The following is a 57,671-nucleotide window of genomic DNA, read 5'->3' on the forward strand; positions in this document are numbered from 1 at the left end:
TATAGTATATTCATAATCATAAGTACCTGCGGTGGTTCCTGAACTTACGGTTATTGTTCCATCGGAGTTCATTACAATACTTCCACTTTGATGTGTTGGTGAAGCTCCTGCTGTTAAAGTAACTTCTGAAACGTTCAATAAAGTTCCATTTAACGTATCGTTTGTTAAAACACTAGCTGTGACTCCTCCTACTTTTCCGTTGATTCCTGTAAAGGTTTCTGTTACCGCCGTAACTGTATTCTGTACAGATTCAATTTTAATTAAATAATCTTCAACTTGCCCTGTAATAACATGACAACTATTTACATTTCCTTCATACCCAATTACACGCATTCTTAAATTGGTATCATAAACTACATCTTCTGTAGGAATAGTAATAGTTCCTGTAAAAGTTTCGCCACCAGCTACATTCTGCCTAGCGACAGTTTCATTATAGCCCGTAAAATCTCCATCATTATTATAATCTATATAAACTACATAACTTAAATTAAATCCTGGAGTATAAGAGTCAGTTATTGAAATTGAATAACTCTCTCCTTCTTTTACATCGTATATTATATTAGTAAAATCTTGATAGCCTTCACTTCCTGAGCTATCATTAGAGTTTCCATTAAAGGTTACGTTGTTAATTACTTTAAACCAAGGACTATTATCTACAACTGGGGTACATATTGTTTTATCTGTATCAAACCTAACCACATTACTATAATATGTTTTTCCACCTGCAGCATATTTTATTCTAAACTGATATGAATTTCCTATTACAGTATTAATCTCTGTTTCGATATTAAACTTTGTATCTTTACTATATATGGAAGGATTAAATGAAATACTATTATCAAAAGCAGTAGTTCCATATTCTATAAACAATCCTTCTAAATCATTATTCTCTGGAAAAACTATTCCTTTTAACTTCCATTGATTATTCCCTAAATTTAAAGCTACTAAACTTTCTGCTAATGGAATTTTATGTGGCGTAAGTTCAAAACTTTGTTTATCTCCATAATGAATTCCATATGCATCTCTCACGAAAGGACGATAATAATATTTTCCATTATAGTCTAAATCACTTATTGTATTTTGAAATATCGTATTATTTGATACTATTGAAGAATGTAAACTTACTGATGAATTATTTATATTCAAATCTCCGTCAAATTTAGAATATACAAATCCTGAATTGATAACATTAGTTGCTCCCTCAAATGTAGCTTCCAAGGTTACAGTATTACTATTGACTAATGAATGCTGTATATTATTGAAATTTACTTTAGATTTCACTTCTACTAATAAATCAACTGTTTGTGTAGTACCTGTTGTTTGACATGAAGTTGGTGCTGTTGATGATTCAATACCTGTCACTCTCATTAATAGATATTTATTCTTAACTGCAGAGTTAGGCACAGTAAAATTAGACGTATATTCATCTACCAATCCTCCTGAACTAATTATTTCTTCATTTATATCATCAAAATCACCATCATTATTATAATCTATCCATGCTTTTAAATAAAGATTATACGAACCTGCATAACTATCTTTTATAAAAATTGATGATTGTTCTCCTGCAAAAAAATTAAATACTTTATTTGTAGCAACATAATTGCTTTTATCTGTTACACTATATTCTTCTTCGTTTAATTTAATAGTACTAATCCCTTTATACCATGGAAGATTCCAAGTACTAGTTAATACACAGTTAGGTGTTATTGGATTGGCTTTAACATGAATATATTGTTCTTTAACAATAGTATCTGAACCATTTGTATTACTTGCTTTTAATGTTACCTTATAATAGCCTACAGTTGATAATACTACTTTTGGTGTTGTTTGATTAGCTATATTAATTACATCGTTACCATTTTCTATTGTCCACTCTAATTCAGTCGCATTAGAAGATTGATCGACCAAAGTGATTGAATCTCCTTCTTTAATTTCATTTGAATCATTCCCATAAATATTGAAATCTGCCACTGGTTTGTTTCCATTTTTATCTAATACAGATTGTAGGCTTGAACTCCAAACACCTCTTCCATATTTTGACACATATAACCTACCATCATTATTAGGATAATAAGCAATACGCATATCTGAAAGATTTTGTAACGGTAACCCTTTATTAAATTCAACCCAATTGGTTAGATTTTCATCTGAATAATATACTGTCAGATTGGTATATATATAAACTCCTTCTGTAGTATTTTTATCCATTAATACTGAGGCTGGATTGGTTGATGGAAAATTACCTTTTAACTTCCAAGTTTCTCCTTTATCTTTTGAGATATACACTCCTGCGTTAGTAGCAATGACAATTATATTTTCGCTATAAGGATGTGTTGCTATTCTATAATGCGATACTTTGGGTGCATTTGAAAGCTCTATCCAAGTAGGTTCAGCTGCCGACAAGTTTTCTGTATAAAACAGCCTGTTTCCTACTTCATCTCCCAAAAACGCTAATTCTTTATTTGCTCTTGATTGTTCAAAGGTTCCTGGATGTAAACTTGTAATTCCAGCTGAAGTAACCTTAACTGTTTCCCAATTATCATGAACTGGCACCCATGAATGTCCTGTAGAATTCGCTTGATTCTCTCCTTTAAAACCATTTACTAACCACCCATCTTTATTTAATGGGGAACGAACTAAACGTACATCACCTGTAGTAAATCCATATAATCTATTTGCATTAAAATAATCGGCATTAATATTATTGTACACAGAAAACTCATTAGTTCCACCATCTAATTTTACTTTAAGACTTCCTGTAATAAATTTAGTATCATCATTAGGTTGTATTCTTCCTCTATAAACATCTGCTGAAGCTACATGACTATCTCTTCCATTCCTCGTAAATATTTGTCCTATGTCCTGCCCTCCTGTCATAAATACTCCTTTATCCATTAGACTAACATCCATTTGACTTCCTTCAGAAACACAAATATCTCCGTTTTTAGAAACTACCTTACTATTTAAATAAGCTTTCTTAGACAAACCTGAGGCTGTTACTTCAGCATCTGTGGGAAATAAATCATCTTCTTTAATTGCCCACATACCTCCATCATTACACCAAAACACAGAATCTTTTGCTACATTCGTTGTAACATATCTATTATCAGCCCAATTACTTTCTCCATAACTTGGTTTATACTCCCATAGAATTCCTCCATCTTCACTACCCCAAAACTTTTCTCTTAACGTTAACATTCTATTTGGATTATTGGGACTCACAAAAAAGTCACTAATCCAAGTAGCTGAAGAATAAGGATTTATACTCCCATAATAATCTGACGTTTCTTCTGTAAATCCTTGAGCATTTGTTGCTTTTACTAAAGGAACTGGTCCATTAGGATAATTATAAGTTGGGTGTTTCACTTCTGTGAAATTAAAATAAGAAGTATTATCTGCTGGATTAGGATTAAAATCTGATTTCCATAAACCTATAAATCTTGTGGGGGTATTTCCATCATCTAAACCATAAGCAAAAACCTGAGTAGAACCCGTTGTTGGCTTATAAAGCCCTAAATAAAATCGATCTACCTTATTCAGGTGTGTTATAATATTTTTCTCTATAAAGGTATCTCCTTTATCTTTTGAGAAATTTAAAACTGGGTCAACATCTGCATTATTATCTGATACTATTATTAAGTCCCAATTATCTGTTAAGTCAATATCTGTATAACTCCCCGTTAATTTCAACACCCAATTTAATCCCGAATTTACACTTAAATAAATACCATTGGATGTAGCTGCTAGTACTCTAGTTGCATCTACTGGATCTGAGTGAATATCATAAATAGTACCTGAAATCCCTGAACTTCTGTCCTCCCAAGAGATACCTTCATTATTAGAATACCAAACCTTTTGATCTTCTGCTGCTCCTAGGTACAATATAGATGGATTGGATTTATTTACATCAATACACGAAGTATTATCTGTTGCAAAATAATCGGTTTGAGGTATCCAATTCCTACCATAATTAACTGTTTTCCAAAGCCCTCCATTTCTGGCACAGGCATACATAATCGCTGGGTTTGTTGGATGCATTTCTAAATATTGTATTGCTCCATTACCAGTCGCTGACCAGTGCACTTCAGGATCGCCAAAAGGCCCTAAATTTTTCCAACTTCCGTATCCATTATTATTAGGAATACTCGACGTAAAAAATGTTGCTACTTTTTCATAATTTGTTGTTTGTTTTTTAGTACTTGGCAAAGCCTTTCTATAAACCAATAATTCTTTATAAGATCCTAAATCTGAAGTTAAATAACCCTCACTATCTAATTTTGGCTTTACTCTTTTTTCTAGTTTTTCAAAATGCTCTATAGTTTCACTATCTAAATTATGAGTAGATTTATAAGCTTTAAATGCTGAAACAACATCAGAAAATTTTACTTTTTCTTGTAAGAGCATATCTTGCCAAACTGGATGTTCGTATGCATTTTTATCTAAAAAAATTAGTTTTTTCTTAGTTTCGTTATTACAAGAAAACAATAGAGAAAAGGCTATTATGAGTACTATTCTTTTCATATTTAATAATTTAGGATATCAATTATTTCAATATGCAAAGGGACGTTTTATATCGCTAATTTCCTCATCAAAAATAACTACCGTACACATATATGTAATAAACGGTAGGAAATATGTAATAAACGGTAAATATCTATATATCTAAAAACCATAGTTTTATCAGTGCTATGAAAAAACTATTGGAATTTTTACCTTTTCATTTCCTTATATGTGTCATTTTAGGCATTATTATCCAATTTTATTTAAATGTTTGGCAGCTTAACTTTATTTACATTGGGTTTATTACTCTTTTAATCTTATCAATTTTATATGCTTTAAAAAGAAAGAACCTCCGTAGATTATTTTCTTTAATAACTTTACTTTTTTTTCTCTTTATTGGAATTGTTATTACATTCATAAATAACCCTAAAAATCATCCTAACTTTTATTATAAGTATATTTCTAAGAATTCATCTACAGTACTTATAATCAAGAAAAATTTAAGATCTAACCAATACTATCATAAGTTTGTTGCTCAAATAGTTCAAATTGATTCAAATAAAACAGTAGGTAATATTCTTTTAAACATAAAAAAAGACAGTTCTTCTATTTCTTTAAAAATTGATGATCGAGTTTTTATAAAAACTCAATTTAAAGACATTCCTTCTCCCCTTAATCCTTATCAATTCAATTACAAAAACTATTTAGCTAAACAATATATTTATCATCAAGCTTTTATTAATAAAGATGAATTCAAACTTTTAAAAAAGAAAACATTTTCACTAACTGGTTTTGCTGAAAATTTCAGAAACAAGATTCAATCTTCTTTAAACAAACTCCATTTCAATCCTGATGAACGAGCAGTTATTGATGCTCTATTATTAGGTGAAAGGAAAAATATGTCGAAAAAATTACTTGAGAGTTATACTAAAGCAGGAGCCATTCATATTTTAGCTATATCTGGTTTACATGTAGGTATTATTTTTATAATTCTAAACTATCTGTTTAAACCTCTTGAAAAGCTTAAACACGGTCGTATAGCTACAACTCTCTTTGTTATTTTATTGCTATGGTCGTTTGCTTTTATAACTGGATTATCTGCTTCTGTTGTTAGAGCCGTTACTATGTTTAGCTTTCTTAATATTGGAAAGGCTTTTAAAAAAAAGAAAGTTATAGAGTTCTCTATCATTAGCTCTATGTTCTTTTTACTATTAATAAAACCTTTATTTTTATTTGATATTGGATTTCAATTAAGTTACTTAGCCGTTTTTGGTATTATTTGGATACAACCAAGATTATCAACCTTATGGAAGTCTAAGTTTTTTTTCTTTAAAAAATTCTGGGATTTATTTACCGTATCTATTGCTGCTCAAATTAGTGTATTACCAATTAGCTTATTCTATTTCCATCAATTTCCTAGTTTATTTATTATTTCAAACCTCATTATAATTCCATGTTTAACATTTATCTTAATTGGTGGGGTTTTAATTATAATATTAGCTTCTTGTAATTCTACACCCTCATTTTTAATTGACTCTTATGCTTTTATTATTTCTAAAATGAATAAAGTTATTGACTGGATTTCCAATCAAGAGAAGTTTTTATTTCAGGAAATTTCAATGTCTTTTTATGAAATGATGTTTTGGTATTTAATACTCATCTTTTCTTTTCAATTTATTATTTCTAAAAAGATGAATTATTTCATCTATACATTAACAACAGTATTATTTCTTCAGGGGCATCTGATTTTCAAAAAGTATACTCAAGAAAATAAACAAGAAGTAATCGTTTTTCATAATCAACGAAAAAACTTAATAGGAATACGAAATGGCAAAAAACTACAAATCTTTCAATCGTTAGACGCCCTTAATAATTTTACTAAAAATATAATTAAGAATTATAACACAAATGAATCTATAAATAAAACTATAGTTACCCCTCAAACTAATGTATTTAAGTTTAAATCTGATACTATTTTAATTATTGATAGTTTAAATGTTTATAAACTTCCAATTGAAAACTCAATCATTATTTTACAAAACTCTCCCAAAATCAATTTAGTTCGCCTAATAAATACATTAAATCCTAAATTAATAATTGCTGATGGAAGCAATTATAAAAGCTATGTAACTCGATGGAATTTTACTTGTAAAAACAAAAAAACTCCGTTTTACTATACTGGTAAAAACGGAGCTTATTTTATTAACTAAAACGTATTTTAGATTGAACCTTTAAAGTTCTTTTCAAACTCTTTCCAACTTGTTTTTTTATAATTATCATTATTAAAAAACGCTAACACTTTTTCAAAACGTTCTTTAGGCATATAACCTGGTACTGTTTGAATCAGTTGCTCTTTTTCGTTAAAGAAGGCTGTTGAAGGATAACTCATTTTTCCTTTCATTATAGCAGCTGCTAATTCATGATATTTACTTCTTCCTTGTTGAACAAACTTATATGTTTTTCCTTGAAAACTGATATCTTCTCTTCCTTCTCCGTCCATCTTCACTGCATAATAGTTATCATTTATATATTTAACTATTACTTCATTTTTATAAGTTGTTTTATCCATCTTCTTACACCAACCACACCAGTCTGTATATAAATCGATTAAAATTGGTTTAGGATTTACTTTATTTTTTGCCATTGCTTCTTCAAAAGTTAACCAATTAACTTTATCCTGAGCCTTCACTCCAGCTGAAACAATTACTAAAACTGCTACTAATATTAATTTCTTCATATCTCTTAAGTCTCAATAAGTATTCCAAATTTACAAAAAAACCTGCCAAATATTAATATTTAGCAGGTTGTAATATTGTTTTAACTTTTATTTAGGATTATTTTACCCCGTGCATTAACTTTTTCATTACTGGTGTTAAAGCCATTAAAATTACTCCAGCTAGCATTGGAACTAATGTAAATATTAAGAAGAATGTACTCATATCATAGGCAGCTGTAATCTTATCAATCATACCTCCCATTGATCCAGCAGCTTTATTTCCCATTCCTACTGCTATATACCATAATCCAAACATCATTCCTATTTTAGTTGCCGGTACTAACTTAGATACATAAGATAAACCTACTGGTGATAAACATAATTCTCCGATTGTATGTAAAAAATATGCTAATATTAACCATATCATACTTACTGAAGCTGTTTGAGCTCCTTGTGGAATTGCTGAAGAACCGTAAGCTAAAGCTCCAAATCCTAATCCTAAAAGAACTAAACCTAACCCAAACTTAACTGTCGCTGGCGGATTAAATTTACTTTCCCATATTTTTGAAATTAATGGCGCAAAAGCAATAATATAAAAAGAATTTAAAATTGAGAACCATGATGCTGGCACCTCTGTTTTTACGTCACTATATTGATTTTTTAACATCCAAAAAACTATAGCCCATATTATTATAAAACTAGTACCTAAAAATATATTTGATAAAGCATATTTTGAGAATGTAATTTTAAATAATTTAAATAATACATAAGTAATAATTAACAAAGGAACTACCGTTAATAGTGTATTAGCTATTCTAAAAATATTAGCTGAATCTCCTTCTAAAACTCTATTAGTATAATCACTAGCAAAAATTGTCATTGATCCTCCTGCTTGTTCAAAAGCAGCCCAGAAAAACACTGTAAAAAAAGCTAAAATACCTACAACAATATATCTATCTCTTTGAACATTTGCAGGAACATTTTCTTCAACAATTTCTTTTTGTAAAGATTCAGTTTCAATCGCATCTTCTAAATCTACATTTTTAGATGGTGCCAAACCAATTTTTCCAAAGATTCCTTGAGCAAACCAGAACTGTAACATTCCAAAGAACATAAAGATACCAGCTAATCCGAATCCATAATGCCATCCAGATGTTTCTCCTACGTATCCACATAATAAAATACCTATAAACGCACCTGCATTTACTCCCATGTAAAAGATAGTAAAAGCTCCATCTTTCTTTTCTTGAGCATTTTTATAAACACCATTTATAATTGAAGTAATATTCGGTTTAAACAATCCATTTCCTGCTACTAAACACCCAATACCTACATATAAACTCCATGGTGTATTTAATGCCATTGTAGCATGCCCTATAGTCATTATTAATGCACCTAAAGCAACTGCCCATCTATAACCTAAAAATTTATCTGCTAAAATCCCTCCTATAATAGGTGTAAAATATACTAGCATAGTATAAGTACCATACAATCCTAAAGCATCTTCTCTCGACCAGCCCCAACCTGGATTATCTCCTGTAATTGCAGATGTTAAAAATAACACTAAAATTGCACGCATTCCGTAATACGAAAAACGCTCCCACATTTCCGTAAAAAATAGTACAAATAACCCAGATGGATGTCCCATCAATAATTTACGATTCATCTCTGAACCTTCAAACCTAATACTAGTATTCATATTTTTCTTATATATTTATAATGAAAGAAACCTTGCAATAATATACATTACAAGGTTTAATTTTTATTTTTAGTTATTATCAGCTAATTCAAATCCTTCCGCTTCTTCGTACTTTAAATCTCTTTCGTTATCTTCTGCTCCATGAGTTAAAGCCTCTAATTTCTTTCTAAATACAAGCATTAACAGTCCAAAAGCTACGCAAAAAACAGCTATTCCTGTAAAAATTGTAAATTCACCTAAACTCTCTGAGGCTTCACCTAATAATCCTGCTACTTTATTTCCTATTCCAGTCATTGCAAAATAAACTCCCATCATTATAGATGCATATTTTACTGGTGCTAATTTTGTAATATATGAAAGTGCTACTGGTGAAATACATAATTCTCCTATTGTATGGAATAAATATGCTAATACTAACCAATACATTGCAGAAGAACCATCCGCATCAAACTGTGCAGCTGCTCCCGTCATAAAAAAGAATCCTGCCCCCATTATAATTAGTCCCATTATCATTTTAAATAATGATGTTGAAACCTTTCCTTTCAATTTTCTATTGGCCCAATATGCAGCAACTGAAGTCCCTAAAAAGATAATAAACATTGCATTTAATGACTGAAACCATGAAGCCGGTACTTCAAAGCCCATTAACATTCTACTTGTCTTATCTTTAGCATAAATATTCATCAATCCTCCGGCTTGTTCAAAAGCTCCCCAGAATATTATTACTAATAAAAATGAAATTAAAAGTACAACAACTCTATCTTTCTCTATTTTAGTTAAAGGCTTTTTTAACGCTTCTTTATCTTCTTTATTCTCTGATTTCCCTAAATAATCTCCAACTCCTTTTAAGTGTTTTTGACCTAATACATATTGCAATAAACCTAAAGCCATTCCAATACCTGCTAGACCAAACCCATAGTGCCATCCATAAGTTTCTCCTACGTATCCTACAATTAAAGCTGATAAAAATGCACCTACATTAATTCCAATATAAAAAATTGTAAATCCTTTATCTCTTCTAATATCTCCTTGCTTATATAAACCTCCAACCATTGTTGAAATATTTGGTTTAAGCATTCCTACTCCTGCAATAATTAAACCTAGTCCTGTATAAAAAGCCCACATCTGTTCGATAGCCAAAACACTATGCCCTGCAACTAGCAAAATCCCTCCGTACAATACAGATTTCTTTTGCCCTAAAACTTTATCAGCAATCCAACCCCCTGGTATTGACATTAAGTATACTAACATTGTATAAGTTCCATACAATGATAACGCATCTCCATTAGACCAACCTAACCCTGCATTTTCATCTGTAGTTTTTGCTACTAAATATAATACTAGAATTGCTCTCATTCCGTAATACGAAAAACGTTCCCACATTTCCGTAAAAAACAGAACATATAATCCTACTGGATGCCCAAATAATTCTTTTTGTTTAATAGAAGTTGAATTTGCCATATTTTATAAGTTGTTTTTAATAAAGTTTGTCATTTTTGTATACAAATGTAAACGAGTATTTCCACCATAAATTCCGTGGTTTTTATCTGGATACATTCCCCATTCAAATTGTTTATTTGCTTGGATTAATGCTTCTGCCATTCTGTAAGCATTTTGTACATGTACATTATCATCACCAGTACCGTGAATTAACAAGTACTTACCTTTTAATAACTCTGGGTAATTTAATGGTGAATTTTCATCGTAACCTGTAGGATTTTCCTCAGGTGTACGCATATAACGTTCTGTATAAATTGTATCATAAAAACGCCATGTAGTAACTGGTGCTACTGCAATTGCCGCAGCAAAAACATCGTTTCCTTTTAATAATGAGTTTGTACTCATATGACCTCCAAAAGACCATCCCCAAATTCCAATTCTCTTAGCATCTACATATGGCAACTCAGCTAATTTTTTAGCTACTGCAATTTGATCTTCTGTTTCATGCTTTACTAAATTCATGTACGTTACTTTTTTAAAGTCACGTCCTTTAAATCCTGTTCCTCTTCCATCTACACACACAATAATATATCCATCTTGTGCTAACATTTGATGCCAATAATCATTTGCACTATTCCAACGGTTGGCTACTTGTTGAGATCCTGGTCCTGAATACTGATACATCAATACTGGATATTTTTTATTAGGATCAAAATTAGCTGGCTTAATTGTATACATATTTAAGTCTTCACCATTTACATTAATAGTTGAAAACTCTTTTTTACTTAAATTGTATTGCGCTACTAATTCTTTTAAAGCCGCATTATCTTTTATTGTTTTTAATACTTTTCCTTCATCGTTTCTTAATGTATACACATTTGGCGTATTAGCATCTGAAAAAGTATTGATAAAATAATGCATGTTTTTACTAAATGAAGCTCTATTAGTTCCATCAGGATTACTTAATAACTTTTTATTCTCTCCTTTTAAAGAAATACTATAAACTCCTCTATTGATAGAACCATTTTCTACCGATTGGTAATAAATTGTTTTTTTATCTTCATTATAACCATAATATGAAGTTACTTCCCAATTACCTTTAGTAACTTGGTTAATTAACTTTCCTGATTTATCGTAGTGATAAATGTGGTTAAATCCATCTTTTTCACTTGTCCAAATAAAACTGTTATCTTTTAAGAAAGTTAAGTCATCATTAACTTCTACATAAGCCTTATCCGTTTCATTCAATACTAAAGAACTGTTATATGTTTTAGCATCAACAAAATACATTTTTAAATCATTTTGATGACGATTTAACGTACGGATTGATAATATATTACCTTCGTTAGTCCAGTTAATTCTTGGAATATATTCATATTCTCCTACAGTAATCTCAGCTGTTTTATTTGTTTCAAAAGAAAAAATATGTAAAGAAACTTTTGCATTGTCTTCTCCAGCTTTTGGATATTTAAATACATGTTGTGTAGGATATTTCCCTTGTCCGTAAACATCCATTGAAAAAGTTTTCACTTTACTTTCGTCAAATCGTAAATACGCTAAATATTTACTATCCTTACTCCATTCGAAAGCTTTTACAAAACCAAATTCTTCTTCATATACCCAATCTGTAATACCATTAATAATTTCGTTTTTCTTTCCATTACTTGTAATTTGGTAAACTACATTGTTTTCAGAATAATCTTTAATAAATAAATTATTTCCTTTTGCATAAGCTACCTTTTTACTATCTGGAGAAAAAGTTGGTTCTTGAATGTCCTCTCCAATTAAATCTAACGATTTCGTTGCAATATCATAAACATAAAAGGTACCTAAAAAAGAACGACGAAAAATCGGTTTAAAGGCAGTACCTAAAATCAATTTTGTTTCGTCGTTATTAAAACTATATGATTGAAATGTTTTTAATCCACTTAAATCTTTACTATCTACAATTGTGGCTACTTTTTCTAAAGTTTCATAGCTATATTTATCTACAGAAGTGCTTCCATCGGCATAATTCAATAATGAGTAAAAATCGCCATTCATTGAATTTAAAGAGTTCATGTAATCAGCTCTAAACGTGCCATTTCTCCATATATCTTCTAAAGAAACATCTTTTTTTTGTGCTTGCACAAACGTAGATATCCCTATAAAAAACATTAATATTTTCTTCATATTGATTTGTTGTTTGTATAAAAAGTTTGCCAAGTTTACGGAAAAATCATCAAAAATCCCTCCAAAATTGGTAGAAATCCTAAATAACAACCCTATTTTAACAGGATTCATTTATCTTTGGCCCTTATAAAACTAACAAAGAATGTCGAAAATTATTTCAGGTTTTTCTAAGCTTTCAAAAGAAGAAAAAATAGATTGGTTGTCTACTAATTATTTTAACAACCAACCAGAAATTATTAAAACTATAAAACAGTATTGGAATGTAGATGAGAAATTACAACAACTACATGACGATTTTATTGAGAATACCATTTCTAACTTTTACATGCCTTACGGTATAGCTCCTAATTTTGTTATTAACAACAAAAACTATGTAATTCCTATGGTAGTTGAAGAAAGCTCCGTGGTTGCTGCTGCTTCTTTAGTTGCTAAATTTTGGAGTACTCGAGGAGGATTTAAAACCGAAGTTATTTCTACTACTAAAATTGGACAAGTTCATTTTATGTATTCTGGAAATAAAAGTGATTTAGAAGCTTATTTTAACGAGCAAAAACCAGAATTATTCAAAGCCACAGCATCTATAACTAAAAACATGGAAAAACGTGGTGGTGGTATTTTAGATATTCAATTGGTTGATAAAACTAACGATCTTGAAAATTACTATCAACTTCATGTTACTTTTGAAACTAAAGATTCTATGGGAGCTAATTTTATTAACTCTTGTTTAGAAGCAATGGCTAATCAGTTTAGAAAAGATGATATTGAAATTATAATGAGCATCCTTTCTAATTATGTTCCTGAGTGTATTGTTAGATCTGAAGTAAGTTGTAAAATTGAAGATTTAGGAGGTGATGACCCGTATAAATTTGCTAGAAAATTTGAACAAGCTGTAAAAATTGCTGAAATAGAACCATACAGAGCTGTTACTCATAATAAAGGAATTATGAATGGTATTGACTCTGTAGTGTTAGCTACTGGAAATGATTTTAGAGCTATTGAAGCTGGAGCGCATGCTTATGCTTCTAAAGATGGTCAATACAGAAGTTTAACTCATTGTAGTATTGAAGATGACGTTTTTAAATTTTGGATTGAACTTCCTTTAGCTTTAGGTACTGTAGGTGGTCTAACAGCTTTACATCCTATGGCTAAACTATCCTTAGACATGATGCAAAGGCCTTCTGCTAGAGAATTAATGGAAATTATGGCAACAGCTGGTTTAGCTCAAAACTTTGCTGCTTTACGTGCTTTAACAACCAAGGGCATACAGCATGGTCATATGAAAATGCATTTGCAAAATATTTTAAATCAACTAGAAGCTACTTCTAAAGAAAAAGAAAAAATAGTAGCTTTTTTTGAAAACAAAACAGTTTCTCATAGTGCTGTTGTTGATAAATTTAACGAATTAAGAAAATAGTTTGAATACATTTTATAGCAACGGAAAATTACTATTAACTGGTGAATATGTAGTCTTAGACGAGGCTATTTCATTAGCTGTACCTACTAAGTTTGGACAAGATTTAATTATAGAACCTATAAAAGAACCTCAACTTATTTGGGGAAGCTTTACCAATACAGGTGAATGTTGGTTTGAAGCTAGCTTCGACTTACCTAAGCTACGCCTAACCTCTGCTACTTTTAACTCTGACAAAGAAGGGAGTGCTGAATTTATTGCCGAAACTTTACGAGATATTTTACAAGAAGCCAAACGATTAAACCCTAAGTTTTTGGATAAACAACATGGTTTTATTGTAAAAACAAATCTAACTTTTCCTCAAAACTGGGGACTTGGTAGCTCTTCTACTTTAATAAACAATATAGCTTCATGGGCTGAAGTAAATCCGTTTACCTTGTTATGGAATGCTTTTTCTGGTAGTGGTTACGACATTGCTTGTGCTAGTCATAACTCACCTATTTTATATCAATTAAAAGAAAATCAACCTATTGTTAACGAAGTTATATTCAATCCAAACTTTTCGGATGAACTCTTTTTTGTTTATTTAAACCAAAAACAAAACAGTAGAGAAGGTATTTCTCAATACAAACAACATAGAAACCAAGCCAAACTTTTAATTCACGAAATAGATACTTTAACTCAAGAGTTTTTAAATACCAACTCTTCTAAAGATTTAAATAAAATAATTGTTGAACACGAACAGATAATTAGTTCTATTATTAAACAACAACCTGTTAAAAAACGTCTTTTTTCTGATTACTTTGGTGAAATTAAAAGCTTAGGTGCTTGGGGTGGTGATTTTATTTTAGCTACTGGTAATGATGACTCTATTGATTATTTCAATCAAAAAGGATTCAGCACTATCTTACCGTATAAAGAAATGATTTTATAATGAAGAAAGTAATAATTATTGGTGGTGGTGCGGCTGGTTTTTTTACAGCCATTAACGCGAAAGAAAAGAATCCAGACCTAGACATTACTATTCTTGAAAAAGGAAAAGAAGTTTTACAAAAAGTAAAAATTTCTGGTGGAGGTAGATGCAATGTTACGCATGCTTGTTTTGACCCTAAGGAATTAACTAAATTCTACCCAAGAGGTGAAAAAGAATTGTTAGGTCCTTTTCATCAGTTTATGACTGGTGATACTTTTGAATGGTTTGACAATAAAGGCGTTCCTTTAAAAATTGAAAGTGACAACAGAGTTTTCCCTGAAGCTAATACTTCACAAGCTATTATTGACTGCTTTACTAGTGCTGTTGATAAACTTGGTATTAAAGTATTAAAAAACCATGGCGTAAATAGTGTTTCTCATCATAAAAACAAATGGATTGTTAACACTAAAGCAAAGCAATTTGAAGCCGATTTTTTAGTCGTTGCTGCTGGTAGTTCTAAAAAAGTTTGGGATTTATGTAAAACTTTAGATCACTCTATTGTTCCTCCCGTTCCTTCGTTATTTACTTTCAACATTAAAGACAAACGAATTATTGACCTAGGCGGTATTTCTGTTCCTAATGCCGAAGTAAAGCTTGTTGGCACTAATCTGGAAAACAATGGTCCTTTATTAATCACACACTGGGGATTAAGTGGCCCTGCCATTTTAAAACTATCAGCTTTTGGAGCTCGTATTTTAGCTGAAAAGAACTATCAATACAATGTTCTTGTTAATTGGCTTGGACAAGATTTTGATGCTGTTTTAGACGAATTATCTCAATTAAAAAAACAACAAGCAAAAAAACAAGTAAATTTAAAATCTCCTTTTACTGACATTCCTCGTCGTTTATGGGAACGCTTGGTTGTTGCTTCTGATATTAAAACAAATCAGAATTGGGGTGATTTGAGTAACAAACTGCTTAACAATTTAGCTGATCAATTAACTAAAGGATTATTTAATGCCAATGGACGAACGACTTTTAAAGAGGAGTTTGTAACTGCTGGTGGTGTTAATTTAAAAGAAATAAACTTTAAACGCTTTGAAAGTAAACTACATGAAAATTTATTTTTTGTTGGTGAAGTTTTAAATATTGATGCTGTTACTGGCGGATTCAACTTTCAGAATGCTTGGACTGGCGGGTTCATTTGTGCAACTACTATTGCTAATCAATAATTTATTTTGTTTCTCTTCAATAATCATTTATTTTTAACAAATAATGAATGAAGAAACTTTTATTGAATTTTGGCTTCGCGACGCAACTCAAATTCTAGTTCGCTACCTTGTTATTGCAGGTTCTGCCTTTATACTTTTCTATATTCTTTTTAAAAACACTTTATGGTTTAGAAAAATCCAAAAAAAGCTCCCTAAATTAAAAGATTATAAAAGAGATATTATCTACTCTTTTATATCTGTTTCAATTTTTGCCACTGTAGCTCTTTTTGTGTTTTACTATTTACTTCCCTATACCAATATCTATTTTAATTTTGATGAATACGGTACCACATATTATATATTGAGTTGGGTTTGGATGTTTTTCTTACATGACACTTATTTTTATTGGATGCACCGTTTAATGCATCATCCTAAACTTTATAGAAAAGTTCATTTAATTCACCATAAATCGACCAACCCATCACCTTGGACTGCTTATGCTTTTCATCCTTTTGAAGCTTTTTTAGAAGCTCTCATCGCTCCTTTAATTGCTTTTACATTACCAGTTCATATTTCTTCTTTTGGACTATTCTTTTTATTCCAAATTATTTACAATGTTTATGGACATTTAGGCTTTGAATTGTATCCTAAAAAATTTCACAAAACCTTTATTGGTAAATGGATTAACACCTCCGTTGCACATAATTTACATCATAAAAGATTTAATGGTAATTATGGATTGTACTTCCTTTTTTGGGATAGAATAATGGGAACTATAAGAGACGATTATGACACTACTTTTGAAAACACCACTTCAAATAAAAACAACAACTAATAACTCATAATTGTTCCATAGTACAATAACTGGAATGTTTTTACATCTAACAACAAACAATTCATAGACATCATAATCCCATAATTTGTTTTATCGTAAAAACGATACTTAAAATAATCTATTTCATTCCCATCATGATCATAGAAAATATCATTTGTTTTGAAATGACCATTATAAAAATTTTCTAACTGTGATAATTTGTGTACGTTTATTTTAACGGAATGATTATACAAACTATCAATTTTTACTTTAAGTCTAATCCCTTTAAAGCTTAAAGCTCCTCCCTTTCTAAAAAGAATATTCTTATAATGATTGTCCTCTAATAAATCATATAAAACTTGTTCTGTATTCGCCTCACTTTGAAGTCTCTCAATATATTCAGACAAATTATTAGATAATCTATTAAATTCCTCTATTCTAGTTTTTGTCTTTTGAAACATCAAAGGTTTCTCTTCTGCCTGTTTTTCAAAAAAAGAAGTTCTTCCAGCAATTAATTCACTGTTAATACGAATAGCTTCTGTTATAGACTTATGCGCTGAATAGGTTGAAAATTTATGTTGTGAAAAACCATAAAAAGTTCCTAAAAATAGAGACATTAATATAAACTTGTTCTTCATACAACATAAATTTTTTAATAAGATACTGTATTTAAATTTATTTTTCAAAAAACAAACTCAATACTATTCTTCTTCGTAACAATTAAAAACAATTGAATAACCATATTCTATAGCTTCTTCATACAGTTCTTTTTGATCTTCATCTACATCATCTACAGAGTCTAATGTAAAGTACTCTTCTTCTATCTCTGTTACTTTCCAACCTTCATCTTTTATATAAAACTTTGCTAATCGTATAGCTCCTTCTATATCTTTATAATCTATATATAAACTTACGTAAGCTCCTATAACTTCATCGTAATGTTCTGATGACTTTCTTGGTTTTGCTAAGGCATTTATTAAAAACATATCTAATTTCTATTTTTTAAGCTAATACTCCTCTATGAGGTTTTAATGCATCTCTAAAAGTTTTCATATGCGTTTCATCTACAATAATAAAAGCATATGTATGCATTGGGTTTACTTCTTTATAATTTACCTCATCATATGGTAAACTATCAATTTGCGCAAACTCTTTCAAATGTATACAATGATGTTTTGCTGTTTCTAAACCATCTGGACCTTTAAAATCCCAAATTAGTTTTATTTTTCTACTCATAATTAAATTTTACACAACAAAAATACCCAATTCTTTATTGAATTGGGTATGATCAATTAACTAATCACAAACCTCTTTAATTAACCTCTCCTCCTATTTGTTATTCTTTAAAGTAAGTCCTATGATTCCTAGTCTAGCAATTAAAAATACTAACATCCCAAAAGAAGGAGATAGTAATCCTATTTTTAATCCACCTGCTAAAACTGCAGAACTAATTTCTGTTGCCATTGCAATTGCATCCATAGCTTGTATCATCCCTATCATAAAACCTAAAAACCCCCAAACTAAAGCCAACAAACTAATATGACTTATTAATTTTTGTGTGTGTTTTCCCTCATCTCCTTTTAGAAATGCTTTTATCAAAAGTCCCACACAAACAAGTAATAAAATTAATATTGTATACATATACAAAGGGCCTCCATCATTTAATAAATTAGCAAATAAAAATGTCATTTTTTATGTTTTTTAAAATTAATACATTTCAAATCTATCAAACAGTTTGACCTTATTTTCATAAATGCGACAAGTGAATTAATTAAATAGATGAATTACAATTTTAGTCCTCTTCTATATCTTATCTCTTATTTTATACAATTTTACTTGATAATCTTGTATTTCATCGCAAAAAATGTGTTTTATAAATAAAAAAAGTAATATTGTAAACTTATGAAAAAATCAGATTTGATTATTGGTATAATACTTAAATGTAGTGTACATTTATTGTTTTGGATAGGTGTTTATTTTTTCTACACATACTTTTTAGGTTACGGAAGTATCAACACCAAATATGTTAATCAATTTTCTTGGTTTTTAATGCCAATTACAATTGCTTCCAGTTATTTTTTCTTTATTTTTTTAATCCCTAAATATTTAATTAAAAAGAAACACATAGAGTTCATTATCTATTCTGTTTATACCTTTATAGTATCTTTCTTCTTTATTATAATTTCTATACTCTACGGATTAATTTTTTCTGCAGATTCAATGATTACTGGAAATACAATTCCTCTAACTAAAGGTTTTTTATTCATAATATTAGGCGTATACTTTGTCATTTTTATTGCAATTACATTAGGTTTAATTGTGCACAATTACAAATCTTCTCAACGAAATGAGGAACTAAGAAACAAATTCTTACAAACTCAACTCCAATTAAAAGAACAAGAGTTAAAGTTTTTAAAAATGCAAATTCACCCTCATTTTTTATTTAATACTTTAAACACTTTATATGGATTTGCACTAAAAAAATCTGAAAATACCCCAAATATGATTTTAAAACTCTCTGGATTATTAGATTATATATTGTACCAGATAGACAAACCATCTGTATTCTTGAAAAATGAAATTGAACACATAGATAATTACATTTCCTTAGAAAAAATGCGTTTTCAAGACAGTTTAAATATTCATTTTCATAAAGAAATTGAATATGATAATGTAAAAATACCTCCAATGCTATTATTACCTTTTGTGGAAAATGCATTCAAACATGGAGTTCAAATTAATGGCGTTTTAAAAGTAGACCTATCAATAAAAACCTCTCAAAACTCACTGGAGTTTAACATTCAAAACCCTATGAAAAATATCAGTTCTTCTAAAAAAGGGATTGGCTTAGAAAACATAAAAAAACGCTTAGAAATGTTGTTTCAAAATCATTATTTTTTAAATATAACTCAAGAAAACAATATCTTTAAAATTGAACTTAAAACTCCGCTAAATCATGTCTAAAAAAACAACTTGCGTAATTGTTGATGATGAGCCTATAGCCAGAGAAATTATAGCTTCATTTGTTAACAAAGTCCCTAATCTAGAACTTTTAACCTCATGTAATAACGCCACTGAAGCTATTCAAGTTATGCAAAAAAACAAAGTTGACTTATTTTTTCTAGATATTAACATGCCTGAAATTACTGGATTAAGTTTAGCTAAAATAATAGGTCAAAAATCAAAAGTAATCTTTACTACTGCTTATAGAGATTATGCCGTAGATGGGTTTAACTTAAACGTAGTTGATTACCTATTAAAACCAATTGCTTTTGAACGTTTTTTTGAAGCTATTCAAAAAGTAACAAAAAACAACAATACACTTTCTCTTATAGAAGAATCTCCACAAAAAGAGTTTATGTTTATTCGTTCAGATAGAAAAATGGTTAAAATTAATTTTAATGAAATTATATATATAGAGAGCTTAGGCGATTATGTTAAAATTTTTCTTAGCCAAACTATTATAGTCACAAGGGAAACCATGAACAATATAGAAAGTAAATTACCTCAAAATAATTTTGTGCGAATTCACAGATCCTATATTATTTCGCTTGATAAAATCTCTTCGTATACTAATGAGTTTATTGAAATAAATAAAAAGGCATTACCTATTAGTAGAAGTTATAAAGAAAGCACTTTACAAAAATTAGCAGAAGTGTAAGTGAAACTATATCTTTACGGCAAAATTTTACACTTTGAATACAGCAGAATTTAAATTCCAAGCTTCTGATAAATCAGTAGAAAACTTATCCGTTACATGGCAAACTCCAAGTAATATTGCTTTAGTTAAATATTGGGGAAAAAGTGAACCTCAAATTCCTAAAAACGCATCTATTAGCTTTACTTTAAACAATTGTCATACTACAACCACAATTGAGTTTACTAAGTCGGAAAAAAATGAGAATGCTCAATTCGAATTGTTTTTTGAAGGAAAAAAGAAAGATGATTTCAAACCTAAAATTGCTAAATTCTTTGAAAGAATTCAAGAATATTGCCCATATATATTAGAGTATAATATGGTTATCTCTTCCGAAAATTCTTTTCCTCACAGTAGTGGTATTGCATCATCTGCAAGTGGAATGTCGGCTATAGCTATGTGCTTAATGAATTTAGAAAACAAATTAAATCCCAACTTAACAGCATCATTTATAAACCAAAAAGCCTCTTTCTTAGCCAGACTTGGCTCTGGAAGTGCTAGTAGAAGTATTGAAGGTCCAATTGTTGTTTGGGGAAAACACCCAGTTATTGAGGATAGCTCCGATTTGTATGGTGTAAAACTACCTCATAAAGTTCATCCAATTTTTGAAAATTATTGCGATACTATTTTATTAGTTGACAAAGGTGAAAAGCAAGTAAGTTCTACTGTTGGCCATAACTTAATGCATAATCACCCTTATGCTGAACAACGCTTTATACAAGCTAATGAAAATTTAGAAAAAATATCAGAAATTCTTCAAAATGGTGACATCAAAGGTTTTGTTAATTTAGTTGAAAGTGAAGCTTTAACATTACATGCCATGATGCTGACTAGCAATCCTTATTTTATTTTAATGAAACCTAACACTTTAGAAATTATAAATAAAATATGGGAGTATCGTAATGAAAACGATAGCAACATCTGCTTTACTTTAGATGCTGGTGCAAATGTCCATGTACTTTACCCAAACTCAGAAAAGACTGAAGTAGAGTTATTTATTAAGAATCATTTAGCAAATTACTGCCAAAAAAATCAGTATATTTGTGATAATGTGGGGTTCGGAGCAAAACCACTATAACCTTAAATTCCTTGAAATTATGAAAACTTCAACATTAATAATAGTTATGTTTTTTGGTTTCTTAACTTCATCTATAACTGGTCAAGAAACAATTTGGTTTGATAAAAACTGGAAAGAAACAACAAAAGAGAATCATGAATTCTATAGACCAGCACCAAAAAAAATTAAAGATGGTTTTTGGATTATAGATTATTATAAAAATGGCCAAATTCAAATGGAAGGATACAGTACTATTAATAAACCTGACGGAGAAGTATTTGATGGTTTAGTCATCTACTATCACCCTAATGGCAAACCTTTCCATAAGGCTAATTATAAAAATGGTAAGTTAGACGGAGTTCGTAAAGTATTTTACGAATCTGGTGAATTAAAACAACAAGGAAAATATAACGACGGTAAAAGAGAAGGTGTTTGGAAAACCTTTTACAAAAACGGTAAAATAGAAACCAAAGGAAAATACAGAGACAACGAAAAAGTTGGAGTTTGGAAGACATTTTATAAAAATGTGTACTAGTTTGTACACTTATACAATTACTTGTACTTTTGCCTTGTAACTAAAAAATTATGAAAGGACCTTTATTTTACGCAAAAATATTACTCTTTGGTGAGTATGGAATCATAAAAGACTCTAAAGGGTTAGCTATTCCATTTAATTCATACAAAGGAGCCCTAAAATCGGCTAGTAACTTAACAGGGGAAGCAAGCAAATCAAATAATAGTTTAGTTAACTTTTATCAATACCTTGCTAATTTAGACTCAGATATCGTTTCTTTCGATTTAGTTTCTTTAAAAAACGACATCGACAATGGGATGTATTTCGATTCATCAATCCCACAAGGATATGGTGTAGGAAGTTCTGGAGCTTTAGTTGCATCTATTTATGATAAATACGCTAATAATAAAATTACTGTTTTAGAAAACTTAACTCGTGATAAATTATTAGTCCTAAAACAAATTTTTTCACTAATGGAATCTTTCTTCCATGGAAAAAGTTCAGGTTTAGACCCTTTAAACTCATACTTAAGTTTACCTATTTTAATAAACTCAAAAGAAAATATTGAACCAGCTGGTATTCCTTCTCAAAAAGAAGGTAAAGGTGCCGTGTTTTTATTAGACTCTGAGCAAATTGGAGAAACAGAACCTATGGTAAATATCTTCATGAATAAAATGAAGAACGAAGGGTTCCGTAAAATGTTAAGTGAAGAATTTTCTCTTCATACTGATGCTTGTATCGATGATTTCTTACAAGGAAACATTAAATCGTTATTTAGCAATGTAAAAAAGTTATCAAAAGTAGTTTTGATGAACTTCAAACCTATGATCCCTACTCCTTTTCATAAAGTTTGGGAAAAAGGTATTCAAACCAACGATTATTATTTAAAACTTTGCGGTTCTGGTGGTGGTGGTTATATTTTAGGTTTTACTGAAGATTACCAGAAAGCAAAAAACAGTTTAAAAGATTATAAATTAGAATTAGTGTATCGTTTTTAATAATATTACCATGAGTAGTACTTTAAAAACAAATACTTTTTTGTTAAAAATATTTAGTCTTCTTTCTGTTGTTAGAGGATATAACATATTAGTATTAATAGCAGCCCAATATTTGGCTGCTATTTTTATTTTTTCAGATAAAAAATCGATAAAACCTGTTCTTTTAGACTGGCACTTACTTTATTTAGTTATCGCAACAGTTTCTGTAGTTGCTTCTGGGTATATCATAAATAATTTTTATGATAAAAATGCTGATAGAATTAATCGACCTATAAAATCTGGCATCGATTCTTATGTAAAACAAGAGACGAAACTTTCTTTATATTTCTTTTTAAATTTTGTTGGTTTTGGTTTTGGATGGCTAGTATCTTGGAGAGCAGCTTTATTTTTTGCTTTATATATTTTTGGCATATGGTTTTATTCTCACAAACTTAAAAAACATCCTTTTGTAGGTCTAATAAGCGTAACTACTTTAACTATACTACCCTTTTTTGTTGTTTTTATACATTATAAAAATTTTTCAAAAGTAATTTTTGTGCATGCTGTATTTCTTTTTTTAGTTATCATGATTAGAGAATTAATAAAAGATCTCGAAAATATAAAAGGAGCTATTGCCAATAATTACAACACATTTCCAGTAAAATATGGGGAAAAAAACACCAAAAAGCTAATCATCTTATTAATGGTTTTAACCTTAATACCAATTGGTGTTTTGTACAACTACCCAGCTATTGAATATATGAAATACTATTTCTATTTAGCTGCTTTCACTTTATTTTTTATCGGAATTTACACCTGGGAAGCAACCAGAATTAATCAGTATCGCCTGTTACACAACATTTTAAAAATCTTATTATTAATAGGAGTATTTAGTCTACTATTCATAGATAAGTCATTAATTTTAGACAAAGTCGTTGAAGTTTTAGATTAAAAATCAAATAATTGGCGTACATTTGCCCACTTTTTAAAATTTAAGCATGAATTCAAAAAACTCGTCGAGAGGACGACAAGCTGATCGTAACAGCAATCCTCAAGGAAATAAAAGATTTAATAAAGGTTTCAAAAAAAACAAACCTAATAAACCTGCTCAGAAAAAAACTGAAGATACCGGTATTCGTTTAAATAAATTTATTGCTAACTCAGGAATCTGCTCTCGTAGAGAAGCTGATACTTATATTGAACACGGTAGTGTTTCAGTAAACAATAAATTGGTTACCGAAATGGGATATAAAGTTCAACCTGGAGACGAAGTACGTTTCGATGGAACTTTAATTTCAATAGAAAAAAAGCGTTACATTTTATTAAATAAGCCTAAAAACTACATTACCACCATGGAAGATGACCGTGGTCGTAAAACAGTTATGGAAATTGTAGCTAATGCAACAAAAGAGCGTATTTACCCTGTTGGGAGGTTAGATAGAAACACTACTGGTTTATTATTATTTACTAACGATGGAGAATTAGCAAAAAAGCTAACTCATCCAAAACACAACGTTCGTAAATTATACCATGCTTCTTTAGACAAGAAACTTTCGTTATCTGACTTAGACAAACTAAGAGGTGATGTAATTATTGAAGGAAGAAAAGTTTTTATTGATGCCGTTTCTTATGTAGAAGGTGAAAGAAAAACGGAAGTTGGTATTGAAATTCACTCTGGTAGAAACAGAATTGTTCGTAAAATATTTGAACACTTTGGATATACTGTAAAAAAATTAGACAGAGTTGTTTTTGCTGGTATGACTAAAAAGAATTTACCTCGTGGTAGATGGAGAGAGTTAACTCAACAAGAAGTAAACAACCTACAAATGTTATAACAAAAATCCCGAGTAAAAACTCGGGATTTTTTTATTTATTTTCTTTCTTATGATCTTCTTGCACTTCCTCACTTCTATATTTACAACAAGGATGTAAATTATCATACGCTTCTTTGGTTGCTTTTATAGCTTTAGTATCGTGACCAACATTTGCTAAGTTTTGTTGAATTGTTTTAACGTCTGTTTTACGCTCATCAATAATTAATTTCAACTCATGAGTTTTTACATTCCATTGCGCATATTTTACACCTTTACTATTTAAAGCAGCTTTTTCAATACGTCCTTTACACATCATACAAACTCCATCTACTTCTAAAGATACTTTTGCATTTTTCTTCTTTTTCTGAGCTTGTGCTGAAAAACCAATCAGCAATAAACCTATTATAAATATTATTTTTCTCATGTTTTTATGTATTATTTAATTGTTCTACTATTTTTTATTAATCAATTTTAAATCGTAATCCTGTATAAAAATTACTACCAAATATAGGCGCATATACAATTGTTGTATCAAAGTTTGCTCCAAATGGATTATTACTTTCTATGATAGGATTTTTCTGTTTATAGTTTGTAATATTCTCTGCTCCCGCATAAATCTCAAACTTTTTTGAAAATACTTTTGTTACCTGAGCATTCAATAAATTATAGCTTTCAGAATACGTAGGCAATTGATGCTGTACTGGATTTGATTGTGTATTTGGTAATCGCTGCTCACCAATCCAATTATAGGTTACATCAAATTTCCAACAGGCATCATTTTCTTTTTTTGAAGTTTCATACGAGATGTTGGCAAAAAAGCGATGTTTTGCTTGTAAAGCTTTATCCAAGTTTCCTGACTTATAATCGGTAGTAACATCATAAAATTTATACGAAAATCTTGTATTAAAATACGGTATAATGTTCTGATTGATTTCAACTTGAAAACTGTTTGCTATACTTTTTCCATTTAAATTATAAAATGAAATCTCTTGAGGATTTTCCCAATCTACCACAACTTGATTTGTAAAGTTTGTTTGGTAGAAATCAAAAGTAACATCTCCTTTTCTTCCAAAAAGCTTATAACCTTGTAAAAAAGAAATTCCATAATTCCATGCTTCTTCTGGATTTAATCCATAAATCTTGCCCCCTACATCATCTATATTGATTTGTCTTGAAGAAGCAAAAAACTGTTGATTTTCGGCAAAAATATTCGCACTTCTTCTCCCTTTACCTATCGAACCTCGTAAAACTCCTCTTTCCCAAGGCACATACCTAGCATGTAAACGAGGGGTTATAAAAGTCCCCAATAAATTATGAGTGTCTATTCTTAATCCTGCAGTAACACTAAAATTTTCAGAATTATCGTAAGCGTATTCAAAAAAAGCACCAAAAGAATTTTCTTTACGATTATAATTTTGAACTGTAGTTACTCTTACAAACTCATCATATTTATCATATGTAAAACTAACACCTGTTTTAAATTTATTTCTAGTATCACCAATAATTGAATTAAAAATAAAATTGGTGTAAAAACTTTGATGCTCAATATTATAGTCTCTTAAACCAAAATACGAGTCTTGTTTATGATTACTATAAGCTGCTTGAAACCCCATACTTTGAAAAGGTAAGTCTGGAAATACATATCCTACTTTTGTAGAAGCATCAAATCGTTTTGTTTTAATCTCACTTCCCCATATAGTATTTGATCCTTTATGAATATCTGGATTAAAATTAGTTTGCCCTACTTGTTTCTCATCATTTAAGTATCTAAAATTAATAAAACTCACCCAACCTTTTTCAGCATTAGTATACTGCCATCGGTTCATTATATTAATTTGCTCTGCTAATGGATTATCTAAAAACCCATCTTTATTATTATCAAACTTCTGACCTCTATAATCTCCATGAACATACACCCCTGTTTGCCACTTATCATTCAACTCCTGATTAAAGTGTGTATTCAATTCTAACCTTCCTCCTACAGAACCATAAGCATTTGCAAAGAACTTATAATCGGTAAATGGCTTTACTAATTCGGCATTTACTTGTCCAGAAATACTTTCATAACCATTAGTTACACTTCCCGCTCCTTTAGTTATTTGAATACTTTCAACCCAAGTTCCTGGTGTAAAAGAAAGTCCAAATGCTTGAGAAGCTCCTCTAATAGAAGGAATATTTTCTTGTGTTATTAACAAATATGGGCTTTCCAAACCTAGCATTTGAATTTGCTTAGTACCGGTTAAAGCATCTGAAAAGTTCACATCAATAGATGGATTCGTTTCAAAACTTTCTGATAAATTACAACAAGCAGCTTTTAATAACTCTTCACTATTGATAGTTACTAAATTTTGTGTTTGTAAGTACGATCTTTGGGTAGCACTTTTCTTTGCTTTTATTGAAACCTCTTCTAACGTATTACTCTCATTTAAAAAGTGACGTATAGGTTTTAAACTATTAACAATTAATGTATCTGTTTTATAACCAACAAAACTAATTACTAACTTTTTATATTCTTTTTTATAAGGTATTACAAATTTACCTTGTTCATTAGTAGTTACTCCTACACTTGTATTTAGCCAGTATACACTAGCTCCATAAATTCCTAAATTATCTTTAGGATTATTTTTATCTACAACTGTTCCTTCAATTGTTTCTTGAGAAAAAGTTATAGAAGTAATCAGTAATAAAATACTGAGTATATTATTTTTCATTATTTAACATCATACTAAATTCTACAATTCTTATTTCAACTGAATAGAATTATAAAATCATATGATAAAAACTTCGTGAAGTACCTGTATATCGAAAACTAAATCAGGTGGTGAATAATATTGGTGAGGTATAAATTGTTTTTCTTCTTCTTGAAAAATCAATTTATAAGACATTAAAAAAGCTACAAATAATTTAGCTTTCTTAAAAACTATCTTTTCTGAAGAAACTTTTTGAATTTCATCTTGTCCATCAATTTGATGAACTTCATTTTTACAACATTTATCTTTCTTTTCTGTACTTTCACAATCGTCTTGTTCTAATCCATTACAAGAACCTGCTTCACCAAGATAAGATATGTCAACTAAAAAATCGCCACAATAATGTTTATCTACCGTAAAAGAAAAAGTAGAAAACAACACTAACAAAGCTAGTACTGTAGAAAATATTTTAGACATTAACTGTTTCATGAAATGCAAATGTACAAAAAATCAAAATTGTGTTTTTTATAACAGTTGTTAAAACTACTTTTGTAAGTTCTAACGTTTGATTACGAACTAGGTATTAAATTTAAGAATAATGAACTTACAAGATTTAAAAAATAATATTGATAAAATTACAGATAGTAATTCTGACAAAGAATTAAAGTTACAACAAATATGTGATTACTTAGCTTCTGAGATTTCTTATTACGATTGGGTTGGATTTTATTTCAGAAACGGAGATAAAGAGGAATTAAAATTAGCTCAATTTAATGGAGAACCTACAGACCATACTATTATTCCATTTGGAAAAGGAATTTGTGGACAAGTAGCTGTTAGTAATGAAAATTTTGTTGTTCAAGATGTTAGCGAACAAGATAATTATATTTCATGCGGGTGGAAGGTAAAATCTGAAATTGTAATTCCAATTTTTGTAAACGAAGAAAATATCGGGCAAATAGACATTGATTCTCATACAGTTAACGCTTTTTCTAAAGATGATGAAGAGTTATTAGAGTACACTTGTAAAAAAGTTGCCACTTTTATTTAATTTTTTTCGTAAACATTTGATTATTAGGATTTTTTTTCTTTTATTTGAACAGTTTTATTAATCCCACATAATCCCCTTAATTATGAGCACTAAAGAATACCCTTCTTATGCTGCATTAGGCAATGCTAATGCTCAATCAAAATCTCAACAATCTTTATTAGAAAAATTTACAATGTGGTTTCGCGATTTCTTAGAAAATGCGGAATAAAACAATACTTTTTTCACATTTTGTTGTATAAAACACCACCAAAATTCTAATATTTTTGGTGGTGTTTTTCTTTTGTTATCTTCTAAAATAATTATTGCGTAACCCTTACTGTTTTAGTAGCTTTGTTCGCTTAACAACACAACAACAATGAACAATACAAAAACTATTAAATCTGCCCTAATTTCGGTATTTCACAAAGACGGATTAGAACCTATTGTAAAAAAGCTTAACGATTTAGGAATAACTATTTATTCTACTGGAGGAACTGAAAAATTTATTAAAGATTTAGACATTCAAGTAGTACCTGTTGAAGATGTAACTTCTTATCCTTCTATTTTAGGTGGTCGAGTAAAAACATTACATCCAAAAGTGTTTGGTGGAATTTTAAATAGACAAGATCATGAAGGTGATGTTGCAGAAATGCAAGAATATAACATTCCTCAAATAGATTTAGTTATCGTAGATTTATATCCTTTTGAAAAAACAGTAGCTTCAGGTGCACCTGAACAAGATATTATTGAAAAAATTGATATCGGAGGGATTTCTTTAATTAGAGCTGCTGCAAAGAACTTTAAAGACACAGTAATTGTTTCTTCTATGAAACAATATGATGAGTTTTTAAATTTAATTACTGAAAATAGTGGTGAAACTTCTATAGCAGACAGAAAAAAATTTGCTGCTAAAGCTTTTAACATCTCTTCTCATTACGACACAGCCATCTTTAACTACTTTAATGCCGGCCATGAAGAAGCTTCTTTAAAAATTAGCGAAACAAATGGTAAAACATTACGCTATGGAGAAAACCCTCATCAAAAAGGTTTCTTTTTTGGCGATTTAGATGCAATGTTTGATAAATTACACGGAAAAGAACTGAGTTACAACAACTTATTAGATGTAGATGCTGCCGTAAATTTAATGAACGAGTTTAAAGGAGAAGACCCAACATTTGCTATTTTAAAACACAATAATGCTTGTGGTTTTGCTCAAAGAGAAACAATTTATCAAGCTTATACTGATGCTTTAGCAGGAGATCCTGTATCTGCTTTTGGAGGTATTTTAATTTCAAACACAAATATTGATAAAGCTACTGCTGAGGAAATTCATAAATTATTTTGTGAAGTAGTTATAGCTCCATCTTTTGATAATGATGCTTTAGAAATTTTAAAAGGAAAAAAGAATAGAGTTTTACTAGTTCAAAAAGAAGTTGAGCTTCCTAAAACTAGTGTAAGAACTTGCTTAAATGGAGCATTAGTTCAAGATAAAGACTTTATTACAGACAAATTAGAAGATCTATCATATCCAACAAACAATAAACCAAATAATAATGAGTTAGATGATTTATTGTTTGCTTCTAAATTATGTAAAAACACAAAGTCAAACACTATTATTTTAGTAAAAAACAAACAATTATTAGCTGGTGGTACTGGACAAACTAGTAGAGTTGATGCTCTTAAACAAGCAATTGAAAAAGCTAATAGTTTTAATTTCGATTTAAATGGTGCTGTAATGGCTAGTGATGCTTTTTTCCCATTTCCAGATTGTGTAGAAATTGCACATAATGCAGGGATAAAAAGTGTAATTCAGCCAGGTGGTTCTATTAAAGATCAACTAAGTATTGATTTCTGTAATAACAATGAAGTTTCAATGGTTTTTACAGGAACAAGACATTTTAAACATTAATAATTTTAGATGCAGAAACATTACAGATTTTTATTAGATTTGTAAGATTCCACTTAAATATAAAAAACAAGGATACCATATGGGTTTTTTCGACTTTATGACTGAAGACATTGCAGTAGATTTAGGAACTGCAAACACGTTAATTATACACAACGGAAAGGTTGTTATCGATAATCCATCCATTGTTGCTCGTAATAGGTTGACTGGTAAAATTATTGCCACAGGTCACGAAGCGAACAGAATGCAAGGAAAAACGCACGAAAACATTAAAACAATACGTCCATTAAAAGATGGGGTTATTGCCGATTTTCAGGCTTCAGAGGAAATGATTAAAGAATTTGTAAAACAAATTCCCGCTATAAAAAAGAAGCTTTTCCCACCATCATTACGAATGGTTATTTGTATTCCTTCTGGAATTACAGAAGTAGAAAAACGTGCCGTTATCGATTCTGGTCGCCATATGAATGCTAAAGAAATCTATTTGATTTACGAACCAATGGCTGCTGCAATTGGTGTTGGTGTTGATATAATGGAACCTAAAGGTAATATGATTATTGATATAGGTGGTGGTACAACTGAAATTGCTGTTATTGCACTTGCAGGTATTGTTTGTGATCAATCTGTAAAAGTTGCTGGTGATTTATTTACAAGTGATATTATGTATTACATGCGTACACAGCACAACTTATATGTAGGTGAAACTACTGCTGAGAAAATCAAAATTCAAATAGGTTCTGCAACAGAAGACTTAGACACTCCACCAGAAGATATGATGGTTCAAGGACGTGATTTATTAAGTGGTAAACCAAAACAAGTACAAGTTTCATATAGAGAAATAGCTAAGGCGTTAGATAAATCAATTTTACGTATTGAAGATGCTGTTATGGAAACTTTATCAAAAACTCCACCTGAATTAGCTGCCGATATTTATAATACTGGTATTTATTTAGCTGGTGGTGGATCTATGCTTAGAGGTCTAGATAAACGTTTATCTAGAAAAACTGATTTACCTGTTTATGTTGCTGAAGATCCTTTACGTGCTGTAGTTCGTGGAACTGGTATCGCGTTGAAAAATCTTGAAAAATACAAATCTGTATTAATCAAATAAATTTTAATGATTATTTATGCAACAGCTTATTTATTTCTTACAGAAGTATAAACACTTTTTGTTTTTTCTATTTTTAGAAATTATTGCTGTTGCATTAATCATTAATAACCACTCTTTTCACCGAAGTAAATTTATTAGCTCAACCAATTTTATTACAGGTGGCCTGTATAATAAGTCTTCAGAAATTTCTGAGTATTTAAATTTAAAAGACCAAAACAATATTCTTGCTGAAGAAAATACTTTGTTGCGAAATAAATTAGAAAAAATTTACGCAATAATAGACACAACAAACATTGCTTCCGTATCTGATTCGTTATATCCAAATCAACAATATAAATACATTAACGGAAAAATCACTAATAACTCATATAATAAATCCAATAACTTTATAACCATTAATAGAGGCTCTAAAAATGGTGTTTCTACAGAAATGGCTGTTATCAATAGTAAAGGAGTTATAGGAATTACTGATAATATTTCTGGTAAATTTGCTAGGGTTCAATCTATTTTAAATTCAAAAAGTAGAATCAATGCTAGCTTTAAAAACAACAATCATTTCGGAACTTTAACTTGGAATGGAAAAGATTACAATACAGTTCAACTAACAGACATTCCTCGTCAAGCAATTTTCAAGGTTGGAGATACAGTTATAACTGGAGGTAAATCTACTATTTTTCCAAAAGGAATTCCTATTGGAACTATACTTGAAGTTCCTGAAAAACTATCAGCCTCTAATACTATTGATGTTAAATTATTTAATGATATGTCTAACTTAGGACATATTTACGTGATAATAAATTTAGATAAAAAAGAAATTAAAACTGTAGAAAATGAATAAGACTATTTATATCATATTTTTATTTGTTTTTCTCTTGTTATTACAAGTTCTTGTGTTAAACAATGTATCTTTTTTAGGGTATGTAAACCCTTATTTATATATAGTTTTTGTTTTTCTTTACCCCTTAAACACTAACCGTTTCCCTTTTTTAAGCTTAGCTTTTTTACTTGGCTTATGTGTTGATAGCTTTTCTAACTCAGGAGGCATGCATGCTTTTTCTATTTTATTTATAGCATATATAAGACTGTTTTTAGTGAAAACTATCTTTAAAAAAACCGAATCTGATTATTTATTATTTAATCTAAGACTAGAAACATTTGATAAAGTATTTAATTACACTGTAACTTTAACACTTATTCATCATTTCATTTTATTTAGTTTAATTAATTTTAGTTTTTATAATTTTTCAGACGTACTTATTAAAACACTTTTTTCTAGTGTTTTTACGTTAGTATTATATTTCTTAGGAAGTTTTATCTTTAGAAGAAAACTTGCATAACTATATTTTAACAACATCTGTCATCAACAATAAAGATAAAAACAGCGGATGAAACGAAGTTTTTTACTATTTTTTTTAATCACATTAATTGGAATCATATATATCGTAAGGCTTTTCCAATTACAGATACTTCGTGGCGGTAATCAAAATCCAATACAAAGTTCTACCGTAAAAATTGAATATGACTATCCTGAGCGTGGTCATATATATGATCGTAATGGAAAATTATTAGTAGCTAATCAATTATCATATGATGTAATGATAGTACCTAAAGATGTTGAACCTTTAGATACTTTAGAGTTTTGTTCTCTCTTAAAAATTGATAAAGAAAGTTTTAAAAAACGTTATAAAAAAGCGGTAAAATTTGCTCGCTGGCTACCTTCAGTTTTCTTAAAACAATTAGCAAAAGAAGACTTTGCTTACTTACAAGAAAAATTACCTAAATACAAAGGTTTTTATATTCAAAAGCGTATTATTAGAAATTACCCTGTTAAATCTGCTGCCAACATTGTAGGATTCATTGCGGAGGTTAATGAAAGAAAAGCAAAAGCTAGTAACTATTACGAACAAGGAGAGTTAATAGGAAAACTAGGTGTTGAAAAACAATATGAAAACGTCCTTAGAGGAATTAAAGGAAAAAAACATTTTAAGAGAAATAACCTAAATAAAATTACCGGAACCTATAAAAATGGGAAATACGATACACTAGCAGTTCCTGGTAAAGATTTAACACTTACCATAGACACTAAACTACAGCAATATGGTGAGTTATTAATGAAAGGTAAAAGAGGTGGTATTGTTGCTATTGAACCTAAAACTGGAGAAATTTTAGCTTTGGTTACTGCTCCATCCTATGATCCAAATCTTTTGGTCGGACGAAAAAGATCTCCTAATTCCGTAAAATTATTTAACGACACCATAAACATTCCTACTTTCGATAGAGGTTTACAAGCCATGTACCCTCCAGGGTCGCCTTTTAAAATCATTAATGGTCTAATAGGACTACAAGAAGGAGTTATTGATAAAAATACTGGAGTTTATTGCCAACATGGATACAGATATGGTAGTAGAAAAAATGAATTTATGGGGTGCCACTGTGGTATTGTAGGAAGACCTATCCGATTAAAAACAGCGATAGCAAAATCTTGCAATAGCTATTTTGCTACTACTTATAAGAAAATTGTAGACAAATCTGGCAATCCTAAAATAGGAATGGAAAAATGGAATAAGCATGTTGAAAGTTTTGGTTTAGGAAATTATTTAGGTTATGATCTACCTTCTGGAAGAAAAGGAATGATTCCCGACACTTTATTTTATAACAAATGGTATAAAAACAGATGGAAATCTACCTACACTATTTCAAACGCAATTGGACAAGGAGAAATACTTACCACACCAATGCAACTAGCCAATATGACTGCTGCTATTGCTAACAAAGGGTACTTTTACACGCCACATATTGTAAAAAAAATAGACAATAAATCAATTACTGATTCAACTTATACAACTAAGAGAATTACCACAATTGATCCTGAGCATTTTCCTATTGCAATTGATGCAATGCATGAAGTTTTTACCTATGGAACAGCAAAATGGTATCAAATAAAGGGTATCGAAATATGTGGCAAAACAGGTACTGCTGAAAACAAAATTAAAATTATAGATGGAGAAAAAGTAACAGCTCCCGATCATTCTATATTAATAGCCTTTGCTCCTAAAGACGATCCTAAAATAGCCATGGCTGTTTATATTGAAAACGGAGGATACGGTTCTACTATAGCTGCTCCAATAACAAGTTTAATGATTGAAAGCTATATTAAAGGAGAGGTTTCTCGAAAAAATTTAGAAGACCGAATGATTAACTATAGCCTTCAAGAACAGTACAATAAATTAATTCAAAAGAAAGATACACTTGCGCAAGGAACGAAATAACATATTTGAAGGTATCGATTGGATACTTGTTTTATTATACATCGTATTAGTTGGTTTTGGCTGGATGAATATTTACGCAGCTTCTTCTAATGATGATACAAGAGAATTTTTTGATTTTTCAAGTAAATATGGAAAACAATTAATTTTCATTTGCCTAAGTATACCTGTAATTATTTTAATTCTATTCTTTAATTCAAAATTCTACGAACAATTCGCCAGTGTTCTATATATAGTTTCCCTAGTTTTACTAGCCGGAGTTTTAGTATTAGGACGGAAAATTAATGGAGCAACTTCTTGGTATAATTTTGGTGGTATTGGTCTACAACCTTCAGAATTTGCAAAAGCATTTACAGCACTTGCTTTAGCAAAATTAATGAGTGACAGACAGTATAATTTGAAACTTGTTAAAAATCAAATAAAAGCATTCTTTGTCATATTTTTACCTGCTTTTTTTATTGCTCTTCAGCCTGACATGGGATCAGTTTTAATTTATTTTGCCTTCTTTTTTGTTTTAAATAGAGAAGGATTAACACTTGCCTACATAATTTTTGGCGTACTATCAATAATACTTTTTATACTCACTATATCTTTTGGTGCTAAATGGATACTTTTTATCTGTTTAACCATCATCACTTTATCTGTGCTGTATGGATTGTATAAAGACAAGCGTTTTTTACGTTTTAACGCCATAAAAATAATTAGCATATATCTTGTTACTAGTATCTCCATTTTAGGCATTAGCTATACTTACAATAACATATTAGAACCTCATCAAAAAGACAGATTTGATATTCTTTTAGGAAAAACCACAGACCTTAAAGGAAAAGGATATAATACATATCAATCAGAATTAACTATTAGCTCAGGAGGCTTTTTAGGAAAAGGTTTTTTACAAGGCGATAGAACACAAGGAAAATTTGTCCCTGAACAAGAAACTGACTATATCTATAGTACTGTAGGTGAAGAATGGGGATTTTTAGGAAGTTCTTTAGTTATTATCCTGTTTATGTTTTTACTATACCGAATTATATACTTATCGGAAAAACAAACAAATAAATTTGGTAGAATTTACGGCTATGGAGTGGCTTCTATTATATTTTTTCATCTAATTGTAAATATAGGAATGGTTATAGGCTTATTACCAACTATTGGAATACCTCTACCCTTTTTTAGTTATGGAGGATCTTCATTATGGGGCTTTACACTACTATTATTTATTTTCATTCGTTTAGATGCCCATAAAAAATACGATTGGTAAAGAAGTTTTTTTAACAACTCTTTTCTCTACCAATAGAACTATGTATTTGTGTGCCATAAAAACAGTTATATACACTCCTTAATAAGCTTATTAAAGAAAACTTTATCAAACAGATTAAGCCCTATAATCTGTATAAACTTTCTTCTTTAATTATACTCAAAAAAATCGAAAACAACTCCTTGAATAAAATGCTATTTTTAATTTAAAGCATAAAAAAAACGTTTCAATCGAAATTGAAACGTTTTACTATTAACTAATCTTATTTTTTTCTATAAAGCTGCTACGTGCTTTGCTAACTTAGACTTTAAGTTTGCAGCTTTATTTTTATGAATTACGTTGTTCTTAGCTAATTTATCTAACATAGATACAACTGACGAAAACATACCTTCTGCTTCTTTTCTATCTTCAGTAGCTCTTAATTTTCTAACAGCATTACGAGTTGTTTTATGCTGATATTTATTTCTTAAGCGCTTAGCTTCGTTACTTCTAATTCTTTTAATTGCTGACTTATGATTTGCCATTTTATTAATTCTTATTTGTTTATAAAAAACTTTGTAGTCCGTACGGGAATCGAACCCGTGTTACCAGGATGAAAACCTGGCGTCCTAACCCCTAGACGAACGGACCAAAACAATCGTTTTGATTGCGGGTGCAAATATACAATAACTTTTTATATTTGCAATAATTTTATTTTTAATTTTCCAATTATAAATATAATTAAACTCTTTATAAATGTCAATTAACTTTGTAGTCCGTACGGGAATCGAACCCGTGTTACCAGGATGAAAACCTGGCGTCCTAACCCCTAGACGAACGGACCAGAACAATCATTTTGCGATTGCGGGTGCAAATATAGAAACAGTTTTTTATTTACCAAAAGCTTTTTTCATTTTTTTTTACTTTTTAAGTGATTTTTTTTACTTGCTAGAAATAGCTTTTAAACCACACCAATATAAACAACTGATTTTCATAAAAATAAAAAAACTTCATAAACTCTAAAAGAAAAGATCCATATTTTAATTTTTCTGTATTAAAATTAAAAACTAGACTTACACTTAAATTAAAACATAAAAAAAGCCCTACTTATTAGCAGGGCTTAATTTTTAATATGCTTTAGCAAAAAGAACTCTTTTAGACGATTCTTTTCCTGTGAAAACACATTTTCCAGCTTCTTCTTTCGCATCATTAGGAATACACCTAATTGTTGCTTTAGTTAATTCTTTAATTTTATCTTCTGTTTCAATAGTACCATCCCAGTGAGCAGATACAAAACCTCCTTTATTTTCTATAACATCTTTGAATTCTTCAAATGTATCTACTTCAGTAATATGACTATCTCTATAATCTAAAGCCTTTTTAAATAAGTTCTCTTGTATCTCATTTAATAAACTTTCTACAACATCTACTACTTCTTCCCTAGCAACAGTTTGTTTTTCGAAAGTATCACGTCTTGCTACTTCAACTGTACCATTTTCTAAATCACGTTTACCCATAGCTATTCTTACAGGAACACCTTTCAATTCGTATTCAGCAAACTTTGCTCCTGGTCTAAAAGTATCTCTATTATCGAATTTAACAGAAATTCCTTTCTTTCTTAGTTCCTTAACAATTACATCAACTTTTTCTGAAATTGCTTCTAATTGCTCTTCTCCTTTATATATAGGTACAATTACCACTTGGATAGGAGCTAATTTAGGAGGTAATACTAAACCTGCATCATCCGAGTGCGTCATAATCAATCCTCCAATTAAACGAGTTGAGACTCCCCAAGAAGTAGCCCAAACATGTTCTTGTTTTCCTTCTTTAGATGTATATTTTACATCAAATGCTTTTGCAAAGTTTTGCCCTAAAAAGTGAGATGTACCAGCTTGTAAAGCTTTACCGTCTTGCATTAATGCTTCTATAGTTAATGTATTATCAGCTCCTGCAAAACGCTCACTCTCAGATTTTGCTCCTTTAACTACTGGCATTGCCATAAAGTTCTCTGCAAATGTTGCATATACTTCTTGCATTTGCTCAGATTCTGAAACAGCTTCGGCTTTAGTTGCATGAGCTGTATGACCTTCTTGCCATAAAAATTCTGCTGTACGTAAAAATAAACGTGTACGCATTTCCCAACGAACTACATTGGCCCATTGATTAATTAATAAAGGTAAATCTCTATAAGATTGTATCCATCCTTTATATGTATTCCAGATAATAGCTTCAGATGTAGGGCGAACTACTAACTCCTCTTCTAATTTAGCTTCAGGGTCTACACGTAACTTTCCTTCATTATCAGGATCGTTTTGTAAACGGTAGTGAGTAACCACTGCACACTCCTTTGCAAAACCTTCAGCATTTTTTTCTTCAGCTTCAAACAAACTTTTAGGCACAAATAAGGGGAAATATGCATTTTCATGACCAGTTTCCTTAAACATTCTGTCTAATTCTGCCTGCATTTTTTCCCAAATTGCAAAACCGTAAGGCTTTATTACCATACATCCTCTTACTGCTGAATTCTCAGCTAAATCAGCTTTTACAATTAATTCGTTATACCATTTAGAGTAATCTTCTGCTCTTTTTGTTAAATGTTTGCTCATAATCAAAAGTTTGGCACAAAAATTGTTATTTTTTATGCGTAAAATTGTATTTGCAAAACTACATTAAAAAGGCTACAAGCCCAACAAAGAAATTGTTTTTTGCATTTCAGTTTTTTATTAAGCTAGTTCTAATCTAAAAACATAAGACATGAAGTTACATTACTACCACACCAAGCTTCCTTTATACATTATATCATTATTAATGATTACTACAATTGTTTCTTGCGGAACAGTCCAAACGGTTGCCGGTAGTGATGATGGAATTTATGCTGATGATCGAGAAATAGAGACTGAACGTAGAGTTGTTGTTGCTGATAGAAAAGAGTATAAAGAATACAACGAAAACTATTTTACTAAAGAAGTAGAACGCTTAGATGCATTAAACGGAACAGATATTTTTACAGATATTGAAAGTTACAAATCTGACAATTCTGACTTCAATCCTGAAGAGGATATTATTAATGAAGAAGAGCAAGAAACTAATATTACCTATAATTCTAATTCTCCTTGGGGCTACAATACAAATAGTAGCGATGTTGTAATTAATATTAACACCTCACCAAGATGGGGATATTATAATACTTGGGATTGGGATCCTTTCTTTGATTATGGGTACTATGGCCCTTGGTGGAGAACTCGTTATTGGGGATTCAATCCTTACTGGCATCCATATAACTCTGGGTTTTATATAGGAGTTGGTGGTTTTTATAATTCTTTTTATTGTCCTCCTTTTTACAGGAATCACTTCTACGGGCCATATTACAATAATAGGTTTTATAGACCTTACAGGGGTGCAAACCCATATAGAGGATACAGAACCGCCTCTAATTACAGAAGAGGATATACTACTGGACGAAGAGGTACTTCAGTATCAAGAAGATCATCTAATGTATACTCAAGAAACAACAGAAGCTATTCCACTCGTCGCAATACCAGAAGTACTAGATCTGTAAGAAGTACTAGAGGTAACACACGTGGATATAACTCATCAAATAGAAGATCTACACGTAGTTACAATTCTAGAGGAAGATCTACAAGAAGTTCAAGAGGATATAACACACGTGGTACTTCAAGAAGCTCAAATAGATTCACAAGAGGATATAGTCCTAACGGAAATAGATCTTCAGGAAACTCAAGAAATACTCGTAGTAGTAGCTACAATACAAGAAGTAGTAATAAAAACTACAAAACTGGTGGATACAAACCTTCAAGAGCTACCACTAAACGCTCTACAAGAAGTTCTAGGAGCTATACTCCATCTAGAAGTTCAAGAAGCAATAGAAGTTATTCAACTCCTTCAAGAAGTACTCGTAGCTATTCTATACCATCAAGAAGTAGTTCATCTAGCAGAAGTTACTCTAGTGGCAGAAGTAGTTCAAGAAGCAGTAGACGTAGATAATTTTAACCAACCTTATTTAACATAAGTTTTTAAACTAATTACTTAAAAAAATGAAACGAATTTTAACTTTTGCGATAATCATCGCTAGTACTTATACTGCCTATTCTCAATCTCTGGGATACAATGATATAGGGATACTTTTTTCAAAAGATGATAGCTTTGGAACTGCTCGTTTTGAAGCTATGAGTGGTGCTTTTGGAGCACTTGGAGCAGATGTTTCTGCTATAAGCATCAACCCAGCAGGTGGAGCTGTTGCCCAAAGGAGTATTTTTTCTGCTACTCTTAACAATCGAAACACCGAATACTTAGCTTCATATTACGGAACCAACACAAATACTAGTGACAATTATTTAAATATTTCTCAAGCAGGTGCTATTTTATCTTTTGATTCTGCACATAGTTCTGACTGGAATCGTTTTTCTTTAAACATTAACTATAGACTTAAAAGTGATTTTGAAAACTCTTTTTCTTCTAGAGGTAATAGTGGACAAGCTTTATTTAATGAACACCCAGATGACACAGCTAATCAGTTTAACAATGGACAAGAGCAACGATTTATTAACACCACTACAGGTGAAAGCTCTATTTTAGAAATGGGATTCTCTGCTGTACACCAAAATAAGTTATTTGCTGGTGCAAGTATAAAATTTCATCGTTTTAGATTTGGTCAGGTAACAAGATTAAGAGAAACAAACCAAGATACTAATGGGAATACTTTAAATGCTTTAAATATTCAAGATAGTTTTTTTGAAGGAAATGGAATTTCATTAAGTGCTGGTTTCATATATAAAGTAAATCAAGCTTTCCGTTTTGGTTTAGCTTATGAGACTCCTACTTGGTACCCTGAAGTATTTGAAGAAAGTAATTTAAATGTTTTTGACCCTAATAATGCTAGATATGATGATTGGTTAGGTTATACAGACATTTCTGCTTCAAATCAACCTACAGATGTTAACAGTGGCGAACAATTTAGTTCTAATATATTCAAACTAAGAACTCCTAGTAGATTAACTGCAAGTGCTGCAATAGTATTTGGTAAAAATGGATTAATTAGTGCAGATTACACATATAGAGATTATAGTGGAACAAAATATCAAGAAAATGATCCAGTTTTTATAACTGCAAATCAAAACTTTGTTAATGATTTTAAAAACGCACACTCTATTAATATTGGTACTGAATGGCGTTTCGATAACATGAGTGTTAGAGGTGGTTATCATTTTGAAGAGAACCCTTTTAAAAACGCATTAAGCAAGGATCATACAAAAGGATACTCTTTAGGTTTAGGTTATAATTTTGGCGATTTTAAATTTGATTTAGCATATCGTAAATCAGAAAACAATACCCCTTATAACATATATAATTCACCAAACGTAAATGTAAACCCTATTGAATTGAATAACAACACTACACGAATTTCAGGAACTATTACTTTTAGTTTATAGTTTATAAAAAATAAAGAACATGAAAGTCCTGCTTAAGCAGGACTTTTTATATATACATATATCAGTTTTTTACCGTAATTTTGCACTTCATTTTACAACTTATGAGTTCGATCAAAATAAATATACAAGAAACAAATAACGAAACAATACTAAAGTTTATTAGTAATACTATTCTAGTAAACGGAGGCAGTTATGAGTTTAACAATATAGACGAAGCTAAAAACTCACCTTTAGCGCAAAAACTTTTTTACCTTCCTTTTGTAAAGAAAGTATTAGTCACAGCAAACTTCATAGCTATTCAGAGATATGACATTGTTCAATGGGATGATGTAGAAGAAGAAGTTCGTGAACAAATAGAAAACTACTTACAAGAAGGCAAATCTGTGGTAACAGAGGAAACTACCAAAAAAGAAGCTGTTGAAGTATATGCTGAAGTTACTCCTAATCCAGCTGTGATGAAATTTGGAACTAACAAGGCTCTTACACAAACAGATGTTGAGTTTCAAAATATTGAAGAAGCTAGTAAATCATCGCCTTTAGCTCAACAATTATTTACTTTTCCTTTTGTAAAGGATATCTTTATTTCTGAAAACTACATATCTATTACTAAATATGATATGATTGAATGGAATGAAGTATATCAAGAAGTACGTACTTTCATTAGAGAATATATTCAACAAGGAAAAACAATTATTAAAGAACTTCCTAAACAGAAAACAAAACAAAATGTTGAGATTCCTAAAGAAGATTTAACTGATATTGAAGCTAAAATTGTTGACATTTTAAACGAATATATCAAACCGGCAGTTGCTTCTGATGGTGGAAACATAGCATTTCAATCATATGATGAAAGTTCAAAACAAGTAAGTGTTATTTTACAAGGTGCTTGTAGTGGATGTCCATCATCTACAGTTACTTTAAAAAACGGTATAGAAACAATGCTTAAAGAAATGCTTCCAAATCAAATTAGTGAAGTAGTAGCCATTAACGGATAATCTCATCGTAAAAAAAATCAAATGTCAAAAAGCATCAAACCATATAAAGATTCTGAATTAGGAAAGAAAGAGCAAGTAGCAAAAATGTTTGACAATATTTCTGAAGATTATGACGGATTAAACCGAGTTATTTCTTTAGGAATTGATGTAAGCTGGCGAAAAAAAGTTGTAAAACTAGTTGGTGAAAACAATCCTCAACAAATATTAGATATAGCTACTGGTACAGGTGATTTAGCCTTAATGATGTCAGCGTTAAAACCACAAAGAATTGTTGGTTTAGACATTTCTGCTGGAATGTTAGAAGTTGGAAAACAAAAAGTAGCAAAAGCGAACTTATCTGATAAAATAGAAATGATTGTTGGCGATAGTGAAAACATCCCTTTTGAAGACAATACCTTTGATGCCATTACCGTTTCTTTTGGTGTTAGAAATTTTGAAAACTTAGATAAAGGATTAAAAGAAATACTTCGAGTACTAAAACCAGGTGGTAAATTTGTTGTTTTAGAAACATCTAATCCAACTAAGTTTCCTTTTAAACAAGGGTATAAATTCTACACCAATTTTATTTTACCTGTTATAGGAAAAATCTTTTCTAAAGATAAAGTTGCTTACTCATATTTGTCTGAAAGTGCTAATTCTTTTCCTTTTGGAGAAGCTTTCAACAATATTTTACAAAAAAATGGGTTTAAGAATGCAAAGAATTTACCTGTAACTTTTGGAGTTGCATCAATTTATACCGCTTTAAAATAGTATGCTAAAAAAACTTTTACTTTTCGGAATCCTTGGAATCATTTCAATTTCTTCTCAAGCTCAACAAGAAAAAGTACTGAATTTACCTAGTTTTGATAAACCTCTTTTTCATTATGGGTTTTATTTAGGTTTAAATAGCAACGGATACAAAGTTGCATATAAACCTAGTGGATTTAACAATGCTGAAATAGAAGTTAGCTCTTCTATTGGATTTAATGTTGGGTTAATTGCAGATTTAAGATTACATAATAATGTAAACTTACGCTTTGAACCTGGTTTAATGTCTAATACCAAAACATTAACCTTTAAGCATATTGCTGGAGGTGATAATGTAAGAACAAGAGAAGTTGGAGCTACTTATTTACACCTACCTTTAATTTTAAAATTAAGCACTAATAGACTTAACAATATAAGACCTTATGTATTAGGAGGTATTTCTTATGACTATAATTTTTCTAGTAATGAAAATAATAGTGATGATAATTTTGCTGGTGAATTTAGAACAACCACTAGTAACTTTATGTATGAAATAGGTATTGGAGTTGATTTTTATCTTAGTTACTTCAAATTCTCTCCTTCTATAAGAGGAGTCTTTGCTGTAAATAATGAACTTAAGTATGATAACAGGAATCCAAGTCAATGGACAGATCCAATTGACTTTTTAGGAACAAGGGGAGTTTTCTTACATCTCTCTTTTGAATAAAGACAATAAAAAACGAAAAACAGCTAATAAATATTAGCTGTTTTTTTATGGTTATAATTTTTGAAAAATTATATTTCCTTTTCTCTTCTAGTATATAAGACACCTAAAATAAGTTTAAGTCACAATTACTCTTTATTTTTTTTATAAAAAACGAATGGTTTTTGGTAACAAAAACCATTCTTTACTTACTTAAAAGATAGATGCCCCCCGATAACTATCTTCAATTATTTAGACACATTTAATTTTATTAAGTCACAAAAAAGAATAAAAAAAATGACCATTTTTCAATGGCCATTTAATTAGTAAAGAATAAATCTTCACCTATAAGATAGAAGTCCCCCGAAATCTATCATTTCTTAAAATTATCTTTCTTTAATATAATATATTTGCCAAATATATAAAAAAAAAGTTAATACCTTATTTTTTTATAATTATTTTACTGTTTACCACATCCTTGATAGGCAAAACAATTTTACCATCAGTTGTTGTTACTGTAAAACATATATTGTCTATTGCTGTAACTACTCCTTCAACATCTCCTATCACTACTTTTTCACCGATTCCTATATTCTTTCTTGAATAGTAACCAAAAAGCAATCTAGAAACTGCATCTCTTGCACCTAAACCAAAAGCTATTGTAAAAGCTAAAAGTACTGACCCTATTAATAGAGTTAAGTTACTTTTTATTACAGAAGTATCTACTCCTGCTTGATCTAAAGCTGTTATTGATAAAAATACAACTATTAAGTAAAACGCTATATTCCCTACTAAATTGCCTCCTGAAATTTCTAAAGACTTAAACATTGATTGAATAGCCTTCTTTACAATTGTTCCTAAGTAAGCACCAGCAACAAAAATTCCAAGAGCTGTTAATAATTTAGGTAAATACGCAAAAAAGCTTTGTATTCCTTCAGAAATGACATTTATTCCAAAAATATTAGAACCAGCCATAACAAATGTTAATATTAAAAACCATTTTAATACGGCTAAAATCACATTGGTTAGTACTATATTAATAGTACTATTTCCAAAAATCTCTGTCTTTCTTAATTTTTTCGACCATTCATCTATTTTAGTTTTTGCTAGAGCTTTTCTAACTATGTATAAGAATACTTTAATAATTATCCAAGCTAAAATCACAAAACTAATAAAACCTAATACTGTAGGTAATGAGTCTTCAATACTTTTAAAAATATTGCCAAAAGCGTTAAAAATATCTATTTGCAAGGCGTTCATAATGATAGTGTGTTATGGTTGTATATATTTAGTTTTGGTTATTTTCCTCTTCAGATTCTTTTTTAGGCGTACCTCCTCCTAATAAATCAGCTATTGTATTTGGGTATTTTACCACAAATAAATCAGCCATATCTATTGAAAGCTTAATCATTGCCACATCATTAAGTACTTTTTCTTTAAGTACCTCTGGCAACTCTTCACTATGTAATATTTTCTTAAATGGATTATCCATAATTATTACAATTTGTTATACGCTTTTACTACTTTTTCTTTGGCTCTTTTTAAACGCATTTTTACTGCGCTATCCCCCAACTCTAATAATACTGAGATTTCTTTAATAGACATATCATCTTGATACTTCATTAATAAAATCATTTTCTCCGAAGGAGATATCATTTCGAGTGCTTTAGCTAATTTATCAGATTTTAACTCAAATAAATCAGCATCATCTATTTCATCTTCGTTTGTTTCTTCTTTAATTTGGTCTGTTACTACTGTTACTCTTTCCTTTTTCTTTTCCTTATTTCTTTGCACGTAATTTACACAGAAATTATAAGTAAAGGAATATAGCCATGTAGAAAACTTAGATCTTCCTTTGAAAGTTCTTAGTTTTACAAATAGGCGTATAAAAACATCGTGGGTTAAGTCTTGAGCTTCTTCTTTGCTCTTAGAAAAACCATAGCACTTGTTATATACAACAGCAGCATAGCGGTCGTACAAAACAGCGAACAAATGAGTATCATTTTTCTCCACTATTTTAGCAACCAGCTCTTCATCACTAAATTTTGTAGCATCAAGACTTTTCAAGGGCTAAGTTTGATTTCCTTATGGTTATAATTAGACTTGCTATTTAGACACTTTATTTTAGAAGAAGTCACTTTTATTTTTCTCTTCAAAGTTCGAAATTAACAATTCTTTAACAGATTGGAAAATTTTATAAAAAAAATTCTCCCTTTTTGTAACATTCATATAACATCTTACGTATAAGAATATGTAAGCCAATAGATAATTAAAATATTTCGTAATTACATGAGACAACTTAAGATTACAAAACAGGTTACCAATAGAGAAACCGCATCTTTAGATAAATATTTACAGGAAATAGGAAAGGTAGATTTAATTACTGCCGATGAAGAAGTTGAATTAGCACAAAGAATCAAAGCTGGTGACCAAAGAGCCTTAGAAAAATTAACTAAAGCTAACTTACGTTTTGTAGTTTCTGTAGCAAAACAATACCAAAACCAAGGATTAACTTTACCTGATTTAATTAATGAAGGTAATTTAGGTTTAATTAAAGCTGCTAAGCGCTTCGATGAAACTCGTGGTTTTAAATTTATCTCATATGCTGTTTGGTGGATTCGTCAATCTATATTACAAGCTTTAGCTGAACAATCTCGTATTGTACGTTTACCTTTAAATAAAATTGGTTCTATTAATAAAATCAATAAAATGTATGCTTTCTTAGAGCAAGAAAATGAAAGACCTCCAAGTCCTGAAGAGATTGCTAAGAAATTAGACATGACTGTTAACGACGTAAAAGAGTCTATGAAAAACTCTGGACGTCACGTATCTATGGATGCTCCATTAATTGAAGGTGAAGATTCTAACTTATATGATGTATTAAACTCAGGTGAATCTCCAAATCCAGATAGAACTTTATTACACGAATCTTTACGTATTGAAATTAACCGTGCCTTAGAAACATTAACTCCTCGTGAGGCTGATGTTGTTAAGTTATACTTTGGTTTAGGTGAGCACCAACCAATGACTTTAGAAGAAATTGGTGAAACTTTCGATTTAACTCGTGAGCGTGTAAGACAAATTAAAGAAAAAGCCATTCGTAGATTAAAGCATACATCTCGAAGCAAAATCTTAATGACTTACTTAGGTTAAAAACTAACAGCTATAGTTATATAACTATATTTTTATATGATAAAAAACTCTCGATTACTCGAGAGTTTTCTTTTTTATTCACTTTATAGTTTTAACTATATTTGCCACTCACAACAACACAACAACATATAATGGAAAAACTAGTAGCTCCTTCAATTTTAGCAGCTGATTTTGGAAATCTACAACGAGATGTAGAAATGGTTAACAATAGTAAAGCCGATTGGTTTCATATTGATATTATGGACGGAGTATTTGTTCCTAATATTTCTTTTGGAATGCCTGTTTTAAAAGCAATATCTAAGCACGCAAATAAAACTATTGATGTACACTTAATGATTGTAGATCCTGATAGGTACATTAATACTTTTGCAGAATTAGGAGCAGATATTTTAACAGTACACTACGAAGCTTGTACACATTTACACAGAACAATACAAGCAATTAAAGCTGCAGGAATGAAAGCTGGAGTTGCTTTAAATCCACATACTCCTATAGCTGTTTTAGAAGATATCATTGAAGATTTAGACTTGGTGTGTATTATGAGTGTTAATCCTGGTTTTGGTGGGCAATCTTTTATAGAAAATACTTACAAAAAAGTTTCTCAATTAAAACACTTAATAGAGTTTACAAGTTCTAAATGTAAAATTGAAATTGACGGAGGCGTGAGTGATCAAAATGCAAATAAACTTATTGAAGCTGGAGCTGATGTTTTAGTTGCAGGTAGTTTTGTTTTTAAAAGTGATAACCCTACTGAAACAATTTCAAATTTAAAAGATATTATTAATTAAGTTAAATAAACTCTTTAAAATATATAAAGGCAATTTTATTAACTAAAATTGCCTTTAATTTTCCCTACTAAAACCTTAAATAAATAGTAGATTTTATCTGTTCTTAAGTTTGATCTCCACAAAAAGGTTTGTTCATACAAACATAACCATCAGGAAGAGGATCACATGTTAAACACATAACATAAATCCAACCACCTTTGATAGATTTCTGTTCTGATTTATTTAAAACTGAACCTAAGTTTGATAAATTTTTTAACATAATAAAGTATTTTATTTTCTCAAAAATAGATTATAATAAATAAGCTCAAGCAAAAAAAACCGTAATATAAGTAAGGATATTCCTTACTTTTAAAATTGCTCTAACAAATAGTAAATCAAGTCCGTAGTAGTAACAATACCTACCAATTTACCTTCATCAACCACTGGTAAAGCATGAAATTCTTTTTTAGATAAAATTTCTGCTACTTCTTTAATTGTTGTTGATGAGCTAACCGTTACTAAGTTTTTAGCCATTACTTGATCAATAGTAAACATGTTATATACCACTGTATCAACATCTGTCTCATCATCATTTATTGCATCTGCAAAACTAATTCTTAACAAATCAGTATAACTTAACATTCCTTTTATTTCCGAGCCACTTACTACTGGAATATGCCTTATACGTTCTCTTTTAAATAATTCTTCTGCACGTAATAAATCATCTGTACTACTCAATGTAATTACATTTTTACTCATAATTACTGATACTGGCGTTCTTTTTTTCATTTTTATATGATTTTATTATTTATTTCTATATCAAATTTCAGAAATAAATCCCTTAGAAAAACTGATTAAAATCATATCGTTTTATTTTATTTCTTTGTAAATTATCCCTTGAAAACAAAGACAAAATTGATACTAGATTTAAAAAAACATTACGGATACATATTTGAAGATGAATTAATTAATGAAATCTCAAATTTAGCCGTTTACAAAGAGTTTGAAGCCAATACTATTATTATTGATGTTGATAGCTATATGGTTTCTATTCCCTTAATAATTAGCGGTGCTATTAAGATATTAAGAGAAGATAAAGACGGTGATGAACTTGTGCTATACTATATAGAAAAAGGTGATACATGTGCTATGACGCTTTCTTGCTGTATGGGAGAAACAAAAAGTAAAATTAAAGCTGTAGCTGAAACGGACATTAAACTACTAATGATACCTAAAAATAAAATGTCTGAATGGCTTAGTAAATACAAAAGTTGGCAAGAATATATATTACAGAGTTATCATTCTCGACTTAATGAGTTTATTGAAGCTGTTGACTCTATTGCTTTTTTAAACATGCATGATCGCCTGTATAAGTATCTAAAAGATAAAGCAATGGTTACTAATAATGTTGTTATTTCAGCCACACATCAACAAATAGCCAATGATTTACATACTTCAAGAGTTGTTATTTCGCGTTTATTAAAAGCTCTTGAAAAGCAAGAAAAAATAGAATTACATCGTAATCAAATAAAAGTATTAGAATTATAATTTGTTAGATTTATAATTCAACATTACTTCAATTTTCTTATACAACACCGGAAATTTCTTTTGTAAATCTTCTGGTGTTTCGAAGAAATGCTCCATAATTACCGACACAAATTCTAATTTATTTGTAAAAGCATAATCTCTAAAGTAATTAGATTTTTTTATCTGTTCTATATTACTCTTATCATTCATAAAGCTCACTATTTCTACAAATACCTTATAAAATATTTTTGCACTTACATCTTTCGATTTACTTCCATGAAAAGTTAATGCATGTGTAAATTCATGAATTCCTAAGTTTAAATTATCATTTACAATAATTTCTCCCAATAAAAAATCTTCCCATGAAAAAGCTATTGTTTTAAATCGAGGGTTGAATTCTCCCTTATGGTATTGTTTTGTTGATAGTGAATAAAAACTTTTAGGATAAATTATAATCTTATCGAAAGTTGTGGTTATATATCTTCTCATACCAAAAGTCAATTTTACATAAGAAGAAGCTATCAAAACTTTAATCTCTGGTGTTAACTCTATATCTCCTCTTTCTATAAAATCATACTTTCTAAAAAAATGCACTAACCTATGCTCAAAATATTCTTTTTCCTTATTATTAAGTCTAGCATAAAAAGACACATTTTCTACTAAAAAATCTTTCTTTTTCTTCGGAAGTTTCTTCTTTACTAAATAGAAGTGTACAAAAATTGGCTTATTAAAAACAGTAACATAGATTCTTTCAAAAATATTTATTCCTACTCCTAAAAAACTTATTAAAACTCCGGTATACTTTATGACTGAAAAATATTTCATAACACTAAAATAAAATCCTCTTATGTAACAAATGTTACATAATTTAAAATACTTGTTTTATACTTTTATTGCTCACTCAAAAGAGAGTGCACCCCTTTTTCTTTTTCCCTAAAAAAAGCAGTAGAACAACTTCTACTGCTTTTTATTTTGTGACCCAGAGAGGATTCGAACCTCTAACCGTCAGAGCCGAAATCTGATATTCTATCCAGTTGAACTACTGGGCCCATTTAGTTATCCTAAATTTTTACGGACTATGGTAGAAATTATTTTTCCATCAGCTTGTCCAGCTAATTGTTTTGAAACAATTCCCATTACTTTACCCATATCTTTCATTCCTTCAGCTCCGACTTTTTCTATGGTTTCTTTTACAACTTTCTCTATCTCTTCTTCCGAAAGTGCTTCAGGTAAAAACTGTTCTAATACTGCTGCTTCAGCTAATTCTGGTTCAGCTAAATCCTCTCTACCTTGCTCTGAAAAAACAGCAGCACTATCTTTTCGTTGCTTTACTTGTTTTTGTATAATTTTTAATTCTTCAGCTTCTGAAAGATCACCAGCTCCTGATTCAGTTTTAGCTAACATAAAAGCAGATTTTAATGCTCTTAAAGCTGTTAAAGCTACTGTATCTTTAGATTTCATAGCTTCTTTCATTTTATCCATTACTTGTTTTTGCAAACTCATAGTTATTATTTTTAGTATTAAAAAATTCCCGAAAAAATCGGGAATTTAAAAATATATTTTATTATTTAATTAATCTACGTTATCGTGTAAAAATGAATTATTGGTACGTGATAAATCGTTGTTGTCAGTATTCAATGCTGTATCTGACTTACTGATATCTGAACCAGAATCAATATCTACGCCCAATCTTTTGTATGCAGGCTGTTTTTCAATATCATCGATATTTTTACTAACCTGATCATTGAACTTATAGTTAAAGCCTTTCATCTTCTCACGTCTCTCCTGTGCTCTCTTTTGTAATTCAGAAATTGTTAAACTCAATGGAGAAACCTCTTCACTTGTTGTTTCTATTTCATTAACTTTTTCCTGAACTTTACTCGTAACTTCAAATTGTAACTCCTCTTCTACTTCTTCTTTTATAATAGGGGTTGAGCTTTTTCCTATTGTTGGTTGTACATCAAAATCATCTAAAACATAACGTTTCTCTACTTGATGTGTTTGTGGTTTCACATTCTCAGCAACTACATCAATGTTTTCGATTTCTTTTGTAGTTTCAACTAAACGAGTGTTAGGCGTAACTTCTTCATACGAATTTAAAGGCAAATCGAATAATAAATCTTGTTGAATTGGTTGTGGCTTTACCTCTTTCTTCTCAACTTTTTGCTCTGTTATATTCGTAATGATAAAATCATCCTCAGAAACTGATTCCAAAGCAATTTCATCATACACTACATCGATATTTTTAATTACATCGGTTGTAGGAATTAAGTTAAACTTTGGTGTTTTTTCTTCCTCTTCCTCTAAAACATGTACTACCTTTTCATTTTTAGGCTTAACAGTTAAAGGCTCATCTATGCTAGGAGCTGTTTCTATTTTCTTTTCTCCAAAACTATAAGTTGCTTTTTGCTCATCTTCTAAAGTATGAACAATTTTCTTTACCTCAGTGTTTGTTATTGTTCCTTGCTGATCTGCCGTAAAACCAGTAGCTACAATAGTAACTGCTATACCATCTTCTAAAGCTTCGTCTTCTCCAATACCCATAATGATATTAGCATCATAACCTGCTTCAGTTTGAATATAATCGTTAATTTCTCCTATCTCATCTAAAGTTACTTCATTTGCTCCAGAAACTATTAACAACAATACATTCTTAGCACCAGTAATTTTATTGTCGTTTAATAATGGTGAATCTAAAGCTTTTACAATTGCATTTTTAGCACGATTAGCTCCTGCTTCTTTTGCCGATCCCATAATTGCGGTACCACTATTTGACAATACTGTTTTAGCATCATGTAAATCGATATTTTGTTTATAGTGATGCGTAATTACCTCTGCAATACCTTTTGCTGCCGTTGCTAAAACTTCATCAGCTTTAGAAAAACCTGCTTTGAAACCTAAATTACCGTAAACCTCACGTAATTTATTGTTATTAATTACAATTAATGAATCAACATTTTCACGCAATTCATCAATTCCTTTTTGAGCTTGTTTTGAGCGCATTCTTCCTTCAAACTGAAATGGCATTGTAACGATTCCTACCGTTAAAATATCCATATCCTTTGCTATTTTAGCAATAATAGGAGCCGCTCCAGTTCCAGTACCACCTCCCATACCAGCAGTTATAAAAACCATCTTAGTATGTGTACTTAACATTTGCTGAATTTCTTGTATACTCTCAGCTGCTGCTTGTGCTCCAACCTCAGGATTTGCCCCTGCACCTAACCCTGAAGTTAAATGAGCTCCTAACTGAACTTTATTAGGAATTGGACTATTCTCTAGTGCTTGTGCATCAGTATTACAAATTACGAAATCTACTCCGTGAATTTGTTTACTATACATGTGGTTTACTGCATTACTTCCTCCCCCACCAACACCAATTACTTTAATGGCATTCGATTGTGTTTTCGGCATGTCGAATGAAATGTTATTGAATTCTGTGCTCATAATAACTTTTCTTTTATTAATTCATATTCATTTTACGCTCCTCTTTAGGGGATAAATAGGAGTAATTTTTATTATTTATTTTAACTTGTCTATTCTGCGTTATCTAAAAACTCTTTGAATCTTTCAGTAAATTTTTCAAAAAACGACTTAGACTTTTCTTTTGTTCTTTGCTCTACCTCTTGTTGTAAAACCTCTTTCTCTTCAATCGCCTCCGGTTCTGTTTCTTCAATTGGTTCTTCAACAATTTCCTCTACTTCACAAGATTCTTCTTTCTGTAAGCCCTCCATTAACAAACCAACGGCTGTTGCATATGACGGACTTGACAATACTTCATCTGAATCTCCTGCTAAATGCTCATTTGGATAACCAATACGAACATCCATTCCTGTAATATATTCAACTAATTGTCGTAAATGCTTTAACTGAGAACCACCTCCTGTTAAAACTATTCCTGCAATTAACTTTCCTTTTTGAGTTTCGTGCCCATAATTCTTTATTTCTAAATACACATGCTCTATAATTTCTTGTACTCTTGCATGTATTATTTTAGATAAATTTTTAAGGGTTATCTCTTTTGGTTCTCTTCCTCTTAAACCTGGAATTGAAACAATCTCAGTTTCTTTATTTTCTCCTGGCCAAGCTGAACCAAACTTTATTTTTAGTAACTCAGCTTGTTTTTCAATAATTGAACAACCTTCTTTTATATCTTCGGTTATAACATTACCTCCAAAAGGAATTACTGCCGTATGACGAATAATCCCATCTTTAAATATTGCTAAATCAGTTGTTCCTCCACCTATATCAATTAAAGCTACTCCTGCTTCTTTTTCTTCTTGACTTAACACTGCTGATGCTGACGCTAACGGCTCTAATGTTATGTCTGACAAATTCAACCCAGCACTTTTTACACAACGACCAATATTTCTAATTGAAGAAACTTGCCCTACCACAACGTGAAAATTTGCTTCTAGTCTACCTCCATACATTCCTATAGGCTCCTTGATTTCTGGTTGACTATCTACTTTGAATTCCTGAGGTAATACATGAATTATTTCTTCTCCAGGAAGCATTACTAATTTATGTACTTGCTCAACCAAGTTTTCAATATCACCTTGATCAATTACTTCATCCGATTTTTCACGAGTTATGTAATCACTATGGTGCAAACTTCTAATATGTTGCCCTGCAATACCTACTACAACATTCTCTATCTGTTGACCAGAAACACTCTGTGCTTCATCAACAGCTTGTTGTATTGATTGAATTGTTTGTGTTATATTATTAACCACACCTCGTTTTACACCTAAACTTTTGGCTTTACCTATACCTAAAACCTCTAATTTACCATACTCGTTTTTACGACCAATCATGGCAACAATTTTGGTAGTACCAATATCTAGACCAACTGCAATTTTATTGTTTTCCATCTTGATTTTGTTTTGTGCACACAACTTGGTTGTGGTATTTTACATTTATTATCTTATACTTTTTTATCGTTTTATCAACTAAGGCTTTGTTATAAAAAGCCATTAATTTTTTAAACTTTATATCTACATCTTTCAATTTTCCAAAAAGAATCTTATAATCACCGCTACGCACAGTAAACACATATTCTTTTTGAGCGTTTTTTTGAATTGCAATGATTTCTTTTGAAAAAAAATCGTTACTTTCAATCGCCTTTATTAACGCTATTAATTCTTTGATATCCTCAGACTCCCTTACCCCTGAAACTAACGGTACTCTAGCCGAAAAATTGGTTGACATTGGTATTTTAACACCAAACTTATCAACATAAAAGGACTTACCTTTATCAACAATTCGAGCTATTGGTTTTCGCTGTTTTATTACAGTTTTCAACACCCCATCTACTGTTAAAAAAACGGTTGCTTTTTCAACATACGGGTTCGCCAAAACATTAGTTTCTAGAAAATGTAAATCTACCACTCTTTTCGGTTGGTTTTTAACAAATTCTTTATTTTGTATTAACAATTTATCAACTATACTGTGCGTCAAAAAGTTATTGTCTCCCGCTTCAAATTCAACCACTGTATTTTTCACCTTTTTACTACCATTTTTACCTGTAGTAAACCCATACAAAAAGCCAAAAAACATCAGCAAGAGGAAAAAAGATAAATATATTATTACTTTTTTCATATTTGATTTGTGTATTTTTCTTCTAAACTTTCTTTCACTTCATCAACCAATAATCCGATATCTCCAGCACCTAACATTGCTATAATTTTTGACTCAGATTTCAATATTTCGTCACTCAGTTTTTCTTTAGATACAAGCTTTTTACTTTTCAAACTCATTTTATCTAATAACCATGACGATGTTACTCCTTCGATTGGCAGTTCTCTGGCAGGATATATATCTAACAACAACACTTCATCAAATTTAGAAAGCGCTTCTGCAAAATCATCTGCAAAATCTTTTGTTCTACTGAATAAATGTGGTTGAAAAACCGCCAACACTTTATCTTTTGGATACATTTCTCTTACCGAATGCTCCACTGCTTTTATTTCTGTTGGATGGTGTGCGTAATCATCTATTAAAACTAAATTTTCAGTTTTTATTTTATATGAAAACCTTCGCTGCACTCCTTTAAATGTCTTTAACTGTTCTTTTATTTTTTCTAAAGACACCCCATAAACATCTGCCATTGCTAAAGCCGCTAAAGCATTCATCATATTATGCTTTCCTGGCAAATGAAATTCAATATTTTTTATTTCTGATGTTGGTGTTTGCACATCAAAAACATATTTCCCTTCAGCTACTTTAACATTATACGCTTTATAATCTGCTTCTTCATTTACCCCATACGTAAGTCCTTTCAAAGGAATTCCCTTAGCCACTATTAGAGTATCTGACACCTTGCTTGAAAAATCTCTAAACGACTGTTGCAACGCTTCACTCTCTCCATAAATATCTAAATGATCCGCATCCATTGAGGTTACACAAGCTATATTTGGAGACAATTTTAAAAACGATCTATCAAACTCATCTGCTTCTACCACCGAAACTTTATCCTCTCCTAAAATAAGGTTTGAGTTATAATTCTCTGCTATACCTCCTAAAAAAGAAGTTGCCTTTTCTGGCTGCATAATATGTCCCAAAATAGAAGATGTAGTTGTTTTTCCATGAGTTCCTGCCACTCCTAAACAAAAGGTATTTCTTGTAATTTCTCCTAAAATTTCTGCTCTTTTTAAGATTACAAATCCATTATTTTTAAAATAATTTAATTCCTCATGGTCTTTTGGAATTGCTGGCGTATAAACAACCAATGTTTTTTCTTTCTCTAAAAAAGAAAGGGGTATATTTTTAATTGAATCTTCAAAATGAATTTCAACACCAATCTCTTCTAATTTCTTAGTTAATGGACTTGGTGTTTTATCATAACCACATACTTTTTTCCCGTTCATAGAAAAATAACGCGCAATAGCACTCATTCCTATTCCTCCTACACCTATAAAATAAACGTTATGTATCGTTTTTAAATTCACTAAATAATTAATTTTTCTATTTCGTTAACTATATCACTTGTTGCATTTGGCAATGCTAACTCATTTATATTTTCACTTAAGCTTTGTTGCTTTCCTTCATCTTTTAGTAAAGTTTCTAAAACTATTGGAAATGTATCTAGCTCTTTTTCCTTTACTAAAATTGCACCATGTTTATCTGCTATCGATTTTGCATTTTTAGTTTGATGATCTTCTGCTACATTAGGAGAAGGTATAAATATTGTTGGTTTCCCTACAATACACAACTCTGAAACTGAACTTGCTCCTGCTCTTGAAACAATAAAATCTGCCGCTGCATAAGCCAAATCCATTCTATTCAAAAATTGATGTACTTGTACATTCTCTAATTCATTATATTTTTGATATTCTTCAAAATACAACCTTCCACATTGCCAAATCAATTGCACTTTTTGCTCTTTAAAAAACTCTAAATTAGCCTCTATTAACTGATTTATTTTTCTTGCTCCTAAACTTCCTCCTAACACTAAGATTGTTTTCTTTTTTGAATCTAACTCAAAAAACTCCTTACCCTCTTCATCCTTTGTGTGTATAAACAGTAAATCTTGACGTACTGGATTTCCTGTTTTTATTATTTTTTCTTCAGGAAAAAAACGTTCTAAATTCTCATATGCCACACATATTTTCCCTGCTTTTTTACTTAACAACTTATTTGTTATCCCTGGATACGAATTTTGTTCTTGTATTAGTGTTGGAATTCCTTTCTTGTTAGCTACCATTAATGTTGGTCCGCTTGCAAAACCTCCCGTTCCTATGGCAACATCTGGCTTAAACTTTCGAATAATTCTATGAGCTTTCCACAAACTACTTAGCAACTTAAATGGAAACAATAAATTTTTAGCTGTTAATTTTCTTTGAATTCCAGATATCCACAATCCTTCTATATCATATCCTGCTTGCGGTACTTTTTCCATCTCCATTTTATCTTTTGCTCCCACAAATAAAATATTAGCCCCTGGATAACGAACTTTTATTTCATTCGCTATAGCTATTGCTGGATATATATGACCTCCAGTTCCTCCTCCGCTTATTATGATGTTAATCGATTGTTTCATGTAAAATATCTAAAGGATTATCATCTAAAATTGTTTCTTCTGTTTCATTCTTTGAAGCACTCACACTCAATATCATTCCCAAAGCAAAACATGTCATCCAAATAGAGGTTCCTCCACTACTTATCAATGGA

The 57,671-nt window shown here is 30.3% G+C and carries 54 protein-coding genes and 3 tRNA genes (1 of these 57 cut by a window edge); 28 read left to right on the plus strand and 29 right to left on the minus strand.

The window, feature by feature from the left end; genetic code table 11:
- Positions 1-4,524 (minus strand): WD40/YVTN/BNR-like repeat-containing protein (locus F7018_RS15210; RefSeq protein ID WP_175578753.1); only part of this gene is annotated, 4,524 nt, incomplete at its 3' end.
- A 167-nt stretch (positions 4,525-4,691) separates the two neighbouring features.
- Here F7018_RS15210 and F7018_RS15215 point away from each other — a divergent pair.
- Positions 4,692-6,713 (plus strand): ComEC/Rec2 family competence protein, encoded by a 2,022-nt coding sequence (locus tag F7018_RS15215; RefSeq protein ID WP_150900960.1) that lies wholly within the window; start codon positions 4,692-4,694, stop codon positions 6,711-6,713.
- 8 nt (positions 6,714-6,721) lie between these two features.
- Here F7018_RS15215 and F7018_RS15220 read toward each other — a convergent pair whose 3' ends face one another.
- The 4 genes from F7018_RS15220 to F7018_RS15235 all read right to left on the minus strand — a co-directional run bounded on the left by F7018_RS15220 (position 6,722) and on the right by F7018_RS15235 (position 12,530).
- Complete coding sequence (locus F7018_RS15220; protein WP_150900961.1) at positions 6,722-7,240, minus strand: thioredoxin family protein; 519 nt, start codon at positions 7,238-7,240, stop codon at positions 6,722-6,724.
- 97 nt (positions 7,241-7,337) lie between these two features.
- A complete protein-coding gene (locus F7018_RS15225) occupies positions 7,338-8,918 on the minus strand; it encodes a peptide MFS transporter (protein WP_150900962.1) in 1,581 nt (526 codons plus the stop codon).
- Between the two features lie 69 nt (positions 8,919-8,987).
- Entirely contained in the window at positions 8,988-10,379 is a 1,392-nt protein-coding gene (locus tag F7018_RS15230) for a peptide MFS transporter (RefSeq protein ID WP_150900963.1), read from the minus strand.
- Between the two features lie 3 nt (positions 10,380-10,382).
- Complete coding sequence (locus F7018_RS15235; protein WP_150900964.1) at positions 10,383-12,530, minus strand: S9 family peptidase; 2,148 nt, start codon at positions 12,528-12,530, stop codon at positions 10,383-10,385.
- A 142-nt stretch (positions 12,531-12,672) separates the two neighbouring features.
- Between F7018_RS15235 and F7018_RS15240 the strand changes: the two genes are divergently transcribed.
- The 4 genes from F7018_RS15240 to F7018_RS15255 are packed head-to-tail and all read left to right on the plus strand — an operon-like array spanning position 12,673 to position 16,900.
- Positions 12,673-13,944 (plus strand): hydroxymethylglutaryl-CoA reductase, degradative, encoded by a 1,272-nt coding sequence (locus F7018_RS15240; RefSeq protein WP_150900965.1) that lies wholly within the window; start codon positions 12,673-12,675, stop codon positions 13,942-13,944.
- A gap of 1 nt (position 13,945) precedes the next feature.
- The gene (locus tag F7018_RS15245; RefSeq protein WP_150900966.1) at positions 13,946-14,875 is read left to right on the plus strand and encodes a GYDIA family GHMP kinase; all 930 of its coding nucleotides are present in this window, start codon (positions 13,946-13,948) and stop codon (positions 14,873-14,875) included.
- A complete protein-coding gene (locus F7018_RS15250) occupies positions 14,875-16,086 on the plus strand; it encodes a BaiN/RdsA family NAD(P)/FAD-dependent oxidoreductase (RefSeq protein ID WP_150900967.1) in 1,212 nt (403 codons plus the stop codon). The genes F7018_RS15245 and F7018_RS15250 overlap by 1 nt, the downstream gene beginning before the upstream one ends.
- A 43-nt stretch (positions 16,087-16,129) precedes the next feature.
- The gene (locus F7018_RS15255; RefSeq protein WP_150900968.1) at positions 16,130-16,900 is read left to right on the plus strand and encodes a sterol desaturase family protein; all 771 of its coding nucleotides are present in this window, start codon (positions 16,130-16,132) and stop codon (positions 16,898-16,900) included.
- On the opposite strand, the gene F7018_RS15260 is transcribed toward F7018_RS15255, so the two are convergent.
- From F7018_RS15260 to F7018_RS15275, 4 genes are all read right to left on the minus strand, one after another.
- Positions 16,897-17,517, minus strand: coding sequence for a hypothetical protein (locus F7018_RS15260; RefSeq protein ID WP_150900969.1), 621 nt, complete (start codon positions 17,515-17,517; stop codon positions 16,897-16,899). The genes F7018_RS15255 and F7018_RS15260 overlap by 4 nt on opposite strands.
- A gap of 63 nt (positions 17,518-17,580) precedes the next feature.
- The gene (locus F7018_RS15265; protein WP_150900970.1) at positions 17,581-17,865 is read right to left on the minus strand and encodes a hypothetical protein; all 285 of its coding nucleotides are present in this window, start codon (positions 17,863-17,865) and stop codon (positions 17,581-17,583) included.
- 16 nt (positions 17,866-17,881) lie between these two features.
- Positions 17,882-18,115 (minus strand): hypothetical protein, encoded by a 234-nt coding sequence (locus F7018_RS15270; protein ID WP_150900971.1) that lies wholly within the window; start codon positions 18,113-18,115, stop codon positions 17,882-17,884.
- A 93-nt stretch (positions 18,116-18,208) separates the two neighbouring features.
- Complete coding sequence (locus tag F7018_RS15275) at positions 18,209-18,568, minus strand: MotA/TolQ/ExbB proton channel family protein (RefSeq protein ID WP_150900972.1); 360 nt, start codon at positions 18,566-18,568, stop codon at positions 18,209-18,211.
- A 213-nt stretch (positions 18,569-18,781) separates the two neighbouring features.
- Between F7018_RS15275 and F7018_RS15280 the strand changes: the two genes are divergently transcribed.
- From F7018_RS15280 to F7018_RS15310, 7 genes are read left to right on the plus strand one after another with little or no spacing between them, the layout of a single operon-like run.
- Complete coding sequence (locus F7018_RS15280; protein ID WP_150900973.1) at positions 18,782-19,843, plus strand: sensor histidine kinase; 1,062 nt, start codon at positions 18,782-18,784, stop codon at positions 19,841-19,843.
- Positions 19,836-20,540: a LytR/AlgR family response regulator transcription factor gene (locus F7018_RS15285; protein ID WP_150900974.1), complete on the plus strand. Its 705-nt coding sequence runs from the start codon at positions 19,836-19,838 to the stop codon at positions 20,538-20,540. Before F7018_RS15280 ends, F7018_RS15285 begins: the two co-directional genes overlap by 8 nt.
- 34 nt (positions 20,541-20,574) lie before the next feature.
- Complete coding sequence (locus F7018_RS15290) at positions 20,575-21,654, plus strand: diphosphomevalonate/mevalonate 3,5-bisphosphate decarboxylase family protein (protein ID WP_150900975.1); 1,080 nt, start codon at positions 20,575-20,577, stop codon at positions 21,652-21,654.
- A 19-nt stretch (positions 21,655-21,673) separates the two neighbouring features.
- Complete coding sequence (locus tag F7018_RS15295; protein WP_175578754.1) at positions 21,674-22,168, plus strand: toxin-antitoxin system YwqK family antitoxin; 495 nt, start codon at positions 21,674-21,676, stop codon at positions 22,166-22,168.
- A 50-nt stretch (positions 22,169-22,218) separates the two neighbouring features.
- Positions 22,219-23,145, plus strand: coding sequence for a mevalonate kinase family protein (locus F7018_RS15300; protein WP_150900977.1), 927 nt, complete (start codon positions 22,219-22,221; stop codon positions 23,143-23,145).
- A gap of 10 nt (positions 23,146-23,155) precedes the next feature.
- Positions 23,156-24,076 carry a geranylgeranylglycerol-phosphate geranylgeranyltransferase gene (locus F7018_RS15305; RefSeq protein ID WP_150900978.1) on the plus strand — a complete coding sequence of 307 codons (921 nt, stop codon included), beginning with the start codon at positions 23,156-23,158 and terminating at the stop codon, positions 24,074-24,076.
- A 46-nt stretch (positions 24,077-24,122) separates the two neighbouring features.
- Entirely contained in the window at positions 24,123-24,959 is an 837-nt protein-coding gene (locus F7018_RS15310; protein WP_150900979.1) for a pseudouridine synthase, read from the plus strand.
- A gap of 31 nt (positions 24,960-24,990) precedes the next feature.
- Here the strand turns inward: F7018_RS15310 and F7018_RS15315 are convergent, their stop codons facing one another.
- Genes F7018_RS15315 through F7018_RS15325 form a run of 3 tightly spaced genes read right to left on the minus strand, consistent with a single transcriptional unit; the run spans position 24,991 to position 28,117 of the window.
- Complete coding sequence (locus F7018_RS15315; protein ID WP_150900980.1) at positions 24,991-25,362, minus strand: heavy-metal-associated domain-containing protein; 372 nt, start codon at positions 25,360-25,362, stop codon at positions 24,991-24,993.
- 37 nt (positions 25,363-25,399) lie between these two features.
- Positions 25,400-27,649 (minus strand): TonB-dependent receptor, encoded by a 2,250-nt coding sequence (locus tag F7018_RS15320; protein WP_150900981.1) that lies wholly within the window; start codon positions 27,647-27,649, stop codon positions 25,400-25,402.
- A 57-nt stretch (positions 27,650-27,706) separates the two neighbouring features.
- On the minus strand, positions 27,707-28,117 hold the full coding sequence (locus F7018_RS15325; RefSeq protein ID WP_150900982.1) for an HYC_CC_PP family protein: 411 nt from the start codon (positions 28,115-28,117) through the stop codon (positions 27,707-27,709).
- Positions 28,118-28,226: 109 nt separating this feature from the next.
- On the opposite strand from F7018_RS15325, the gene F7018_RS15330 reads away from it, so the two are divergent.
- From F7018_RS15330 to rodA, 8 genes are all read left to right on the plus strand, one after another.
- Positions 28,227-28,679, plus strand: a complete 453-nt coding sequence (locus F7018_RS15330) for a GAF domain-containing protein (RefSeq protein ID WP_150900983.1) — start codon at positions 28,227-28,229, stop codon at positions 28,677-28,679.
- A gap of 82 nt (positions 28,680-28,761) precedes the next feature.
- Positions 28,762-28,887, plus strand: coding sequence for a hypothetical protein (locus F7018_RS18800; RefSeq protein WP_255689397.1), 126 nt, complete (start codon positions 28,762-28,764; stop codon positions 28,885-28,887).
- 147 nt (positions 28,888-29,034) lie between these two features.
- Positions 29,035-30,567, plus strand: coding sequence for a bifunctional phosphoribosylaminoimidazolecarboxamide formyltransferase/IMP cyclohydrolase (gene purH / locus F7018_RS15335; RefSeq protein WP_150900984.1), 1,533 nt, complete (start codon positions 29,035-29,037; stop codon positions 30,565-30,567).
- 79 nt (positions 30,568-30,646) lie between these two features.
- On the plus strand, positions 30,647-31,675 hold the full coding sequence (locus tag F7018_RS15340) for a rod shape-determining protein (RefSeq protein ID WP_028890183.1): 1,029 nt from the start codon (positions 30,647-30,649) through the stop codon (positions 31,673-31,675).
- Positions 31,676-31,691: 16 nt separating this feature from the next.
- Positions 31,692-32,513, plus strand: coding sequence for a rod shape-determining protein MreC (mreC, locus tag F7018_RS15345; protein WP_150900985.1), 822 nt, complete (start codon positions 31,692-31,694; stop codon positions 32,511-32,513).
- Positions 32,506-33,012 (plus strand): rod shape-determining protein MreD, encoded by a 507-nt coding sequence (gene mreD, locus F7018_RS15350; protein WP_150900986.1) that lies wholly within the window; start codon positions 32,506-32,508, stop codon positions 33,010-33,012. Before mreC ends, mreD begins: the two co-directional genes overlap by 8 nt.
- A gap of 48 nt (positions 33,013-33,060) precedes the next feature.
- Positions 33,061-34,944 (plus strand): penicillin-binding protein 2, encoded by a 1,884-nt coding sequence (mrdA, locus tag F7018_RS15355; protein ID WP_150900987.1) that lies wholly within the window; start codon positions 33,061-33,063, stop codon positions 34,942-34,944.
- Positions 34,925-36,202, plus strand: coding sequence for a rod shape-determining protein RodA (gene rodA / locus F7018_RS15360; RefSeq protein WP_150900988.1), 1,278 nt, complete (start codon positions 34,925-34,927; stop codon positions 36,200-36,202). Before mrdA ends, rodA begins: the two co-directional genes overlap by 20 nt.
- A gap of 269 nt (positions 36,203-36,471) precedes the next feature.
- On the opposite strand, the gene rpsT is transcribed toward rodA, so the two are convergent.
- The 4 genes from rpsT to proS all read right to left on the minus strand — a co-directional run bounded on the left by rpsT (position 36,472) and on the right by proS (position 38,784).
- Complete coding sequence (gene rpsT, locus F7018_RS15365) at positions 36,472-36,723, minus strand: 30S ribosomal protein S20 (RefSeq protein ID WP_150900989.1); 252 nt, start codon at positions 36,721-36,723, stop codon at positions 36,472-36,474.
- A gap of 34 nt (positions 36,724-36,757) precedes the next feature.
- Positions 36,758-36,829: transfer RNA gene (locus F7018_RS15370), tRNA-Glu, on the minus strand.
- 121 nt (positions 36,830-36,950) lie between these two features.
- Positions 36,951-37,022, minus strand: a tRNA-Glu gene (locus F7018_RS15375).
- A 283-nt stretch (positions 37,023-37,305) separates the two neighbouring features.
- Positions 37,306-38,784, minus strand: a complete 1,479-nt coding sequence (proS, locus tag F7018_RS15380; protein ID WP_150900990.1) for a proline--tRNA ligase — start codon at positions 38,782-38,784, stop codon at positions 37,306-37,308.
- A gap of 148 nt (positions 38,785-38,932) precedes the next feature.
- On the opposite strand from proS, the gene F7018_RS15385 reads away from it, so the two are divergent.
- The 5 genes from F7018_RS15385 to porT all read left to right on the plus strand — a co-directional run bounded on the left by F7018_RS15385 (position 38,933) and on the right by porT (position 44,076).
- Positions 38,933-40,183, plus strand: a complete 1,251-nt coding sequence (locus tag F7018_RS15385) for a DUF3300 domain-containing protein (RefSeq protein WP_150900991.1) — start codon at positions 38,933-38,935, stop codon at positions 40,181-40,183.
- A 50-nt stretch (positions 40,184-40,233) separates the two neighbouring features.
- Entirely contained in the window at positions 40,234-41,628 is a 1,395-nt protein-coding gene (locus F7018_RS15390) for an OmpP1/FadL family transporter (RefSeq protein WP_150900992.1), read from the plus strand.
- A gap of 101 nt (positions 41,629-41,729) precedes the next feature.
- The gene (locus F7018_RS15395; protein WP_150900993.1) at positions 41,730-42,623 is read left to right on the plus strand and encodes a NifU family protein; all 894 of its coding nucleotides are present in this window, start codon (positions 41,730-41,732) and stop codon (positions 42,621-42,623) included.
- A gap of 21 nt (positions 42,624-42,644) precedes the next feature.
- Positions 42,645-43,373 carry a bifunctional demethylmenaquinone methyltransferase/2-methoxy-6-polyprenyl-1,4-benzoquinol methylase UbiE gene (ubiE, locus tag F7018_RS15400; RefSeq protein WP_150900994.1) on the plus strand — a complete coding sequence of 243 codons (729 nt, stop codon included), beginning with the start codon at positions 42,645-42,647 and terminating at the stop codon, positions 43,371-43,373.
- A 1-nt stretch (position 43,374) separates the two neighbouring features.
- Positions 43,375-44,076 carry a type IX secretion/gliding motility protein PorT/SprT gene (gene porT, locus F7018_RS15405; RefSeq protein ID WP_150900995.1) on the plus strand — a complete coding sequence of 234 codons (702 nt, stop codon included), beginning with the start codon at positions 43,375-43,377 and terminating at the stop codon, positions 44,074-44,076.
- A 417-nt stretch (positions 44,077-44,493) separates the two neighbouring features.
- Here porT and F7018_RS15410 read toward each other — a convergent pair whose 3' ends face one another.
- From F7018_RS15410 to F7018_RS15420, 3 genes are read right to left on the minus strand one after another with little or no spacing between them, the layout of a single operon-like run.
- Positions 44,494-45,312 (minus strand): mechanosensitive ion channel family protein, encoded by an 819-nt coding sequence (locus tag F7018_RS15410; protein WP_150900996.1) that lies wholly within the window; start codon positions 45,310-45,312, stop codon positions 44,494-44,496.
- Between the two features lie 28 nt (positions 45,313-45,340).
- The gene (locus tag F7018_RS15415) at positions 45,341-45,544 is read right to left on the minus strand and encodes a hypothetical protein (RefSeq protein WP_150900997.1); all 204 of its coding nucleotides are present in this window, start codon (positions 45,542-45,544) and stop codon (positions 45,341-45,343) included.
- Positions 45,545-45,549: 5 nt separating this feature from the next.
- A complete protein-coding gene (locus tag F7018_RS15420; RefSeq protein WP_150900998.1) occupies positions 45,550-46,119 on the minus strand; it encodes an RNA polymerase sigma factor in 570 nt (189 codons plus the stop codon).
- Between the two features lie 222 nt (positions 46,120-46,341).
- On the opposite strand from F7018_RS15420, the gene F7018_RS15425 reads away from it, so the two are divergent.
- Both F7018_RS15425 and rpe read left to right on the plus strand, forming a co-directional pair.
- The gene (locus F7018_RS15425; protein WP_058884193.1) at positions 46,342-47,205 is read left to right on the plus strand and encodes a sigma-70 family RNA polymerase sigma factor; all 864 of its coding nucleotides are present in this window, start codon (positions 46,342-46,344) and stop codon (positions 47,203-47,205) included.
- 131 nt (positions 47,206-47,336) lie between these two features.
- Positions 47,337-47,993: a ribulose-phosphate 3-epimerase gene (gene rpe, locus F7018_RS15430; RefSeq protein WP_150900999.1), complete on the plus strand. Its 657-nt coding sequence runs from the start codon at positions 47,337-47,339 to the stop codon at positions 47,991-47,993.
- Positions 47,994-48,341: 348 nt separating this feature from the next.
- Here the strand turns inward: rpe and F7018_RS15435 are convergent, their stop codons facing one another.
- Positions 48,342-48,761, minus strand: a complete 420-nt coding sequence (locus tag F7018_RS15435) for a CBS domain-containing protein (RefSeq protein ID WP_150901000.1) — start codon at positions 48,759-48,761, stop codon at positions 48,342-48,344.
- A gap of 126 nt (positions 48,762-48,887) precedes the next feature.
- Between F7018_RS15435 and F7018_RS15440 the strand changes: the two genes are divergently transcribed.
- Complete coding sequence (locus tag F7018_RS15440; protein WP_150901001.1) at positions 48,888-49,520, plus strand: Crp/Fnr family transcriptional regulator; 633 nt, start codon at positions 48,888-48,890, stop codon at positions 49,518-49,520.
- On the opposite strand, the gene F7018_RS15445 is transcribed toward F7018_RS15440, so the two are convergent.
- From F7018_RS15445 to F7018_RS15485, 9 genes are all read right to left on the minus strand, one after another.
- A complete protein-coding gene (locus F7018_RS15445; RefSeq protein ID WP_150901002.1) occupies positions 49,515-50,324 on the minus strand; it encodes a zinc-dependent peptidase in 810 nt (269 codons plus the stop codon). The genes F7018_RS15440 and F7018_RS15445 overlap by 6 nt on opposite strands.
- A gap of 150 nt (positions 50,325-50,474) precedes the next feature.
- Positions 50,475-50,548, minus strand: a tRNA-Arg gene (locus F7018_RS15450).
- 7 nt (positions 50,549-50,555) lie between these two features.
- Entirely contained in the window at positions 50,556-51,002 is a 447-nt protein-coding gene (locus F7018_RS15455; RefSeq protein ID WP_150901003.1) for a GatB/YqeY domain-containing protein, read from the minus strand.
- A 69-nt stretch (positions 51,003-51,071) separates the two neighbouring features.
- Entirely contained in the window at positions 51,072-52,946 is a 1,875-nt protein-coding gene (gene ftsZ, locus F7018_RS15460; protein ID WP_150901004.1) for a cell division protein FtsZ, read from the minus strand.
- An 89-nt stretch (positions 52,947-53,035) separates the two neighbouring features.
- Positions 53,036-54,373, minus strand: coding sequence for a cell division protein FtsA (gene ftsA / locus F7018_RS15465; protein ID WP_150901005.1), 1,338 nt, complete (start codon positions 54,371-54,373; stop codon positions 53,036-53,038).
- Positions 54,360-55,100 carry a cell division protein FtsQ/DivIB gene (locus tag F7018_RS15470; protein ID WP_150901006.1) on the minus strand — a complete coding sequence of 247 codons (741 nt, stop codon included), beginning with the start codon at positions 55,098-55,100 and terminating at the stop codon, positions 54,360-54,362. Before F7018_RS15470 ends, ftsA begins: the two co-directional genes overlap by 14 nt.
- Positions 55,097-56,449 carry a UDP-N-acetylmuramate--L-alanine ligase gene (gene murC, locus F7018_RS15475; protein ID WP_150901007.1) on the minus strand — a complete coding sequence of 451 codons (1,353 nt, stop codon included), beginning with the start codon at positions 56,447-56,449 and terminating at the stop codon, positions 55,097-55,099. The genes F7018_RS15470 and murC overlap by 4 nt, the downstream gene beginning before the upstream one ends.
- Positions 56,449-57,540 carry an undecaprenyldiphospho-muramoylpentapeptide beta-N-acetylglucosaminyltransferase gene (gene murG / locus F7018_RS15480; protein WP_150901008.1) on the minus strand — a complete coding sequence of 364 codons (1,092 nt, stop codon included), beginning with the start codon at positions 57,538-57,540 and terminating at the stop codon, positions 56,449-56,451. The genes murC and murG overlap by 1 nt, the downstream gene beginning before the upstream one ends.
- On the minus strand, positions 57,524-57,671 hold the 3' portion of the coding sequence (locus F7018_RS15485) for an FtsW/RodA/SpoVE family cell cycle protein (protein WP_150901009.1). It continues 1,043 nt past the right edge of the window; the window shows 148 of its 1,191 coding nt (coding positions 1,044-1,191); its start codon lies off the right edge, out of view; its stop codon occupies positions 57,524-57,526. Before F7018_RS15485 ends, murG begins: the two co-directional genes overlap by 17 nt.

Source organism: Tenacibaculum aiptasiae, from assembly GCF_008806755.1.
GTDB classification, from domain to species: domain Bacteria; phylum Bacteroidota; class Bacteroidia; order Flavobacteriales; family Flavobacteriaceae; genus Polaribacter; species Polaribacter aiptasiae.

Coding starts and splice junctions, on each gene's coding strand:
- F7018_RS15215 (WP_150900960.1), top strand. CDS start 4,692: ATGAAAAAACTATTGGAATTTTTACCTTTTCATTTCCTTATATGTGTC.
- F7018_RS15220 (WP_150900961.1), bottom strand. CDS start 7,240: ATGAAGAAATTAATATTAGTAGCAGTTTTAGTAATTGTTTCAGCTGGA.
- F7018_RS15225 (WP_150900962.1), bottom strand. CDS start 8,918: ATGAATACTAGTATTAGGTTTGAAGGTTCAGAGATGAATCGTAAATTA.
- F7018_RS15230 (WP_150900963.1), bottom strand. CDS start 10,379: ATGGCAAATTCAACTTCTATTAAACAAAAAGAATTATTTGGGCATCCA.
- F7018_RS15235 (WP_150900964.1), bottom strand. CDS start 12,530: ATGAAGAAAATATTAATGTTTTTTATAGGGATATCTACGTTTGTGCAA.
- F7018_RS15240 (WP_150900965.1), top strand. CDS start 12,673: ATGTCGAAAATTATTTCAGGTTTTTCTAAGCTTTCAAAAGAAGAAAAA.
- F7018_RS15250 (WP_150900967.1), top strand. CDS start 14,875: ATGAAGAAAGTAATAATTATTGGTGGTGGTGCGGCTGGTTTTTTTACA.
- F7018_RS15255 (WP_150900968.1), top strand. CDS start 16,130: ATGAATGAAGAAACTTTTATTGAATTTTGGCTTCGCGACGCAACTCAA.
- F7018_RS15260 (WP_150900969.1), bottom strand. CDS start 17,517: ATGAAGAACAAGTTTATATTAATGTCTCTATTTTTAGGAACTTTTTAT.
- F7018_RS15265 (WP_150900970.1), bottom strand. CDS start 17,865: ATGTTTTTAATAAATGCCTTAGCAAAACCAAGAAAGTCATCAGAACAT.
- F7018_RS15270 (WP_150900971.1), bottom strand. CDS start 18,115: ATGAGTAGAAAAATAAAACTAATTTGGGATTTTAAAGGTCCAGATGGT.
- F7018_RS15275 (WP_150900972.1), bottom strand. CDS start 18,568: ATGACATTTTTATTTGCTAATTTATTAAATGATGGAGGCCCTTTGTAT.
- F7018_RS15280 (WP_150900973.1), top strand. CDS start 18,782: ATGAAAAAATCAGATTTGATTATTGGTATAATACTTAAATGTAGTGTA.
- F7018_RS15285 (WP_150900974.1), top strand. CDS start 19,836: ATGTCTAAAAAAACAACTTGCGTAATTGTTGATGATGAGCCTATAGCC.
- F7018_RS15295 (WP_175578754.1), top strand. CDS start 21,674: ATGAAAACTTCAACATTAATAATAGTTATGTTTTTTGGTTTCTTAACT.
- F7018_RS15300 (WP_150900977.1), top strand. CDS start 22,219: ATGAAAGGACCTTTATTTTACGCAAAAATATTACTCTTTGGTGAGTAT.
- F7018_RS15305 (WP_150900978.1), top strand. CDS start 23,156: ATGAGTAGTACTTTAAAAACAAATACTTTTTTGTTAAAAATATTTAGT.
- F7018_RS15310 (WP_150900979.1), top strand. CDS start 24,123: ATGAATTCAAAAAACTCGTCGAGAGGACGACAAGCTGATCGTAACAGC.
- F7018_RS15315 (WP_150900980.1), bottom strand. CDS start 25,362: ATGAGAAAAATAATATTTATAATAGGTTTATTGCTGATTGGTTTTTCA.
- F7018_RS15320 (WP_150900981.1), bottom strand. CDS start 27,649: ATGAAAAATAATATACTCAGTATTTTATTACTGATTACTTCTATAACT.
- F7018_RS15325 (WP_150900982.1), bottom strand. CDS start 28,117: ATGAAACAGTTAATGTCTAAAATATTTTCTACAGTACTAGCTTTGTTA.
- F7018_RS15330 (WP_150900983.1), top strand. CDS start 28,227: ATGAACTTACAAGATTTAAAAAATAATATTGATAAAATTACAGATAGT.
- F7018_RS18800 (WP_255689397.1), top strand. CDS start 28,762: ATGAGCACTAAAGAATACCCTTCTTATGCTGCATTAGGCAATGCTAAT.
- purH (WP_150900984.1), top strand. CDS start 29,035: ATGAACAATACAAAAACTATTAAATCTGCCCTAATTTCGGTATTTCAC.
- F7018_RS15340 (WP_028890183.1), top strand. CDS start 30,647: ATGGGTTTTTTCGACTTTATGACTGAAGACATTGCAGTAGATTTAGGA.
- mreC (WP_150900985.1), top strand. CDS start 31,692: ATGCAACAGCTTATTTATTTCTTACAGAAGTATAAACACTTTTTGTTT.
- mreD (WP_150900986.1), top strand. CDS start 32,506: ATGAATAAGACTATTTATATCATATTTTTATTTGTTTTTCTCTTGTTA.
- mrdA (WP_150900987.1), top strand. CDS start 33,061: ATGAAACGAAGTTTTTTACTATTTTTTTTAATCACATTAATTGGAATC.
- rpsT (WP_150900989.1), bottom strand. CDS start 36,723: ATGGCAAATCATAAGTCAGCAATTAAAAGAATTAGAAGTAACGAAGCT.
- proS (WP_150900990.1), bottom strand. CDS start 38,784: ATGAGCAAACATTTAACAAAAAGAGCAGAAGATTACTCTAAATGGTAT.
- F7018_RS15385 (WP_150900991.1), top strand. CDS start 38,933: ATGAAGTTACATTACTACCACACCAAGCTTCCTTTATACATTATATCA.
- F7018_RS15390 (WP_150900992.1), top strand. CDS start 40,234: ATGAAACGAATTTTAACTTTTGCGATAATCATCGCTAGTACTTATACT.
- F7018_RS15395 (WP_150900993.1), top strand. CDS start 41,730: ATGAGTTCGATCAAAATAAATATACAAGAAACAAATAACGAAACAATA.
- ubiE (WP_150900994.1), top strand. CDS start 42,645: ATGTCAAAAAGCATCAAACCATATAAAGATTCTGAATTAGGAAAGAAA.
- porT (WP_150900995.1), top strand. CDS start 43,375: ATGCTAAAAAAACTTTTACTTTTCGGAATCCTTGGAATCATTTCAATT.
- F7018_RS15410 (WP_150900996.1), bottom strand. CDS start 45,312: ATGAACGCCTTGCAAATAGATATTTTTAACGCTTTTGGCAATATTTTT.
- F7018_RS15415 (WP_150900997.1), bottom strand. CDS start 45,544: ATGGATAATCCATTTAAGAAAATATTACATAGTGAAGAGTTGCCAGAG.
- F7018_RS15425 (WP_058884193.1), top strand. CDS start 46,342: ATGAGACAACTTAAGATTACAAAACAGGTTACCAATAGAGAAACCGCA.
- rpe (WP_150900999.1), top strand. CDS start 47,337: ATGGAAAAACTAGTAGCTCCTTCAATTTTAGCAGCTGATTTTGGAAAT.
- F7018_RS15435 (WP_150901000.1), bottom strand. CDS start 48,761: ATGAAAAAAAGAACGCCAGTATCAGTAATTATGAGTAAAAATGTAATT.
- F7018_RS15445 (WP_150901002.1), bottom strand. CDS start 50,324: ATGAAATATTTTTCAGTCATAAAGTATACCGGAGTTTTAATAAGTTTT.
- F7018_RS15455 (WP_150901003.1), bottom strand. CDS start 51,002: ATGAGTTTGCAAAAACAAGTAATGGATAAAATGAAAGAAGCTATGAAA.
- ftsZ (WP_150901004.1), bottom strand. CDS start 52,946: ATGAGCACAGAATTCAATAACATTTCATTCGACATGCCGAAAACACAA.
- ftsA (WP_150901005.1), bottom strand. CDS start 54,373: ATGGAAAACAATAAAATTGCAGTTGGTCTAGATATTGGTACTACCAAA.
- F7018_RS15470 (WP_150901006.1), bottom strand. CDS start 55,100: ATGAAAAAAGTAATAATATATTTATCTTTTTTCCTCTTGCTGATGTTT.
- murG (WP_150901008.1), bottom strand. CDS start 57,540: ATGAAACAATCGATTAACATCATAATAAGCGGAGGAGGAACTGGAGGT.